This is a genomic window from Moraxella sp. CTOTU47579 (assembly GCF_032004885.1).
In the GTDB taxonomy this organism is placed as follows: Bacteria; Pseudomonadota; Gammaproteobacteria; order Pseudomonadales; family Moraxellaceae; genus Faucicola; species Faucicola tetraodonis.
Map to the genome: position 1 here is coordinate 230,687 of NZ_DALZOJ010000001.1, position 57,671 is coordinate 288,357.

The 57,671-nt window shown below is 43.3% G+C and carries 54 protein-coding genes and 1 pseudogene (2 of these 55 running past the window's edge); 39 read left to right on the forward strand and 16 right to left on the reverse strand.

What is annotated here, in order from left to right; genetic code table 11:
- The 8 genes from tolR to purF all read left to right on the forward strand — a co-directional run.
- A protein-coding gene (gene tolR / locus RTP55_RS01025; protein ID WP_007116707.1) for a protein TolR crosses the window boundary here: on the forward strand, nt 1-189 show its final stretch. The gene continues 279 nt to the left of window position 1, outside the view; only the last 189 of its 468 coding nucleotides appear in the window; its start codon lies beyond the left edge, outside the window; the stop codon is at nt 187-189.
- 116 nt (nt 190-305) lie between these two features.
- A complete protein-coding gene (gene tolA / locus RTP55_RS01030; protein WP_095355469.1) occupies nt 306-1,271 on the forward strand; it encodes a cell envelope integrity protein TolA in 966 nt (321 codons plus the stop codon).
- Nucleotides 1,272-1,397: 126 nt separating this feature from the next.
- The gene (locus RTP55_RS01035) at nt 1,398-2,708 is read left to right on the forward strand and encodes a TolB periplasmic receptor (protein WP_312383532.1); all 1,311 of its coding nucleotides are present in this window, start codon (nt 1,398-1,400) and stop codon (nt 2,706-2,708) included.
- A 61-nt stretch (nt 2,709-2,769) separates the two neighbouring features.
- Complete coding sequence (locus RTP55_RS01040; RefSeq protein WP_312383534.1) at nt 2,770-3,783, forward strand: hypothetical protein; 1,014 nt, start codon at nt 2,770-2,772, stop codon at nt 3,781-3,783.
- 74 nt (nt 3,784-3,857) lie between these two features.
- Nucleotides 3,858-4,370, forward strand: coding sequence for a DUF4870 family protein (locus RTP55_RS01045; protein ID WP_083106207.1), 513 nt, complete (start codon nt 3,858-3,860; stop codon nt 4,368-4,370).
- A gap of 267 nt (nt 4,371-4,637) precedes the next feature.
- On the forward strand, nt 4,638-5,681 hold the full coding sequence (locus tag RTP55_RS01050; RefSeq protein WP_065252633.1) for a quinone-dependent dihydroorotate dehydrogenase: 1,044 nt from the start codon (nt 4,638-4,640) through the stop codon (nt 5,679-5,681).
- A gap of 24 nt (nt 5,682-5,705) precedes the next feature.
- Nucleotides 5,706-6,221, forward strand: coding sequence for a CvpA family protein (locus RTP55_RS01055; RefSeq protein WP_312383542.1), 516 nt, complete (start codon nt 5,706-5,708; stop codon nt 6,219-6,221).
- 111 nt (nt 6,222-6,332) lie between these two features.
- Nucleotides 6,333-7,868 carry an amidophosphoribosyltransferase gene (purF, locus tag RTP55_RS01060; RefSeq protein ID WP_312383543.1) on the forward strand — a complete coding sequence of 512 codons (1,536 nt, stop codon included), beginning with the start codon at nt 6,333-6,335 and terminating at the stop codon, nt 7,866-7,868.
- A 38-nt stretch (nt 7,869-7,906) separates the two neighbouring features.
- Here the strand turns inward: purF and RTP55_RS01065 are convergent, their stop codons facing one another.
- The 5 genes from RTP55_RS01065 to yajC all read right to left on the reverse strand — a co-directional run bounded on the left by RTP55_RS01065 (nt 7,907) and on the right by yajC (nt 12,809).
- Entirely contained in the window at nt 7,907-8,296 is a 390-nt protein-coding gene (locus RTP55_RS01065; protein ID WP_312383544.1) for an AzlD domain-containing protein, read from the reverse strand.
- A gap of 61 nt (nt 8,297-8,357) precedes the next feature.
- Complete coding sequence (locus RTP55_RS01070) at nt 8,358-9,065, reverse strand: AzlC family ABC transporter permease (protein ID WP_062330425.1); 708 nt, start codon at nt 9,063-9,065, stop codon at nt 8,358-8,360.
- A gap of 69 nt (nt 9,066-9,134) precedes the next feature.
- On the reverse strand, nt 9,135-10,283 hold the full coding sequence (secF, locus tag RTP55_RS01075; protein WP_312383649.1) for a protein translocase subunit SecF: 1,149 nt from the start codon (nt 10,281-10,283) through the stop codon (nt 9,135-9,137).
- A 116-nt stretch (nt 10,284-10,399) separates the two neighbouring features.
- Nucleotides 10,400-12,295 (reverse strand): protein translocase subunit SecD, encoded by a 1,896-nt coding sequence (secD, locus tag RTP55_RS01080; RefSeq protein WP_312383548.1) that lies wholly within the window; start codon nt 12,293-12,295, stop codon nt 10,400-10,402.
- 169 nt (nt 12,296-12,464) lie between these two features.
- A complete protein-coding gene (gene yajC / locus RTP55_RS01085; RefSeq protein ID WP_081454568.1) occupies nt 12,465-12,809 on the reverse strand; it encodes a preprotein translocase subunit YajC in 345 nt (114 codons plus the stop codon).
- A 346-nt stretch (nt 12,810-13,155) separates the two neighbouring features.
- On the opposite strand from yajC, the gene RTP55_RS01090 reads away from it, so the two are divergent.
- Entirely contained in the window at nt 13,156-13,665 is a 510-nt protein-coding gene (locus tag RTP55_RS01090) for a hypothetical protein (RefSeq protein WP_007116693.1), read from the forward strand.
- Nucleotides 13,666-13,892: 227 nt separating this feature from the next.
- Nucleotides 13,893-16,946, forward strand: a complete 3,054-nt coding sequence (locus RTP55_RS01095) for a LysM peptidoglycan-binding domain-containing protein (RefSeq protein WP_312383551.1) — start codon at nt 13,893-13,895, stop codon at nt 16,944-16,946.
- Nucleotides 16,947-17,116: 170 nt separating this feature from the next.
- Here the strand turns inward: RTP55_RS01095 and RTP55_RS01100 are convergent, their stop codons facing one another.
- The gene (locus tag RTP55_RS01100) at nt 17,117-17,389 is read right to left on the reverse strand and encodes an HU family DNA-binding protein (RefSeq protein ID WP_099808014.1); all 273 of its coding nucleotides are present in this window, start codon (nt 17,387-17,389) and stop codon (nt 17,117-17,119) included.
- Nucleotides 17,390-17,837: 448 nt separating this feature from the next.
- Here RTP55_RS01100 and RTP55_RS01105 point away from each other — a divergent pair, with 448 nt between their 5' ends.
- The 8 genes and pseudogenes from RTP55_RS01105 (at nt 17,838) to fdx (ending at nt 24,657) form a co-directional block, all read left to right on the forward strand.
- Nucleotides 17,838-18,500, forward strand: coding sequence for a hypothetical protein (locus RTP55_RS01105; RefSeq protein ID WP_312383554.1), 663 nt, complete (start codon nt 17,838-17,840; stop codon nt 18,498-18,500).
- Nucleotides 18,501-18,724: 224 nt separating this feature from the next.
- A pseudogene (locus RTP55_RS01110) lies at nt 18,725-19,156 on the forward strand (Rrf2 family transcriptional regulator); the annotation flags it as partial.
- Nucleotides 19,157-19,335: 179 nt separating this feature from the next.
- Nucleotides 19,336-20,553 carry an IscS subfamily cysteine desulfurase gene (locus tag RTP55_RS01115; RefSeq protein ID WP_312383557.1) on the forward strand — a complete coding sequence of 406 codons (1,218 nt, stop codon included), beginning with the start codon at nt 19,336-19,338 and terminating at the stop codon, nt 20,551-20,553.
- A 101-nt stretch (nt 20,554-20,654) separates the two neighbouring features.
- On the forward strand, nt 20,655-21,038 hold the full coding sequence (iscU, locus tag RTP55_RS01120; RefSeq protein ID WP_050324430.1) for a Fe-S cluster assembly scaffold IscU: 384 nt from the start codon (nt 20,655-20,657) through the stop codon (nt 21,036-21,038).
- A gap of 108 nt (nt 21,039-21,146) precedes the next feature.
- A complete protein-coding gene (gene iscA / locus RTP55_RS01125; protein ID WP_065252641.1) occupies nt 21,147-21,467 on the forward strand; it encodes an iron-sulfur cluster assembly protein IscA in 321 nt (106 codons plus the stop codon).
- Between the two features lie 53 nt (nt 21,468-21,520).
- A complete protein-coding gene (locus tag RTP55_RS01130; RefSeq protein ID WP_312383558.1) occupies nt 21,521-22,153 on the forward strand; it encodes a Fe-S protein assembly co-chaperone HscB in 633 nt (210 codons plus the stop codon).
- 176 nt (nt 22,154-22,329) lie between these two features.
- Entirely contained in the window at nt 22,330-24,282 is a 1,953-nt protein-coding gene (hscA, locus tag RTP55_RS01135; RefSeq protein ID WP_312383560.1) for a Fe-S protein assembly chaperone HscA, read from the forward strand.
- Between the two features lie 36 nt (nt 24,283-24,318).
- Nucleotides 24,319-24,657 (forward strand): ISC system 2Fe-2S type ferredoxin, encoded by a 339-nt coding sequence (gene fdx / locus RTP55_RS01140; RefSeq protein WP_062330444.1) that lies wholly within the window; start codon nt 24,319-24,321, stop codon nt 24,655-24,657.
- Nucleotides 24,658-24,788: 131 nt separating this feature from the next.
- On the opposite strand, the gene RTP55_RS01145 is transcribed toward fdx, so the two are convergent.
- Both RTP55_RS01145 and RTP55_RS01150 read right to left on the reverse strand, forming a co-directional pair.
- Nucleotides 24,789-26,657, reverse strand: a complete 1,869-nt coding sequence (locus RTP55_RS01145; protein WP_062330446.1) for a SurA N-terminal domain-containing protein — start codon at nt 26,655-26,657, stop codon at nt 24,789-24,791.
- A 193-nt stretch (nt 26,658-26,850) separates the two neighbouring features.
- Nucleotides 26,851-28,554: an ATPase gene (locus RTP55_RS01150; RefSeq protein WP_312383566.1), complete on the reverse strand. Its 1,704-nt coding sequence runs from the start codon at nt 28,552-28,554 to the stop codon at nt 26,851-26,853.
- Nucleotides 28,555-28,776: 222 nt separating this feature from the next.
- Here RTP55_RS01150 and RTP55_RS01155 point away from each other — a divergent pair, with 222 nt between their 5' ends.
- From RTP55_RS01155 to RTP55_RS01175, 5 genes are all read left to right on the forward strand, one after another.
- Nucleotides 28,777-29,475, forward strand: a complete 699-nt coding sequence (locus RTP55_RS01155; protein WP_312383568.1) for a DUF8198 family protein — start codon at nt 28,777-28,779, stop codon at nt 29,473-29,475.
- Nucleotides 29,476-29,560: 85 nt separating this feature from the next.
- Complete coding sequence (ubiE, locus tag RTP55_RS01160) at nt 29,561-30,592, forward strand: bifunctional demethylmenaquinone methyltransferase/2-methoxy-6-polyprenyl-1,4-benzoquinol methylase UbiE (RefSeq protein ID WP_312383569.1); 1,032 nt, start codon at nt 29,561-29,563, stop codon at nt 30,590-30,592.
- A 55-nt stretch (nt 30,593-30,647) separates the two neighbouring features.
- Nucleotides 30,648-31,289 carry a ubiquinone biosynthesis accessory factor UbiJ gene (locus RTP55_RS01165; protein ID WP_312383571.1) on the forward strand — a complete coding sequence of 214 codons (642 nt, stop codon included), beginning with the start codon at nt 30,648-30,650 and terminating at the stop codon, nt 31,287-31,289.
- 157 nt (nt 31,290-31,446) lie between these two features.
- Nucleotides 31,447-33,111 (forward strand): ABC1 kinase family protein, encoded by a 1,665-nt coding sequence (locus RTP55_RS01170; protein ID WP_312383573.1) that lies wholly within the window; start codon nt 31,447-31,449, stop codon nt 33,109-33,111.
- Nucleotides 33,112-33,117: 6 nt separating this feature from the next.
- Nucleotides 33,118-33,738 carry a hypothetical protein gene (locus tag RTP55_RS01175; protein WP_312383575.1) on the forward strand — a complete coding sequence of 207 codons (621 nt, stop codon included), beginning with the start codon at nt 33,118-33,120 and terminating at the stop codon, nt 33,736-33,738.
- 18 nt (nt 33,739-33,756) lie between these two features.
- Here the strand turns inward: RTP55_RS01175 and RTP55_RS01180 are convergent, their stop codons facing one another.
- The 3 genes from RTP55_RS01180 to rubA form a co-directional block, all read right to left on the reverse strand.
- On the reverse strand, nt 33,757-34,722 hold the full coding sequence (locus tag RTP55_RS01180) for an alpha/beta fold hydrolase (protein WP_312383578.1): 966 nt from the start codon (nt 34,720-34,722) through the stop codon (nt 33,757-33,759).
- A gap of 95 nt (nt 34,723-34,817) precedes the next feature.
- Entirely contained in the window at nt 34,818-36,269 is a 1,452-nt protein-coding gene (locus RTP55_RS01185; protein ID WP_312383580.1) for an FAD-dependent oxidoreductase, read from the reverse strand.
- Nucleotides 36,270-36,290: 21 nt separating this feature from the next.
- Nucleotides 36,291-36,455: a rubredoxin RubA gene (gene rubA, locus RTP55_RS01190; protein WP_036589380.1), complete on the reverse strand. Its 165-nt coding sequence runs from the start codon at nt 36,453-36,455 to the stop codon at nt 36,291-36,293.
- Between the two features lie 384 nt (nt 36,456-36,839).
- Between rubA and RTP55_RS01195 the strand changes: the two genes are divergently transcribed.
- Nucleotides 36,840-37,376 carry an adenine phosphoribosyltransferase gene (locus RTP55_RS01195; RefSeq protein ID WP_312383582.1) on the forward strand — a complete coding sequence of 179 codons (537 nt, stop codon included), beginning with the start codon at nt 36,840-36,842 and terminating at the stop codon, nt 37,374-37,376.
- Between the two features lie 115 nt (nt 37,377-37,491).
- Here RTP55_RS01195 and RTP55_RS01200 read toward each other — a convergent pair whose 3' ends face one another.
- Entirely contained in the window at nt 37,492-38,430 is a 939-nt protein-coding gene (locus RTP55_RS01200) for a transaldolase (RefSeq protein ID WP_278931090.1), read from the reverse strand.
- A 408-nt stretch (nt 38,431-38,838) separates the two neighbouring features.
- On the opposite strand from RTP55_RS01200, the gene pheA reads away from it, so the two are divergent.
- The 7 genes from pheA to RTP55_RS01235 all read left to right on the forward strand — a co-directional run bounded on the left by pheA (nt 38,839) and on the right by RTP55_RS01235 (nt 46,469).
- Complete coding sequence (gene pheA / locus RTP55_RS01205; protein WP_312383587.1) at nt 38,839-39,939, forward strand: prephenate dehydratase; 1,101 nt, start codon at nt 38,839-38,841, stop codon at nt 39,937-39,939.
- A gap of 54 nt (nt 39,940-39,993) precedes the next feature.
- Complete coding sequence (hisC, locus tag RTP55_RS01210) at nt 39,994-41,079, forward strand: histidinol-phosphate transaminase (RefSeq protein WP_095355447.1); 1,086 nt, start codon at nt 39,994-39,996, stop codon at nt 41,077-41,079.
- Nucleotides 41,080-41,083: 4 nt separating this feature from the next.
- A complete protein-coding gene (locus tag RTP55_RS01215) occupies nt 41,084-41,998 on the forward strand; it encodes a DMT family transporter (protein ID WP_312383590.1) in 915 nt (304 codons plus the stop codon).
- Nucleotides 41,999-44,233 carry a bifunctional prephenate dehydrogenase/3-phosphoshikimate 1-carboxyvinyltransferase gene (locus RTP55_RS01220; protein ID WP_312383591.1) on the forward strand — a complete coding sequence of 745 codons (2,235 nt, stop codon included), beginning with the start codon at nt 41,999-42,001 and terminating at the stop codon, nt 44,231-44,233. It begins immediately after the preceding gene.
- Nucleotides 44,234-44,444: 211 nt separating this feature from the next.
- Nucleotides 44,445-45,341 carry an EamA family transporter RarD gene (rarD, locus tag RTP55_RS01225; protein WP_312383650.1) on the forward strand — a complete coding sequence of 299 codons (897 nt, stop codon included), beginning with the start codon at nt 44,445-44,447 and terminating at the stop codon, nt 45,339-45,341.
- Nucleotides 45,342-45,352: 11 nt separating this feature from the next.
- Entirely contained in the window at nt 45,353-45,880 is a 528-nt protein-coding gene (gene folB / locus RTP55_RS01230) for a dihydroneopterin aldolase (protein WP_282849480.1), read from the forward strand.
- 40 nt (nt 45,881-45,920) lie between these two features.
- The gene (locus RTP55_RS01235; RefSeq protein ID WP_312383594.1) at nt 45,921-46,469 is read left to right on the forward strand and encodes a hypothetical protein; all 549 of its coding nucleotides are present in this window, start codon (nt 45,921-45,923) and stop codon (nt 46,467-46,469) included.
- On the opposite strand, the gene RTP55_RS01240 is transcribed toward RTP55_RS01235, so the two are convergent.
- The gene (locus tag RTP55_RS01240; RefSeq protein WP_312383595.1) at nt 46,466-48,178 is read right to left on the reverse strand and encodes a sigma 54-interacting transcriptional regulator; all 1,713 of its coding nucleotides are present in this window, start codon (nt 48,176-48,178) and stop codon (nt 46,466-46,468) included. The genes RTP55_RS01235 and RTP55_RS01240 overlap by 4 nt on opposite strands.
- A 158-nt stretch (nt 48,179-48,336) precedes the next feature.
- Nucleotides 48,337-48,618, reverse strand: coding sequence for a subtilase-type protease inhibitor (locus tag RTP55_RS01245; protein ID WP_312383596.1), 282 nt, complete (start codon nt 48,616-48,618; stop codon nt 48,337-48,339).
- 418 nt (nt 48,619-49,036) lie between these two features.
- Here RTP55_RS01245 and RTP55_RS01250 point away from each other — a divergent pair, with 418 nt between their 5' ends.
- From RTP55_RS01250 to iscX, 6 genes are all read left to right on the forward strand, one after another.
- Nucleotides 49,037-50,086, forward strand: a complete 1,050-nt coding sequence (locus RTP55_RS01250) for a ribonuclease Z (RefSeq protein ID WP_312383598.1) — start codon at nt 49,037-49,039, stop codon at nt 50,084-50,086.
- Nucleotides 50,087-50,308: 222 nt separating this feature from the next.
- Nucleotides 50,309-51,430: a Re/Si-specific NAD(P)(+) transhydrogenase subunit alpha gene (locus RTP55_RS01255; protein ID WP_099833975.1), complete on the forward strand. Its 1,122-nt coding sequence runs from the start codon at nt 50,309-50,311 to the stop codon at nt 51,428-51,430.
- A gap of 43 nt (nt 51,431-51,473) precedes the next feature.
- Nucleotides 51,474-51,836, forward strand: coding sequence for a proton-translocating transhydrogenase family protein (locus tag RTP55_RS01260; RefSeq protein ID WP_076776182.1), 363 nt, complete (start codon nt 51,474-51,476; stop codon nt 51,834-51,836).
- A gap of 11 nt (nt 51,837-51,847) precedes the next feature.
- Entirely contained in the window at nt 51,848-53,236 is a 1,389-nt protein-coding gene (locus RTP55_RS01265) for an NAD(P)(+) transhydrogenase (Re/Si-specific) subunit beta (protein WP_312383652.1), read from the forward strand.
- A gap of 88 nt (nt 53,237-53,324) precedes the next feature.
- Nucleotides 53,325-53,837 carry an acyl-CoA thioesterase gene (locus RTP55_RS01270; RefSeq protein WP_312383600.1) on the forward strand — a complete coding sequence of 171 codons (513 nt, stop codon included), beginning with the start codon at nt 53,325-53,327 and terminating at the stop codon, nt 53,835-53,837.
- Nucleotides 53,838-53,850: 13 nt separating this feature from the next.
- Nucleotides 53,851-54,051: a Fe-S cluster assembly protein IscX gene (gene iscX, locus RTP55_RS01275; RefSeq protein ID WP_007116656.1), complete on the forward strand. Its 201-nt coding sequence runs from the start codon at nt 53,851-53,853 to the stop codon at nt 54,049-54,051.
- 228 nt (nt 54,052-54,279) lie between these two features.
- Here the strand turns inward: iscX and dapE are convergent, their stop codons facing one another.
- Nucleotides 54,280-55,518, reverse strand: coding sequence for a succinyl-diaminopimelate desuccinylase (gene dapE, locus RTP55_RS01280; protein WP_312383603.1), 1,239 nt, complete (start codon nt 55,516-55,518; stop codon nt 54,280-54,282).
- A 196-nt stretch (nt 55,519-55,714) separates the two neighbouring features.
- Here dapE and RTP55_RS01285 point away from each other — a divergent pair, with 196 nt between their 5' ends.
- Nucleotides 55,715-56,329 carry a LysE/ArgO family amino acid transporter gene (locus tag RTP55_RS01285; protein ID WP_409418397.1) on the forward strand — a complete coding sequence of 205 codons (615 nt, stop codon included), beginning with the start codon at nt 55,715-55,717 and terminating at the stop codon, nt 56,327-56,329.
- Here RTP55_RS01285 and RTP55_RS01290 read toward each other — a convergent pair.
- The gene (locus tag RTP55_RS01290) at nt 56,315-56,929 is read right to left on the reverse strand and encodes a 2OG-Fe(II) oxygenase (protein WP_312114407.1); all 615 of its coding nucleotides are present in this window, start codon (nt 56,927-56,929) and stop codon (nt 56,315-56,317) included. The genes RTP55_RS01285 and RTP55_RS01290 overlap by 15 nt on opposite strands.
- A 132-nt stretch (nt 56,930-57,061) precedes the next feature.
- Between RTP55_RS01290 and RTP55_RS01295 the strand changes: the two genes are divergently transcribed.
- Nucleotides 57,062-57,671, forward strand: the 5' portion of a protein-coding gene (locus RTP55_RS01295) for a 23S rRNA (adenine(2030)-N(6))-methyltransferase RlmJ (protein ID WP_036604382.1). It continues 278 nt past the right edge of the window; the window shows 610 of its 888 coding nt (coding positions 1-610); its start codon is at nt 57,062-57,064; its stop codon lies off the right edge, out of view.

Here is a 57,671-nt window from a genome sequence, read left to right on the forward strand (position 1 = left end):
GCCACTTTGAATAATTTACAATCTCAGCCTCAATACCAGTTCGATGGTAAACCCAATGTCAATGTGATGATTAATGCCGATCAAAATAACCAATATGGGGATATTATCCAATTGATGGCAAACTTGCAGCAAGCGGGCATCCAAAAGGTTGGCTTGTTAACGGCACCGCCAAAACCAGCCAGCAAATAGCCTTTTAATCAAATGGCTTTTTAATGAAGTAGCTTTTTAATCAAGCAGCCTTCTAATACGATGACCTTTTAATTTTTGATTGAATATTTTTGGTAGAATAAGGAAATACTGAGACGATGTATGCTGAAGTGACCTCAGTCTATGTACCCGTCAAAACACCCGATTACCCGGTATGGGCGATTGTGCTCAGTGCCATTGCTCATGCATTGGTGGTTGGGTTATTGTTTTTCTTTTATCATAACACCCCGCCAGCGCCCATGGAAACCTCGTTGATTACCCCTGAGCAGTTGTCGGTAATGGAAGGGCAAATCAAAGCCAACCAACAAAATGAGCTTGCGCAAAACCAAGCCACGGCTGGCGAGATGGCTGGTGCGCCCACACCGTCCTTAAATTCCCAAACCCTATCAACTGTGCCAATGAACACGCCCCATTCGACATCAACCAATCAAATTGAAACGGTTAAAAATACGTTAGCCGCCAAGCAGGCGCAATGGGAAAAAGAGCAGGCGCTGTTTGCTGAAAAGCTAGACCGGGAAGTAGCAGCTGAAAGACAAAGCGTGATTGATGAATTAAACCAGCGCAATGAAACCCAGCAGCGAAATCTGCAAGATTATAAAATTGCCGAAAGCAATATTGATGAGGTAAAAAACGAAATACGCGCGAACAATGCCGCCTACAATAAAAATCTCAATGCCAATAGCGAGCGGCAAAGTGACAATAATATAAAATCACTGGATTTGGGTAAAGATGGTCAATCTACAGGTGCAGCGCAATCGCAATCATCTAGCGGTCAAGGTTCTAGCAGACGTGGTGGTGCATCGGGAGGGAGTTCGGCAGGCTATGTCAGCCAAGTCATGGCGATGATTGATGCAAACTGGAATGTACCAACCAATAGTAATGGCAATTCATTAACGGCGTCATTTAGCATTGCTGCGGATGGGACAATTAGTAATATCACTATTCGCGGCAGTAGTGATGCCGCTTTTAAAGCAAGCTTACAACAAGCAATCAACCAATCAAGTCCGCTGCCGCCCCCGCCAAATGGGGCAAGAACCATGACGGGCAATTTTAAAGCCAAATAGTAAAGTCAAATAGTAAAGCTAAACAGTGTTGTAGCGCCTAGCCTTGCCCAATCTTTTTTGGCGATTAAAACAATGCTATTATTTTAAAACCACTTTTTTAATAATTATAAATATTGCAGGCTAATTATGAACCATACTCTTTTGAAAGCGGCAGTCGTTGCCTTGTCTACCACTGCGATGCCACCTCTAGCAAACGCTGCTGATAACGTTGATTTTACCCTAGTCAAGCAGGCACCACGCTCTAACTTGCAAGTCGCCATTGTGCCGTTTGCAGGGGCAGAGAGTATCTCGGGCATCATCACCAATGATTTGACCAATTTGGGGCAATTTACTTTAGATAGTAATTTACCAGAGCGGCCTCATAGCAGTAGTGAAGTCACTTTGCCTGTCTGGCAGCATAACGCCGTGCCTTATTTGGTGGTTGGCAATACGCGCAGCAATCGTGGCAATATTGAGATTAACTTTGAAGTCATAAATGTGGCGACAGGTGAGGTGATGCAGGGTCTGCAAACCGTTACCAGCAAAAATAACTCACAAAGTTTGCGTATGGCAGGGCATAAGGTTGCTGACCGTATCTATGAGATATTGACAGGCATCAAAGGCGATTTTTCTGGGCGCATTGCGTATGTGGTTGAAACAGGCAAGCCCAAAAACCGTGTCTCACGTTTGGTCATTTCTGACGTGGATGGGTTTAACCCAAAAGTGATTTATGAGTTTAACGGTACCATTAAAACCCTAAATACCTCTGCTGACAATCAAACCTTTACTTTTCAAGTTCAGCCCGACACGCTAGGCTATCCGCAGGTCATGTCTGCCAATATTGTCAGCGGAGCAGTCAGCAATTTGACGAATTTTAAAGCCATGAATTATGGCGCATCCGTGAGTAAAGATGGTCGCGTGATATTTAGTAGCAGTTTTGAAAACGGCATACCGCAGATTTATTTGGCGCAAGGTGGCAATTCTCGTCGATTGACCAATGACCCTGTGGGGGCTATTTATCCTAGTTGGGCGCCTGATGGGCAATCATTTGTCTATACTTCAGACAGAGCCGGTGGTAAAAAAGGCGGTAATAAAGGTCAAATTTATCTATATAATCTATCAACCGGTAGTGAACAGCGTTTGACGGGCGGCGGACTAAGCAGTATGGGGCGCATCAGCAATGATGGTAAAAAAATGTCCTATTTGTCGGGTGCCAATCAAGGCGTGGTGATGGATCTGGGTTCGCGCTCGGTAACCGCTGTAAATAACGTTGGGTTAAGTGAAGCCCCAGGTGTCTCACCCAATGGACAACACTATATTTATTCCAATAAAAATGTCATTACCATTGTATCAAATGGCAAATCCATCAGTATTAGCCCATCCCAAAATGGCGTACCCAATGGCTTGATTTATGGACCACTTTGGCTCAATCCAGACGCCAATAATGTTTTACCTTAACCAAGCCACAAATAACATGAAGCATGTTTATCTCTTACTCCGTTTATGGTGCGCCGCTGTTATGGCAATTGTCATGGCAATTAGCTTGGCGATGACAGGCTGTCAGACCATGCGCTCGCCATCAACAACCTTATCTAACACCTCCTTGCAAAGTTCGACCTCATTGCCCAAAGTCATAGCGACTGCGCCAACCAATTTGCCGCATATGGATGCTAGACAGCTGTCAGGCAAGTTAATTTTTATTTATTTAACTGGATTTGGGGAAAATCGCCAAGGGCAGCTGATTGAAACCCAAATCGATGGCAGCGACCCAAAGACTTTGTATAAGGTCAATGGTACGATAATGAGCTTATCTGCCAGTCGCTTAGGCGATCGCCTGATTTTTACGGTTCAAGCAGGCAAAAGTTATCCTAAAGTCGTTATCCTTGATAGAGCGACTTTGCAAGTTACTGAGATTTCTGGGGTGTCTGCGGTTTCTGCCAAACGCACCCATAATTTTAGTGGCGCAATCTCCCCCGATGGACGCCAATTGTTACTAGCAAATAGCCAAATGGGCAATCCAGAGATTTTTTTGACCGATAGCAGCGGCAATATAAAACAACAACTGACCCATCAACCAGCGATTGATTTAGCCCCTGTGTGGCTGCCAGATGGTCAATCCTTTATATTTACGTCAGATAAAGCCAAATTTTTACAACCGCAACTTTATCAATACCATTTTGCAAAACAACAATTTTTGCCTTTAAACTTGCCCGGTAAAACCAATGCCATCGCTCGGGTTAGTCCCTCGGGGCGTTTGATCACTTACGTCAGCGATAATAGCCAAGGCAGGCTCGCAGATATGGCAACTAAAAAAAATATCGCTATCAATGATGAAGGATTGGCTGAACCTGCCAACTTTTCGCCCGATGGCAACTATTTGCTGTATTCGGCAAAAAACCGCATAAAAATCATCCCAGTACCAACCTTTAAACCATTGGCATCACAGCAGTCCCCTGTTAGCTGGACGGTCGAGTTTGCCGATAGCAACCACCAACCATTTACCATTCGAGAACCGATTTGGGTAATACCCTAAAGTCCATAACAATCAATTGAAATTCTATACTACGACCCGATAAAAAAAGTAATAATCATTGATGGAAAATTATAATGAACCTAGAAAAACCAACAGATGCTCACACACCTGACCCAGCCAACCCACAATTTGGTAGTGGGGCGAATGGTTATCCATCAGCGTTACCGCAATACACGCAGCTCAGTCAACACTTACCGGTGACCCAAAGCCAAATCAGTTATAACCACATTACTTATGCGTTGGCGCTGTTTAGTTATTTTACCGCGGGACTGACTTGGATTATTCCGATTGTGATGAATTATTTAAAGCGCGATGAGGCTAGGAACACGTGGCTTTATAGTCACTTTGATTGGCAAATCAAAACATTTTGGTACAGTATATTTTTTTGGGTGATTGGTTTTGTCATGGTGATTTTTGCAACGGGTGGGCTATTTTTTGGCGCTGCCGTTGATAGCAATCATGCGATGGGTGGCAGCTTTATTGTCGGTGCTTTAGGCGGCTTGATAATCGTCGCCACAGTCTTATGGCATCTGTATCGCATTATTCGTGGTTGGATTGCGTTGTCAAATGGTCGAGCCGTGCCTTAGTCTTTGATTATAGGACGTTAAAAGCTAAAATCTGTAATCTATAAGCCGAGTTAAGCTCATATAGTAGTTAATGTAGCAGTGAAGGCAAAGAAAATTGCAGGTGTTTATTTAGCGTCAACACTGATATAATAGCTTTTCTGATTTTGACGAGATAGTCTAGACAGCGCGTCAACGGGTGCTATCTCTCAAGCTAAATAGGTTAGTTCTGCTTGTATAAAGGGCAGAGTCAATTAGATTCACCCATGCAATGTGAGTGCTTATTCAACTATGTATGCCTTTCTTCGTCCGTTCTTATTTAACACCGATCCTGAAAAAGCCCACGAAATCACGTTATCGTTACTCGAAAAATCGCAAAAATTTGGGATGCTCGGGTTTTTGTACGGTAAACAAGAACTAACAACTGAATGTATGGGGTTAACCTTTACCAATCCGGTTGGTTTGGCAGCAGGGCTTGATAAAAACGGCGAATATATCGATGCGTTAGCAGCATTGGGTTTTGGCTACATCGAAATTGGTACGATTACCCCAAAACCACAGCCTGGCAATGACAAACCCCGTCTATTTCGTATCAAAGAAGCCCATGCCATTATCAATCGCATGGGATTTAACAATAAAGGCGTCGATTATCTCATTGAGCAAGTCAAGCGTGCAAAATATCAAGGCATTTTGGGTATTAATATTGGCAAAAATGCCAGCACGCCTGTTGAAAATGCCCTTGATGACTATATTTATTGTCTAGAGCGAGTGTATCCTTACGCGTCTTATATTACGGTGAATATCTCCTCTCCCAATACCAAAAACCTGCGTGACTTGCAAAGTGGTGATGCGCTCACGGCGCTGCTTGATGGTATCAAATCACGTCACAGCCAACTCGCTAGCCAACATCAGTATTATGTGCCATTGGTACTGAAAGTTGCCCCAGATTTGGAAGAAGATCAAATTGATTATATTGCCAAAGAATTGGTGCGTTTTGATATTGATGGGCTGATTACCACCAATACCACCTTAAGCCGCAATGGGGTAGAAGACTACAAAACCAGTCAAGAAGCAGGCGGGCTATCAGGTCGACCACTCAGTCACCGTAGTACCCAAGTTCTTGAGCAGTTTGCCGAACGCTTACCGAGCTCAGTTGCACTTATTGGCGTAGGCGGCATTGACAATGGTCAACGTGCGGTTAAAAAGATTGAAGCAGGTGCGGATTTGATTCAACTCTATAGTGGTTTGATTTATGAAGGGCCAGAGCTCATCCAAACCTGTGTTGAAGCCATTGACGGTTATCGTCTAAGCCAACATTCACCCTCTAATTTGTAAATCCCATGATACGAGCTTGACCCGATGACTTTGTTAGATATGGTAGTGTTGTTTGTATTGTTTATTGGGTTGTGGCAGGGGTTTAATAATGGCTTGATGCGCTCACTGGTGGGCATGTTTGGTTGGCTATTGGCGCTGCTGCTCGCCAGTTATTTGGCAAAACCTTTAGCCCCGTTTTTTGTGTCGCTGACGGGCTCAACCGGCCTTAGTATCATTGCGGCATTCTTGGCAATTGGCTTATTTGTCATCGTGGGACTGCAAATTGTATTATGGGTGATGAGTAAAACCTTGCAGGGGCTTCGGCTGAGCATCCTAGATAAATTGGCAGGCGCAGGGTTTGGCTTGGTCAAAAATTTGGTCATTGTGTTGATGCTGGTGAGTTTATTGGCGCCTTTTGTCAGTCAACGTGACTTTTGGCAGCAGTCTAAGTTTGCCAAGGCGCTACTGCCACTAGCACCTTTTGCGACCCAAATCACCCAACAGCTTGCTGCCAATCTGGGGAAAACCGCTTTCGAAGGAATAGGGCAAATGGGCCAATAGCATTGGTAAGTTTAACTGACGGCTAACATCTTCTAAGCCGCCAAATAAGGTAGTTTCATTCAATTTTCATCAGGTCTCATAGCCATCCGTGAAAAATCAAAGGGGTAAAATATGTGTGGAGTTGTCGGTATAGCCGCTCACAGTCCGGTTAATCAAATGCTATACGATGCGCTGACTATGCTGCAGCATCGTGGGCAAGATGCTGCGGGTATTGTGACATGTCAAGATGGCCGTCTGTTTTTGCGTAAAGAAAATGGCATGGTGCGCGATGTGTTTATGACCCGTCATATGATGCGTCTTGTCGGTCATCAAGGCATCGGGCATGTACGCTACCCAACGGCTGGTACGTCTAGTAGTGCGGAAGCTCAGCCTTTTTATGTCAATTCGCCGTATGGTATTACCTTGGCGCATAATGGTAATTTGACCAACGCAGAAGAGATTGCCAAAGAACTGTTTATGGAAGATATGCGCCATATTAATACCGATTCTGATTCAGAAGTCTTGCTCAATGTGCTAGCGCATGAGATGCAAAAACTCGGTATCCAGCATCCAAGCCCCGATGATATTTTTGAAGCGATGACATCCGTCTACAAACGTATCGAAGGCGCGTATGCGGTAGTCGCTATGATTACGGGCTATGGTATTTTGGCATTTCGTGACCCCAATGGCATTCGTCCGCTGATTTTTGGTCAACGATTAGCGGAAAATGGCGGTTTTGAATATGTGGTGGCATCTGAGTCAGTTGCGTTAACTGCATTGGGTTTTGATATCGTTCGAGATGTGAAGCCCGGTGAAGCGATTTTTATTGATGAAAACAATAACTTCTTTAGTCGCCAATGTGTCGAAGCCAAAGAGTTTAGACCTTGTATTTTTGAATATGTCTATTTTGCCCGCCCAGATTCGATTATTGATAATATTTCTGTTTATAAAGCCCGTATGCGTATGGGCGAGTCGTTAGCGCAGAAAATCATCAAAGAATGGGGTGAAGATCACGGTATTGATGTGGTTATTCCTATTCCCGATACCTCACGTACTTCTGCGATGGAGCTTGCCCAACATCTAGGCGTAAAATACCGTGAAGGCTTTATGAAAAACCGTTATATCGGTCGCACCTTTATTATGCCAGGTCAACAGCAGCGCAAAAAATCGGTACGTCAAAAATTAAGCGCGGTGCCTTTTGAATTTAGAAATAAAAACGTATTGTTGGTCGATGATTCAATTGTACGTGGCACGACTTGTCACGAGATTATCCAAATGGCACGTGATGCAGGCGCCAATAATGTGTATTTTGCCAGTGCCGCGCCACCGGTCAAATATCCCAATGTGTATGGTATTGACATGCCAGCGCGCAATGAGCTGATTGCCTCAGGTCATAGTGTGGAAGAAGTGTGTAAAATCATCGGCGCGGATCGTTTGATATTCCAAGATTTGGATGACTTGATTGAAGCGGTACAAGACAAACACAGCGATGCCAAAAAATTTGATTGTTCGGTATTTGATGGCAAATACATCGCCGGTGGTATTGATGAAGATTATTTGGATGAATTGCAGCGTAAACGCAGTGATAAAGCCAAACAGAAAAAATCTGGTATACAAGACGTGGCTGATACGCCTGTGGATATCGTCGGGGTGCAAACCGAGGTATAAGTTATCCTTCATAAAAAAAGCCCAAGTAGGGCTTTTTTTTATGGGGATTGAAAACCTATCAGATTCAATCCCCATAAAAACCCATTAAGGCTAGCAATACCCACCAGCATACTTAGCAGTAATTGCTTTTTCCAATGATAGCTGAGCAACACCACTAAAAGCGCCAATATCTCTGCCACAAGTAATGGCGATAAGCCCAGACTCATACTCATAGCGTTGGGCATAGGCTTGGGCTGCTGCCAATGCAAGGAAGTTAAAATCAACAGCGTCATCACGGATAATGGCAATGCTTTATTCACCGCGAGCAACAAGGGGGCATCCAATAAACGCTTTGGCAAAATTATCGGGGTCAAGCGGGTGAGAAAAGTCACCAACGCCATGGCAAAAGTAGCGGCGACTAAATAAAAGTTATCAGGTGGTGTGTTCATAATATTCTAACGATTAATGGATAAATTTTTTGGCGGTTGAGCTGTCAGATAGTTTGAACTGTCAGAGAGCTTGCTCATGAGCAGATTTATTGCTCATAAAAAAGTGGATGATAATGAGTCCCAAACTCACGCAAATCGCTGATAGTAAAAGCCAATCGGATATAAAATAAAACGCCGCTGTGAACGCAATGATGGCGATGAAGATGGGATAGTAAGCCTTGACTGCTTTAAACTGCTCGTAGGCTAAAATAGCAAATAAGCACACTAACGCAAAATCCAAATGGGGCACCCAATCATTGAGCCCTTCACCCAGCAAAATGCCCAATATAGTACCGATAACCCAATAACACTGATTGAGCAAACTCACAGGTAGTATGAGTCTTTGGCGTTCATTTTCATGAAGGGTGGTTAACACGGAAAAAGTTTCATCGGTTAACGCAAACAAGCAATAAAATCGACTGATAGGATTGGTTGGTAATTGTTTTAATAAAGGAATGGCATAGAAAGCATGGCGCAAATTTATCGCTAAAGTATTGCTGGCGATGGTTGAGATTCCAACCCCACCCGCTAACAGCGTAATAGAAGCATATTGCGCCGCACCCGCATATAACACCACACTAGATAAAATCGCCGCCCATATAGGAAGTTTTGCTGCCACAAACAACACGCCAAAGGCAATCCCCGCAGGGATATAACCCATTGCCACAGGAAAACTTACTTTAAACGCCTGTTGCCATAACCCATTTTTCATTAATTCATTTGTCATCATTGCTATTCTTGTTTAGATTCTAGCCATAAAAATACCCTAGCAAGTAGGGTATTTTACCGCTCAAATCATTTATTGATTATCTACTACTTTGTTGTCATAGATAGGCGCATTGCGGTCTTCAAAAACCACTTCGTCCTCAACAAATTCTGGTTTGACTTCGACAATAAAGTCTTTGCGCGACATACCTAGCCACAGTGGAATCGCACTGGCGATATACACCGATGAGAAAGTACCTAAAATCAAGCCAATGAGCAATGCTACTGAGAACCAATGTAAGCTTTCGCCGCCAAGCAGCAGCATCGCGACCACCACTAGCAACACCGTTGAAATGGTCATAATAGTACGACGTAGCGTTTCAGTGAGCGATAGATTGACAATTTGCGTTGGGCTCGCACCACGGACACGGCGAAAATTCTCACGGATACGGTCAAAGACCACGATGGTATCGTTAATCGAATAACCAATCAGTGATAACACCGCGGCAAGCACGGTCAAATCAAACGGCCATCCGAAAAGTGCGAAAATACCCACGGTGATAATACTATCGTGAAATAACGCCAACACCGCGCCTAAGGCTAATTTGGCTTGGAAGCGCACCATCACATAAATAAACATACACAGTAATGCCAGTGCCGTTGCCCCCAAGGAGCTGACATAAATCTCATTACCTACTTGACTGCCAACCACGTCAATATTCTTGATGGTGGCATTGTTGTTGGGTAAATCTAACGCAGTATCGAGCGAGTTTGATAACCCTTCGATTTGTTTTTGCGGTGGCAGGCGTACCAAAATTTCTTTGTTACTGCCCAAATATTGCACCACACTGTCATTGATTTTATGGCTTGATAAGGCTGACTGAACTTGGGCTTGTTGCACCGGTTGCTCATAAACAACCGTGGCTGACACACCGCCAGTAAAATCCAAGCCTAGATTTAAACCTTTGGTTAAAATAGCGACCAAACCCAGAATCGTTAAGATGGCGGATAATATGGCAAAAGGTTTAGATACCTTTAAAAAATCAATAATACGCCGACCGGCAAAGAATTTTTCACCGCCAAAATCCTCTGCCGAAAATTCAGCGCTGGTAGCGTTAGCCACCGCCAACCCAGCGGTTTGGGTTGCAGTGTCGGTAGGTTGAGCAGGCTGCTTGACTAAATTTTTATTCACCCCTTTACCATTACGGCGCGGCGTTTTGCGGTGCTGTTTATTTGATGCCATTTCATCACTACGACGTACGCCGAGCTCTGAGAGTTTTTGCTCGGGGTTGATGGGTTCTGAGCCGTCTAAACCGTCTAGATCCTCTAACTTGTCATCATTCATTATTTATTCGCTCCTTAACCAATACTTAGGCGTTTGACAGTTTTGCGGTAGCCATAAGCTAACTGTACCAGTGCACGCGTGACGGTCACTGAGGTGAAGATAGAGCTGGCAATACCAATGGCTAAGGTGACAGCAAAACCTTTAATCGGACCTGTACCAATCGCAAATAAAATAAATGCGACAATCAAGGTAGTCAGCTGTGCATCAAAAATACTGGTAAATGCGCGGTTAAAACCTGCCACAATCGCAGATTTTGGTCTGGCGCCGTTGGCAAGCTCTTCGCGGATGCGTTCAAATATCAGCACGTTGGCATCCACCGCCATCCCGATGGTTAACACGATACCTGCGATACCCGGCAGGGTTAGCGCAGAACCAATCAATGACATGATGGCTAAAATCATCATTAAGTTAAAAATTAACGCAATATTGGCAATCAAACCAAATAAACGATAAAAAATAATCATAAATAAGAACACGAGTAAGTAGCCGACTTGGGTAGAGAACATACCTTTTTGGATGTTATCTTGTCCCAATGATGGACCAATAGTACGTTCTTCAACAAAATACATGGGCGCCGCTAGTGCACCTGCACGAAGTAACAAAGCCAGCTCTGAGGCTTCTGCATTACTATCTAAGCCCGTGATTTGGAAAGTTGAGCCAAAGACGCCTTGAATGGTCGCTTGATTGATAATGTGGCTTTCTGCGTAAGGTGTCCTTACTTCTTTATTTTGACGCGTCACTGGGTCTGGCTGGAAGGTGATACGCTGCTTATTTTCAATAAACAGCACAGCCATTTGTTTGCCCACTGATTTTGCTGTGGTATTTTGCATCAAACGACCACCTGCGTTATCCAGTGTGATATTCACTTGAGGGCGACCGTTTTGATCCATCCCTGCTTGGGCGTCTTGTACATTTCGACCGGTGACCACAGCTTGACGTTCCAATAAGGTTTTTTGTGGGCTATCGACTTCACCAAATGAATAGGCTTCAGTGCCTGCAGGCAATACCCCAGATGGATTGGCTTGGAAAGTATTGTTTTGGTCAGACACCATACGAAATTCTAGATTGGCAGTACGACCAATGACCCGTTTGGCTTCTGCGGTATCTTGTACCCCGGGTAATTCCACCACAATACGGTTGGCACCTTGGGATTGCACCACGGCTTCAGCCACGCCTAGCTCATTAATACGGTTTCGTAAAGTCGTCAAGTTTTGGGTGACCGCATCTTGAGATATTTGTGAAATCGTCGACTGGGTCAAGGTCATGTTAATCGCTGGACCCCCCGCATTGATGAGCGGTTGTAATTCGTAATTTGTCCCAAAGCGACTACGTAACACATTAATGGCTTGATCACGCGCGGCATTATCGACAAAGTTTAACGTCAGATTATTTTGCCCTGCTTGTAAATTGGTCACGGCAATTTTTTGGTTGCGTAGCTCTGTACGGATATCTCGGGTTAGGTTTTCCAAACGCTGAGAGACGGTTTTGCTCATATCGACTTCTAGTACAAACCGTACACCACCCCGCAAGTCCAAGCCTAATTTAATAGGATTGCCGCCAATATTACGTAGCCATGCTGGCGTGGTTTGTGCCAAGTTTAGTGCCACCACGTAATTGTCGCCAAGCTTTTCTTTTAGCACTTGTTGCGCTTTAAGCTGCGTTTCAGTCGACTCATCACCAATTTTTAACAAAGCTGATTTACCATCAAAACTGTTGTTTTTGGTTGGAATATTGGCGGCATTTAGGATGGTTTCCGCTTGCTTTAGCACATCATTGGTCAATGTGGTACTAGCGGAAGCCCCCGTGATTTGAACGGCGGGCTTGTCTGGATAAAGGTTTGGTAGGGCATACAGGGTGCTCAGTAGCAGCACAATGCCGATTAAAAAGTATTTCCAAGCAGGGTAGTGCATAATCTTGACTTCTTAAACTTGATTTTTTTAGGTAACTAGTTGTTCTACTAGGTTTATTAACCGTAGGGCTATTAACCGCGATCAACAAGGCAGTACAATATCATAATAGCCAGTTGGCAACTTAACAGAATGCTAGGTCGCCAACCTGACAGGTGAGCTGCATCAGCAATTATTTAAGACTATCAATGGTACCTACAGGCAATACCGAAATGATTGAGGCTCGTTGCACCATCACCTCTTGGGTAGTATTTAATGCAACAACCGCATATTCACCTTGAAGTTTTTTGATTTTTCCCATCAAGCCACCGGCAAATACCACTTCATTGCCTTCTTTAATGGCATCAATCATTTGACGATGCTCTTTGTTACGACGGCTTTGTGGTCGGATAATAATAAAATAAAAAATAGCAAAAAAAGCCAATGGCAATAGCATTTGCATAATGGTGGAAGCACCCGTTCCAGTAGGCGCTGCCGCCGCACCTTCCGCATGGGCAGATTGGATAAATGCTAAAATAGCGGTAAGTAGCATAGTTAAAATACCCTTAAATTGAGATTTAGTCATAAAATGGTGATAAAAACAACCTGTAATGATAACCGATTTAGCCAAATTAATAAATGATTAACCCTTGTTTGCTGAAATAATTCAGCGCTGTAAAAACGATGATTGATTTGGCGATCTAGCGATTTTGGATAGTTTTGGATAATAAGTTCAAAAATTTTTATCGGGGTTATTCACTATTTTATGCTTGATAATTAACAATGACGTAACAATAAAGTTAATGGTTATGCTATGCTTAGTTGTAACAAATTATTTCTTTTAGGGTCAAACAATTGGGTGTTACCAATTGAAGGAAAATCTCATGAGTATCACGTTAAATTTTCAACCGATTGATAAAATCCGAAAGCAAGTAAAGTCAAAACTATGGCTAGGTCTAGTCATCGCGACTTCGTTAACCGTCCCAACGCTGGCAAACGCTGAAATCACCCAGCGTGATATCGACAATTACGGTACTGCGATGGCGGCTGCAGCAAATGCCAAAAGTATTTCGCGCGTTGCAAACCTAGTAGCAGATGATGCATTGATATCTGTGTCGCGTAAAAGAAAAACCACCACCTTAAATAAAAGCAATTATTTAAACCTCTTGCAAAACAACTGGTCAAAAGCAACGCAATATGGCTATGATATACAATTAAATAATGTGGTATTTAGCGGTAACCATGCCAAAGCAGATGCCATAACCACAGAAGTCATCGTCGAAAATAACCTGACGACACGTTTAGTAACAACTTCACGTATTACCTTTGCTGAAAGCGGTAACTCGGTGTTATTGTCTAGGGCGATTAGCCAACTTGTGATTGAAAAGCACTAATTTAGTGGTATTAAAAGTGGTGTTAAACAGGGTGGTGCAAAAGTTTTGTGCCACTTTTTTTATGGATTCTAGTATAATTTCAGCCAATATTTAATTTTACGGGCTTGAAATCACAGCCGTTTTTTTATTTATAATGTCAAATTTTAGCTTATATTCGTTCATAGTTTTACGCTATGGGATGGGTATATGTCCTACATCTAAATTGCAAAAAAGAGCTAGGAATCATCATGTTGCTTTCGATAAGCCATTCATCAAAAAAAACTATCAAACCGTTAAGTTTAGCTATTTCTTCTATTATTTTGGCAGCCTGTAGCAGTGCGCCAACCAGTACTACCAGTCCAGCGGGTAAACCCATGATTGGATCATCCAGTCACAGCAAAAGCACGGTGCGTAGCGCGCAAGAAAATGCAGCGCTACTGGATATGGATAGTTTGGATGAACTGGAAGGCCTGCTTGAAGCCACCGACATGACCATGGTAGAGAATAACGCTTTGTTGGTTCAGCGCTATGGTAATCTGTGGGATAGACTGCGCGTCAATTTTCGTATGAACTCCAACGTGTACGATCCGCGTATTGAAGCGCAGAAAAGTTGGTTTATTAGCCGCCAAGATTATCTAAACCGATTAACAGCGCGTGCTAGCCGCTATTTATACTACACAGTGCGCGAAGCTGAACGTCGCAATATCCCAACAGAACTGGCATTATTGCCTGTGATTGAAAGCTCTTATGACCCCAATGCCAATAGTAACGCTTCTGCTGCAGGGTTATGGCAGTTTATTCCAAGTACAGGTCGTATTTATGGGTTGAATCAAACCAGCACCTTTGATGGTCGACGCGATGTGATTGAGTCAACCCGTGCCGCTTATGACTTTTTGACGGCTTTGTATAACCAATTTGGTAGTTGGGAGTTGGCATTGGCATCGTACAATGCCGGTCCAGGCCGTGTCCAATCCGCGATTAATTATAATGCAGCACGTGGTCTACCAACGGATTATTGGTCGCTCAAACTACCCACTGAAACGATGAACTATGTCCCTCGATTTTTGGCTGTGGCGCAAATCGTCAAAAATCCGAGTACCTACAATGTGTATTTACCCGCAATTGCGAACCGTCAGCATTTTAGAAGTGTCCCTGCCAATGTTGGCGTGAGCTTGTATGAGATTAGTAGTTTGACAGGCGTAAGCTATGAAGAACTGCGTGCCCTAAATCCTGCGTTGATTGCAGGTACGGTAGATATGTCAGGCCCAAGCCGTATTCTGATTCCTAATGATCTCAATGAATCAATTGACCGTAAAATCACCCAATTACGCGGTAATGGTTATATGAGTCAGCAAGGTTATTTGGCAAACAATAGCTATGTCACGCCTAAAACTGTTACACCGACTTATAACACACCGACCACAAACTCTGGCAACCAAACCCGAACTACCACCACAAGTCAGGGTGATTCACTCAGTGCCGCCAAACAAGCCTATAGCAAAAAAGAAACAGTTAATTTGCCATCGTCTAGCAGCGATTTGGCGGCGATGGCAACTAGTATGGTTAAAAACCAAACCACGACTTATATCGCCCCCATTCCTAGTACACCAAGCATCCAAAGCCGCAATACAGTAATCAAAGAACCACCGATTACCGCCACTGAGCAAAAAATAGTGACCGCTGAAATGCAGTCTACCAATACATTACCAACCACTTCAGCCGTTGTTACTGCCAACAACACCGTGGTGCAAGAACCACCTTTATCCAATCAAGAGCGTAACTTGATTGCTAAAGAAATCGAAAAAACCGCACCCCAAGTAGAGCAAGCGATTAACCCTACAGATGGTAATATCAAGCTCAATGCCATCCAGACCCAGCAAGCTATATTAGAAGCCAAAGGCGAAACCAAAAAACTCAGTTACGAAGAGCCGCCAGTGGTGTTGCCAAAAGAGGTCAAAATTACCCAAGCGTCGAGCTTAAATGGTAAAGCACCAAACACGGCGCAAGTGACCACGAGCAAATCCAATACCGCCAGTGAAAGCAATGCTGTCACGGTTAGCAAGCCGGCTGCCAAAAAACGTCCGAGCGGCACACGCAGCATCTATCAAGTCAAAGCTGGCGACACCTTGGCAAATATCGCCAGTCGTATGGGTGTGAATTGGCGAGATATCGCTGAATGGAACCAAATTGACCCAAATGCCGCCTTGCTAGCAGGTTCAACACTTTACTTATACAACGCCAAGCCTATCGAACCCAAAGTAGCAGAAGCGCCAAAACGTAAAGCCAATAGCTATATCGTGCAAGCGGGGGATACCTTGACAGGCATCGCTGACAAGTTTGATCTAAATGTCGGTGAGTTAGCAAAATTCAATAATTTACCAGTAACTTATCAAGTGCGTACCAACCAAAACTTGTGGTTAATTTCAGACAAAATGCCAAAGCCGCCAGTGGCACAGCCAGTAGCGCAAAAGCCTGCCCCTGCTAGAGCTGAAGTGCAACCGGTATCCAGTCGTTATACGGTTCAGACGGGTGATACCTTGTCGGGTATCGCTGATCGATTATCCGTATCGCCCAAAGACATTGCTGATGTCAACGGTTTTAACACCAATTATCGTGTGCAAAAAGGACAAGTCATCATCGTGCCTGTCACAGTTGAAAAGGTCAAATATGCGCTAGCTGGCAAATCGATTAACTACACAGTACGCCCAGGTGATAGTTTAGGTAGTGTCGCCAATAACTTTGATTTAACGGTAGCAGACTTGGCGAAAGCCAATTATCTAAAACCCACAGCCAACTTAATTCAAGGGCAAAAACTGGTTATTCCTCAAGCAGGATTGGGTACGGTGGCTAGTGTGACAGCGACCCGCGAACCTACCGTCAAACGCGACTCTGCAAAACCCGAGAGCAAAAAAGAAACAAAAAAAGAGACCAAAGCAGCCAAAGACGCCCAATCAGAGGATGATAACAAGCTAGCGTTAAACCCAGTAAGTAAATATAGTCATGGTGATGCACAAGGCTATCAAGTAAAATCAGGTGATAGTCTGACAAACTTGAGTGCAAAATATGGCGTTTCTAAAAGTGAGCTTGCCGCTTTAAATAACTTAAAAGGTAATGAGTCGTTGTTGATTGGTCAAAACATCAAAATTCCGAAAACCACAACAACCTATAAAGTCAAAGCAGGCGAAGGCTTAATTTCTTTGGCAGGACGCTTTGGCATCAGCCCTAAAGAATTGGCTAGTTTAAATAACTTGTCACCAACAGCGTCGCTAAAAGTAGGTCAAACCATTACGGTGCCAAGATAGGTTATAGTTTATAAAATAAAAAACCACTGTGTAAAAATAGTGGTTTTTTACTTAAGTTTTTGCCCGGTTTTTATAGTTTAGTTTTTATACTTAGCAAGGAAATAATAGGCAATAAAAAAGCGTATTTAATTAAAAATACGCTTTTTCAGCTATAAAGAGATAAGGGTTAATTAGTTAACGATATCTTTTAAACTTTTGCCTGCTTTAAAGCTTGGGACTTTGCTTGCTGGGATTTGGATTTCTTCTTTAGTTTGTGGGTTACGGCCAGTACGTGCTTGGCGTTCTTTGACACTAAACGTACCAAAGCCAACTAATGACACGGTATCATTAGCTTTCATTGCTTCGCCAATCGTTGCGATAAAGGCATTTAATGCTTCAGTTGATTGGGCTTTAGAAAGGCCACTTTTTTTAGCAATGCTATCAACTAATTCTGACTTATTCATAAGAATATCCTTCAAATTTTTAGGGATGAAAATAAACGTTATATATACAAAGCACACGCTTGGCAATTAATTAGGCTCAAAGCCTTAAGTATCAAGTGCTGCATAAGTAATTATGATTCGATTATAAGTAAACTCCAACGGCTTCACAAGCAGTTTAAGCATAATTTCTGTGGAATTAAGCATTGATTAACGTGTTTTTGCAAAATATAGCGGTTGGCACACCAAACGATAACATTTTATTTCAACAAAAACCGCTAAAAATTGATATATACAGCTATAGTGAGTAAAAGTGGCTAAGAATCAATCTCGCAATGATTTCTTGACTAAGAATCACCGACTGACAGTGTTTTATACCAGACTTACAATAATTAATGTTATTAACAACCTTTTGAAGTTACACTATCGACAAATTACAAAACCCATATTTGATTAATTTTGTGGAAATTTAATGAACGATAATTTTCAAACTTCGACCAATGCCCCAAGCAATATAGCCACGACAGCGCTCAATGTGGTATTAGTGATTATTGAAACCTTGCTGACCCTGTTGCTACGTTTTGATGCAGATCTTCGTAAGACTGTTTATCCTTTAGCCACGACCAATACTGTCGTTCGTATTCACGCTTATATCCCAAACGTCACTTTTTATGTGACTTTTACCGTTAACGGCATTTTGTTAGACAGTCAATTACAGCCTTCTCAGCAGGTCGATGTGACCATCAATGGCTTTACTTGGCAAATCGCCCAGAATTTATTTACCAACCAGCCCAAAGCCATCGAGCAGCTACAAATCCGCGGCGAAGCACAAAAGATGGCAGAGGTGAAGGCTTTTTTACATCAAATTGGTATCAATCAGCTATTACAAGTCATCACAAAGGCAGTCAAAGGCGATAAAGACAAGCAAAAAGTCAAAAAACCTATCAAAACCGATGCTGACTATAAACAACAAGTCGAGGCACTCAATAGCCAAGTCAACGCCGCAAATCTACAAAAAACAGTGCTTGAAGCACAAATTGTAGAATTAAACAGTAAAAATAAATGGATGAAACGCGCGGCAATCGCATTTTTTGTATTATTCATCATTTGTGCGATTGGTTGGGTAGTAAAATAACACCCATTCTCCTATATTACTTTGATAAAAAATTGCTTTGATAAAAAATCGCTTATCATTGAGTAAATAAATCCGAGAAATAAATAAATCCGAGTGTTTTAGTAAGAATTAATCTTGACTAAAAGACTCGGATTTTCATATAATAGCCATACCAACCATAAAACGTGTTTTCACAGCTTACTGTGCTTGAACGGATTTAAATTTTTAACTTAAGTGGGGCTACTATGCGATTGACAACCCGAGGACGCTATGCAGTGACGGCGCTGCTAGATTTGGCATTGCAAGAGCAAAAACATGAATTGGCTGTGTCATTGTCTGATATCGCAAAACGTCAAGAGATTTCTATTTCTTATCTTGAGCAGTTGTTTTCAAAGCTGCGTAAAAAAGGGTTAGTCGTGAGCACTCGCGGTGCGTCAGGCGGTTACCATATTGCCAAACCCATCAATGAAATCTCGATTATGACCATTATTTCAGCGGTTGATGAGTCGGTGGATGCTAGAGCTTGCGAAGGCAAAGGCAACTGCCAAGATGGCGCTATGTGTTTAACCCATGATTTATGGAATGGATTGTCTGAGCAAATTGAAAACTATTTGTCCACCGTGACACTAGATACACTTATTAATCGTCAAATTATCCGTGAAATTTCTGAGCGTCAAATTTTGATGGTTGAAGACATGCAGGATAAAAATCAGTCTGCGGCAAACCCAATGACAGAAGCACCCGTATTACAACGGGCAAAGCATAGCACCACTAAAGTTAGTAATATTAGTAATAATCATTCATTAGCTGATAACAGCAAAACCTTAAAACAAAATTCTGGGGAGAATTTGTTAGCATGAATAAATTAGTCTATTTAGATTATGCCGCGACCACACCAATTGATGAGCAAGTCGCCCAAAAGATGATGAAATACATGACCTTTGATGGCGTGTTTGGTAATCCTGCCTCGCGTTCGCACGGGTTTGGTTGGCAAGCTGAGGAAGCGGTTGAAACTGCCCGTGAGCAAATCGCAGAATTAATCAACGCCGATCCACGTGAAATTGTATTTACTTCAGGGGCTACTGAGTCAGACAATTTAGCGATTAAAGGGGCGGCGCAATTTTATAGTGGTAAAGGTAAACATATCATTACCAGTAAAATTGAACATAAAGCTGTGCTAGACGTCTGCCGTGAATTAGAAACAGAAGGTTTTGAAATTACTTATCTAGACCCACAGCCAAAGACAGGTCTGATCACGGTTGACCAAGTGAAAGAGGCTATTCGTGAAGATACTATTTTAGTGACCCTAATGATGGTTAACAACGAACTTGGCACGTTAACAGATGTCGCGGCAATTGGTGAAATCACACGTGAAAAAGGTATTATTTTTCATGTCGATGCGGCGCAGGCAGCTGGTAAAACTCCGATTGATTTAGAGGAATTAAAAGTTGATTTGATGAGTTTTTCTGGGCATAAAATTTATGGCCCTAAAGGTATTGGTGCTTTATATGTTCGCCGCAAACCACGTGTGCGTCTAAAATCTCAAATGCAAGGTGGTGGTCATGAGCGTGGTATGCGTTCAGGTACTTTGGCAACGCATCAGATTGTAGGAATGGGTGAAGCCTTTGCCATTGCGGGCAAACGTATGGCAGAAGATGAAGCCAGACTGACAAAACTGCGTCAACGCCTTTGGGATGGCTTAAAAGAGCTTGATGAAATTTATCTTAATGGTGACATGAATCACAGTATTCCAAACATCGTCAACATCAGCTTTAACTTTGTAGAAGGCGAATCGTTGATGATGTCATTGAAAGATTTTGCCGTGTCATCGGGTTCTGCTTGTACGTCAGCGACGCTTGAGCCTTCGTACGTATTACGCGCGCTTGGATTGTCAGATGAGCTTGCTCACAGTTCAATTCGTTTTAGTTTGGGTCGCTATACCACCGAAGAAGATGTTGACCATGCGGTTGCTGAGATGCGAACCGCGGTTGAAAAATTACGCGCTTTATCACCGCTTTGGGATATGTATAAAGAAGGCGTTGATTTAAATAGTGTGGAATGGAATGAACATTAATTTGAATTAAAAATTAATTTCCATTAAAAATTTATTCAATTGAATTAATAAGTAAAGATTAGTCAGTTACGTTTGACGTAACCAGCCAAAAGGAAAATGAAATGGCCTACAGTGATAAAGTGCTTGACCATTATGAGAATCCACGAAATGTGGGAAACTTAGATAAAGATGCCAAAAATGTCGGTACCGGTATGGTCGGTGCCCCAGCGTGTGGTGATGTGATGCGCCTGCAAATCCAAGTGGGTGATAACGGTATCATTGAAGATGCGCGCTTTAAAACCTATGGTTGTGGTTCAGCCATTGCATCAAGCTCATTAGTGACAGAGTGGCTTAAAGGCAAAACCCTGGATGAAGCTAGCGCAATTAAAAACAAAGATATCGCAGAGGAGCTAGCCTTGCCACCGGTTAAAGTGCACTGCTCAGTGCTGGCAGAAGACGCCATTAAAGCAGCGATTGAAGATTATAAATCTAAAGCCAATGCTTGATTGATTGTGCGATTCTAAAAGTCTTATTGACTCATCCTCAATAAGACTTTGGCTCAGTTACTTAAAGTGAGTCGCTTAAAGATTGAAATTAGTAGATGGGGTAGTAAAGTGATTGAATTATCAAACGATGCAGCTCAACATGTACGCGATTTTTTACAAAACCGTGGTCATGGCGAAGGTATCCGTGTGGGTATCCGTACCGCAGGTTGTTCCGGTTTAGCGTATGTACTGGAATTTGTTGATGAGCCAGACCCTAACGACCAACGTTTTGAAAGCAACGGGGTTAGTGTATTTGTCGATCCAAAAAGCTTGGTTTATCTTAATGGTTTGAAAATGGATTTTGTCAAAGAAGGTCTCAATGAAGGCTTTAAATTTAGTAATCCAAACCAAAAAGGTGAGTGTGGCTGTGGTGAATCTTTCACCGTTTAGTTTTTAATATTTTTTTTGTCAGTATAGTGATGGCTCGGTAGGGGAAGTTGAAAATGGTTAATTATTTTGAGTTGATGAATATACCCCAACAATATCAAATTGATATCGCCAAGCTTCAGCAGACCCTTCGCCAACTTCAATCTAAGTTCCATCCTGATAACAATCTTGATGCGTCTGTAGCTGAGCAACACCTTTCGCTATCTGCTAATACCGATGGTTTTTTGCCTGAATCAATCGCCAAATTATCCGCACTAAAGCCTGAGCAAGCGTCTGCGATTATTAATGAAGCCTACAATACGCTTAAAAACCCTGATTCTCGCGCATCACATTTGTTGGCACTCAAAGGCATTTCACAATCTATTAACCAGCCGATTCGTGATTTGAACTTTTTAGACGATGCCATGTCATTTCGCATCGATTTAGATGATGCTGATAGCCAAAGTATTACGCAACTTAGCAAAAAACTTACCGAATGGCTAAATAATTATCAACTTGCCTTTAACGAAGTTTATCAAAAAATTGATAACCCAGCTGAAGGTGAGGTTAATGCTGATGCCTTAACCAAACAGGCGATAGATATTATTCAAAAACTACAGTTTTTGGTTAAACTGCAAGCAGATGTGGCAAAAACCACCGATGAATTAGCCCAGCAGAATTTTGATAATGATGATGATCTGTATGTGTAAATCATGATTAAAGGGTAAATCTTTCTAACATTGGTTAATTTATTTGGTTTATCATGTTTTTAATTTATAATACCATCCGTTTTGACTTTCTATAAAGATACAAACTAAGCTAAAGATATAAACTAAGCTGGTTTTATTTTCAAATTATTTTTTCTATTTTTTAATTGGTCCAATTTATGTCGTTATTACAAATCGCTGAACCCAATCAAAGTGCCAAGCCCCATGCGCATCGTTTTGCTTTAGGAATTGATTTAGGAACCACGCGCTCACTGGTAGCGGTAGTGCGTTCAGGCGAGCCACAAGTGATTGGTGATAAAGTTAGTGAGTGTCAATCCAGTGACAATAACGCCAATGACGACAGTCAAATTGCTACTCAGGTAAAAGGTAGCGATTGCCAAAAGCTTTTACCCTCGGTGGTGTATTTTGGTTTAGATGACAATGGTAATCCAGAAACTTTGGTAGGTAGTCATGCTGAAGCAATGGCAGAACAAGCGCCAAGCTACACAGTACGCTCGGTCAAACGGTTTATGGGACGAAGCATCAAGGATATTAAGTTCAATCATCCCTATGAATTAGTCGGTGATGTCGACGTCATGCCAAGTATCCAAACCCCACAAGGTGCCAAAAACCCTGTTGAAATATCAAGTATCTTGTTAAAACATCTGTATGATCGGGCAAAATTGGCATTACCTGACAATAGTATTGTAGGGGCGGTGATTACGGTGCCGGCTTATTTTGATGAAGCACAGCGCCAAGCGACTAAGGATGCGGCTAAATTGGCAGGCATTCATGTGATTCGCTTATTAAACGAGCCGACGGCTGCTGCGATGGCGTATGGGCTGAACCAATCACAAGACGAAGCGTATCATCTTATTTATGATTTGGGTGGGGGCACGTTTGATGTATCGGTGTTAAAGCTCAATCACGGTGTGTATGAGGTGCTGGCAACTGGCGGTAATAGCGCACTGGGTGGCGATGATATTGACCGCTTGATTGCTAATTGGCTGATTCAACAAACAGGCTTGAATCCATCAACCATTGATAACCATCAAAAACAGCTGCTAAACGTACAGGCTCGCACGCTTAAAGAGCAGTTGTCAAAAACAGACCAAGTGACTGCCAAGCTTTCAATCAGCGGTCAAGCTTTTGACATTGTGTTAACCCAAAGCAATCTTCGCCAAATTATCCAGCCTGTCACTGACCGTACATTAGCGGTGTGTGCGCAAGTGCTACGTGATGCTGGACTTGAGACGTCCCAGCTTGATGAAGTGGTATTGGTAGGTGGTTCGACACGAATGCCATTGATTCAGCAAATCGTAGCAGAAACGTTTAATCAGCCGCCACTGTCACGCATCAATCCAGATGAAGTCGTCGCATTAGGCGCAGCCAAATATGCCGACCAATTAATCGGACAACAGCAAAATACGGTGTTGCTGCTTGATGTCACGCCTTTATCCTTGGGGCTTGAGACCATGGGCGGTCTCACCGAAGTGATTATTCCGCGTAACACGCCCATTCCTGTGACCCGTAAACAGGTATTTACAACCTATCAAGATAACCAAAATGGTATGATTATCCATGTGGTACAAGGTGAACGCGATACGGTGGCTGACAATCGCTCGTTAGGACAGTTTAAACTGACTGATATTCCAGCGATGAAAGCAGGATTGGCGCGTATCGAAGTCACTTTTCAAATTGATGCCAATGGTCAGTTAACAGTTTGGGCTAAAGAGTTGACAACGGGCAAAGCAAGCCAAATTCAAGTCAAGCCATCTTACGGGTTGTCAGAAGATGAGCAGGAAAAACTGCTCAAAGCAGGCTTTGATTTTGCCATGCAAGATCGACTGCAGCGTAGCTTGATTGAAAGTCAGGTAGAAGCAAAACGAGAATTATTGGCGCTAGCATCTGCGCTTGCAGAATTTGGCTTTTTATTAACCGATGAGCAGAAGAATACGCTGCAAACCTCGATGGCTGATGTTCAACAGGCAATTGATGGTGCTGAACAAGCCCAGTTAGAAACAGCGAGCGCGCAGCTAAAAGTTCATAGTGATGATTTTGCTGCACTTATCATGAACCAAGCGGTCAATGAAACCATGAAAGGCACTTCAACCGCGGATTGGTCAAATTAATTTTGAATACATAAGACTATTAATTAAGAGATTGCTATGCCAAAAATTACTGTATTACCGCATCACCAAATTTGCCCCACTGGCGCAGAGATTGAACTCAATGAAGGCGATAATCTATGCCGTGGTTTGCTAGAAAAAGGCGTGAAAATTGAGCATGCTTGTGATATGTCAAAAGCTTGTACTACTTGCCATGTTATCGTGCGAAAAGGCTTTAATAGCTTGGAGGAAATGGATGATATTGAAGCTGATTTGTTAGATCGCGCTTGGGGGCTAGAGCCAAATTCGAGACTATCTTGCCAAGTCATCATCGACGATAAAGATTTGACCATTGAAATTCCAAAATATACCATCAATCACGCCTCTGAAAATCATTAATACCCACCGATAAAAAAAGGCTTACTAATCATGGTTAGTAAGCCTTTTTTGATGGCGCTACGTATTGCTAAACACTCGTTATTGCTAGAACAAGGCGCTGACTTATTCAGCGCATATGTATTAATAGCATATTATGGCGTAGCAGTCTGCGGTTTAACCGTGACTTTAGTGATGGATTTTAGGTATGCTAAGTAATCCTCAAACTGGGACTGACCGATAGTTTCGCGCACGATTTGGGCAGTTTGTTGTTTAACTTGCGGCGTGATTTGGGCGTTATCATTAGTGATAACACCGCCAACAATCACGCTCGCACCCGACATAGTAGGCCGCGTCATGACCGCTAGTTGATTGTTAACAGCAGGTTGACTAAATGCCACACCACGCTCGTCATCGCTCAGTTTGCTGTCTTGACGAGTCACAATCCCCAAATCTTGGAATGGGGCACCCGCCGCCGCAATTGAATTGGATTGTTTGACTTTGGCAGCGATGGCATTGGCCTCTGCCACTGCTAAACTTTTTGCTTTCTCTTCAATAAGTTTGGCTTTAATAACCGGCTCGGCTTCTGCTTGTGTCATGAGTTTGCTAGTGCGGTGATTGGTTGATTGTAACCATACCACTTTATCAGAGACATCTATGCCGACTGATACACTGCCTTCTTGCAGCGCCAGTGGCTCAAATGCTGCCGCTACAATAGCAGGTTGACTCAGTGCAGAGGAGTTATTGGTTTTAGGGTAGTTTTTAATCGATTTGGCGGTTAATTTATAGCGATTGGCAAGCTCGGTGATAGTAGCGCCAGCAACTGCGTCATTATTGATTTTACCAATCAAATCTTGATAGGCGGCTTCACGCTTTTGCGCCATAATTTGTTCGGTTAATACAGGCGTCAAGCTTTCAATGGTTGGTGGAGTTTGACCATTGATTTTTACCAATTTGAATAAATGATAGCCATAGTTGGTTTTGATGGGGCTCGTGACTTGACCGACTTTTAGGGTCTTGATTTGGGTCATGATGGTGTCATAATCATTGGGGAACATCGATTGGGTAATCGGACCGATATTGCCGCCATCATTTTTACTGCCTTCATCTTGCGAGTACTGTTTGGCAAGTGCCGCAAAATCCGCTTGATTGGCATCAAGTTTACTTTTTAATGAGGTTAAGGTGGCTTGTGCTTGACCACCATTCATCAAAATCATTGCCAATTCGTATTCGGTCTGGTTGTTGCTATTTTTCAAATAGGTTTGATACTGTTGCTGCAATTCCTGAGCCGTTGGGGCAGCAACAGGCAGGGCATTTTTATTGAGCTCTAAATAAATTAAATCCACCATCTCACTAGATTTAAGTGTTGCTTGATTTTTTTGATAATAACTTGCAATCTCTTGCGGCGTCACTTGTACCTGCGGCGCAAAGCTGTGCCAGTCCAAACGCAGCACTTGCACAGGGCGCGACTCAGACAGCATTGACATAAGTTTATCAATACTCCCTTGCGCAAAAATCCCTGTATTAATGATACCGCGGCTAAAGGCAGTTACCAACAAGTCTTGACGAACCGAATCAAATAATTGCTCTTTGGTCATACCGCGACTGGTTAAATAGTTAGCAAACAACTCGTTAGAAAATTTTCCGCTGGCGTCTTGAAAGGTTTTTTCTGCCATCAACATTTGGGTGATAGTGGCGTCCGACACAGTAAAACCAAGCTGGTTGGCTTGGTTGATAATCAAATAACGGTCAATCAAATTGTGCAGCATTTGCTCACGTAATTTATCGCTATTAATTAGGCTTGCATCGCCATTCACTTGCTCAAGCAACGTTTCGCGGCGCTTGTTAATCATATTTTGCAAGGTAGCATTATCGATATTTAACTCTGCAACTTTGGCGACAGCATTGGGGTCATCGCCGCTACGGACAATTGACTCAAACCCTGTGATGGCTAAAGGAAGTAAAAAAAGAACGAGCAAGGCTTTGCCCATCCAACCTTTCAAAAAATTGCGTAAAGATTCCATATTGCTCACTTGCAGTTTAGATGGATTTATTAAGGATAACTAATTAGGCTAAATAATCAAATCAAACAGGATATTATAGGGGAACTGTCCAGCAAAATCATTATCTTTCATCAAGTTGGGTAGACAGTTTTAAGATATAGCAAAATAGTAAAAAGGCAGCTTATTAGCAATTTATAAATTTTTAGATAACGCGTTATAAATTCTTAGATAGCTCGGAAATAATAGCGTCAAGGATTTTGAGTCTTGCGCTATATTTATCATCGGTGGCAATCACATACCAAGGGCGTTTTTTATGGTGGGTTAAATGAATCATGTCGGAAGCGGCTTGCACGTACTCATGCCATTTGGCGCGGTTACGCCAATCATCATCGGTAATTTTAAACTGCTTATTGGGCGTCTCTTCACGCGCTTTAAAGCGTTTAAGTTCTTCTTCTTCACTGATAGCGAGCCAAAATTTGACCACAATGGCATTGCTCTGTACCAAGTCGTTTTCAAAGCGATTGATTTCGTCATAAGCACGTTGCCAGTCTGCCTCTTTTGCAAAGCCCTCAATACGCTCAACGAGTACCCGACCATACCAACTACGGTCAAAAATGGTCACTCGGCTATTATGCAGGCGTTGTTTGAGTAAGGCGACGCATTTATTGCGTTTGAATTTTTGCGATAAATACGCTATATCCACATCTGCCATTTCATCATGGGGCAGGCGCGTCCAAAAACGCCACAGATAGGCGTGTTTTAATTCGTCTTCGGTCGGTGCAGAGATAGCGTGGATGGTAAATTCACGCGGGTCGAGTGGGGCAATGATGCGGCGTATCGCACCGCCTTTGCCTGCCGCATCCATGCCTTCAAAGACAAAGATAATATGGCGCTGACCTCGCTCACGAATCAGTTCAGCGAGTATATGTTGTTTGCTATGCAGTTGTTTTTTATAGTCTGCCTTTGCTAATGCTTGGTTATCGACGCTAACCAACTCATCAATCAGAGGGGTTGGTTTAAAAGGCAGTGGGTTGGGTTTAACAGGATTTTTGTCCGTTTTAGGGTTAGCTGATTTATCAGTTTTTGCTGGGTTGTCTTGGGCATCATCGGCTGTAGCTAGTTGGTTCATGGTCTGCAGCGCTGCTAATACAACATTGGCAAATTGGATATTTGAGGCATCAATATCCTGTCCATCTATGTGGTGCCAGCTTGATTGTAACCCCATAAGCTTGCTGCTAAAGCGTTTGAAACGTTTCACGTCTTTTTTTCGAAACCAATCTAAATGGTACAACTGTTCAGGGTCAGGCTCTTCATCGGTCAAGCGTTTTTTTAGCGTTTTGTTATCCACTGAAAACCAGCACTTGACGATATCGGTGTTGTTATTGACCAAATCTTGTTCAAACGCCTCAATGTCTTCAATCATTTGCTGTAAGCGCTGTTCATCTATATCATCGCCACAGTCAAACACATAACGAATCAAGTCAGCGTACCAGTTGCCAAAATACACGGCAATTTCACCCTTTCTAGGCAGTTGCCATGTGTGACGTTGCCAAATCGGTTGGTAGTGGCTGGGATGCTGTCCCATGGTTGCATGAACCTTGATATAGCGTGCGTCCATCCATTCGGTTAGCGCTTTAACCGCTTCGCCTTTGCCCGAATTTTCCATGCCATTCACCAAGATGAGTAACCCGCGCGAGTTTTTGCCAGCCCGTTGCTCGCGTAGGGTGGTTTGCTCGGTAATCAAGTCAAAACTTAATTGTGCCTCAAGCGTTGCAGGTGGCGTTTTGTGAAATTTATCGGTTTTGGGAGATTTGGCAGCGTGATTGGTGGGTGCAGACGCGGCTGTATTATTATTCAAGTTGTTATTTAAGTTATTATTTGAGCTATTGTTTAAACTGTTGCTATTTTGCGTTGGCATACGACCTTCTTAGGGAAATACCCAAAATTTTGCTAATGACCGCTTCATTTTTTTAAAAGATAGCAGTTATCCTACCGGTGAACAATTTACGATTTGTATTTTTGGTGGATTTACATTAAGGTAATGCGGCACAAAACTTCATTTTACTGTGGGTTTATACAATGGATAAACTGCAGTTTCTCTGTTTTGAATTTAAAAATTTTGCAAAAAAATCGAGGCCCTATGAGCAGCTTAAGCCAATTAGAACAAGATTTAAAACAATTTCGCGCCCTTCCATACCACAGCGATACCCAGTTAGCGCAAAAACTCAGTGAAGTACAAGCCTGGCAACGCGGTCGTATTCATAAAACCCACCAAGCGTTATTTGCCAGCGCCAACAACCAAGCCATGGGGGAATTTTTAATTGACCAACTATATGGGGGCGAAAAATTCAATGTGCTCGCTGAACAGCTAGAGCGCATGGTGCAAAAGGCTGAAAAACTAGAAAAATTTATCCCTGCCAATGCCGTGAGCACAGGCGCAGCCGGTATCATCGAAGCGATTAACGCCATTAAGCTTGATTTACAACTTGCTCAATATTTACAAGAGAATAATTTATCCGTGGATGAGCCATCCATGATTAAAGCCTATCAGTCCGTGAACGCAGAGTCGGCAAGACGCCAGCAGATTGCTGACCTCAAACAAATGTGCTATCGCACAGACAAATATCTTAAATCATTTATCTTACAAAAAGCATTTTCACTTGCCAAAGGCACAGCGTACAAAAAAGGCTTTCAGCCGTTATATGACTTTATCGCCGAAGGCTTTGCTGCCATCAAACCGATTAAAAGTATTGGTGCCTTTATCGAGCCATTTTGTGAAAAAGAGTTGCAAATCATTACCAATGTGCATGCTGGCAAAGAACATCCTTTTGATGTTTAGTGATAAAATAGAAAAAAATTTGCACGAACTTTGCGCTTTTAACTTTGCCAATTTTTGATTGGCGATGACCTCACTAGGAAACCACATGAACGACAATAACCATAATTCAATCCAAGACAGCTTGGTTAAAGACAGCATCCAAGCCAATGACAAACTCAATAGCCAAGTACAACAGTCACTGACAGCTGACACCACCATCAACCGTCAATTTACTGGCACAGCTGATTTGCCAGAATCCGTGCCGCAAGGTCAGCAGCTCACTCGCCCTGCATCCGCTACCCCAACTGACGCTATCCCCAATGAGTCGTCAGCGCAATCAACTAGCGGTTTTGATAAGTCGGCTATCTACAATCCGCACACTGCAGCCACTGATGGCAATGAAGAAACCCATTTTGGCTACAAAACCGTGAAAAAAGCTGAAAAACAAGAAAAAGTAGCAGAAGTGTTTACCTCTGTTGCCAAAAAATACGACATCATGAATGATTTAATGTCACTGGGTATTCATCGTCTGTGGAAACGCTATGCCATAAGCCTAACGGGCGTGCGTGCAGGTCAACGGGTGCTAGATATCGCAGGCGGCACAGGTGACTTGGCAAAAGCCTTTAGTAAAGAGGTGGGTCGCACAGGTCATGTGGTATTGGCCGATATCAATGAAGCGATGCTAGAGGTCGGTCGTGAGCGTCTGCTCAATGCAGGCTGTAGTAACGTCGATTTTGTACTCGCCAATGCTGAGACGCTGGCACCATTTGATGATGAAAGTTTTGATTTGGTGACAATTAGCTTTGGGCTACGCAACGTCACCGACAAAGACGCGGCACTGCGCTCGATGTATCGGGTGCTCAAAAAAGGTGGTCGCTTGCTGATTTTAGAATTTTCAAAACCGGTGTTTGAGCCATTTGGTAAAGTCTATGATTTGTATTCATTTACCGCATTGCCACTCATGGGTAAATTGGTGGCGAATGATAGCGAAAGCTATCAGTATTTGGCGGAGTCTATCCGTATGCACCCAGACCAACGCACCCTAAAAGGCATGATGGAAGACGCAGGGTTTGTCAATTGTGATTATCACAACTTAACAGGCGGCATCGTGGCGGTACATCGCGGGTTTAAAAAGTAACTGATGGCGAAAAATATAATAGCTCACTGAAATTTATATACTAAAAGAGAATCAGATGTTTACTGTATTACTACTCGCAGGCATTGAAAAAGTGGTTAATCTAGCGATTGCCACTGACCCCATCACCCAAGCAGGGTTACAACCGTTATCGGGTAAAGTTTTGCGCCTAGTGATGGCAGAGCCAGCCATTGAATTTGATACGATTTTTAATGATGACCATATCCGCTTTGAACCTGTGACAGTTGATGTTTTTGAACCTAAAGGTAGCGCTGTGGTAAGCAAACCTGATTGTGTTGTCAAGGTAGACAACCCTGTGCATTTGCTCAATTTGATGGGTGAACCACAAGGCAATCTGCCGATTGAGGGCGATTATAAAGTGCTGATGCAAGTCAAACAGTTAGTCGCTGGGTTTGACCCTGATATCATTGGTAAACTGCAACCTCTGATTGGTCTACCGATGGCAAGTCAACTGTCTAATCTGTTAGCCAACCTAAAAGGCACAATCGCTGTACCTGCCAAAGAGATGTTTGCCGATATTGCCAATATCAGAGAGTGGAAAACCAACGGTGCAAATACTGATGACAATACAGGCAATGAGTTAAAACAACAGCTACTAAAACTGCGGGCGGATATTGAACGTGAACAAGCCAGACTCGATGCCATCAAGCAACAGCAAGCGGCTTTATTGGAAAAGTAGATTAGAAGAATAGATTGCAAAAGTAAATTTATTGCAAAAGTTGCTTTTGCACAATCAAAATGACGGGTTAAATCCCCGTCTTTTTTTAACCATTAAAAAATTGCTTATATCATGCTAGAATTCCCACCATTGATAAGCTTTCTAACGAGTTGCCAACGTGTTACTAAATCATCGCAAACGTCTTTTACAACTGTGGCGCATTGCCGCTCATTATCGTGTTGATACGCATCTACCTATTGAAGAGACGCCGCAGCTTGAGCCCATTGCCAAACTTATCCGTATGCACCCTGCCAGCTATTTTCAAAAACCGCATCCAGACGGGGTTAGGCTAGCGCTTGAAGAGATGGGCACGCTGTTTTTAAAATTAGGGCAGCTGCTTTCCACCCGTCGTGATTTGGTCACCCCTGAGATTATTGAGCAGTTGGTGCATCTGCAAGACAGGGTGAAACCCTTTAGTGTCGATACAGTTATCGAGCAAATTGAACAATCGACAAAAAAAGGCGGTTTGGGGCAATCTATCAATCAGCTATTTGCTAGATTTGATAGCACACCGTTAGCGGCGGCATCCATCGCCCAAGTGCACACCGCACGCCTGCATGATGGGCGTGAAGTGGTGGTTAAAGTAGTTCGCCCAACCATCCGTGAACAGATTATTGAAGACTTTGAATTATTGCGCGATTTGGCAGGGTGGGCGTCAGCACGGATTGAAGCGGCGCGTGCCGTACATATTATCGATATCGTTGAAGATTATCGGCAAGTCTTGCTCAATGAGCTTGATTTAACCCTTGAAGCTGCCAATACCACCCAAATGCGTAACAACTTTTTGGGTTCATCGATGATGTATGTGCCTGAAGTGTATCAAGCCAGCAAAAACATCATGGTGATGGAACGCATTGTTGGAGTGCCGATTTCGCAAACCCAAGTATTTGATGCGCTTGGATATGATAGGGCGGCACTTGCGGCAAAAGGATTAACGATTTTTTTCACCCAAGTATTTCGCGATAATTTCTTCCATGCCGATATGCACCCTGGCAATGTGTTTGTTGAAACGCTGCCCACCGATACCCCAAATCCCAATCCCCGCTATATCGCCCTTGATTGCTCAATCGTGGGCGAGCTATCTAAAGCTGACCAAATGATTGTGGCAAGGCTTTTATTATCGGTAATGAACAATAACTTTACCGGTCTAGTGGATATCATCGCGCGAGCAGGCTGGATTCCACCCAATACCGATAAATACGCCCTCATGCGCGATATGCGCCGCACCGTGTCACCGATGATTAGTAAGCCAATCAACGACATTGATTTTGCAGGCGTGCTCATGTCGGTGCTTGATATTGCGCGTCGCTATCATTTGGACATACCGCCGCAATTAATGCTACTGCTTAAAACGCTAGTGCATGTGGAAGGTCTAGGACGGGATTTATACCCTGAGCTTGATATTTGGTCGCTCGCCAAACCGATTTTGACGGGCTGGGTGAAGCAGCAATTTGACCCGATGCAAAAAATTGGTGAGCTACGCAAGCAATTACCTGAACTGTTACTAAGTCTCAATGACATACCACAATTGCTGGATAACAGTTTGCAAAGTCTGTCAAATCTGGGTGGACACCAAGATCAGCAGCTGCGTGAAATACAGCAAATTCGCTCAGATATGCTCAAAAGTCGTCAGCAGGATTGGCTGGCGCTGCTTGGGTTTGTGGGTTCGTTATTCATCGCGCAAATGATTGCCAGTCATGCCGTTTGGCAGGTGAGTAGCTGGCTTGCGCCAATTTTTTATGTGATGGCGGTGCTGTTTGTATTGTGGCGGTTAATGGGGTAATTATGAATGGTAAAAACATTAGAAGATTTACAACCCCATACTGCCTTAATATTGCCGATTGTCATTTATCAGCAAAGACTCAGTAAAAATGAGTTTCATTTTCAGTATTTGGTTGGTTTGAGTTGTTTCACCATAGGATTGTATTTCTGTTATGTCATCGGCTCGTTAGCATTTAAAATTAACCATGATTTAATAACAACTGCGTTATGGATACTATTTAATCCATTTACTGGGGTAGTATTTTGGTTAGGGTACCTTGCATTAACAGGGGCGAAAAAATCTTTAAAACGGTTTGACCAATTACCGCAACAGTTTGTCTTTGCCAACATTAGCCAAAACACAATTGAAATTTATTCTCATTTGAGTGAGTTATGTTTTGATAGTACCTTTGACAATCTAGAATACTGTAAATCCCATGTTTTCAAAGGTACACACATTTTTGAAATTAAAGCAAAAAATAGCAAAAAAGTCGGTTTTGGCGTTAGTAGTGAATTGACTTCAACAATAGATAATCAAGACTATAGACTAAAAGGCTATGATGTTGCCTATATAATTAACCTTGCTAAAAATCGAACTGATAAAGGTGTAATGCTATTTAAAAAAGGTCTATATATCAATGGTTATTAATTTAAGATTAAATAATATTTAGGGATTATTGTGATTAAAATAATGCTCAACCAATAACTTGACGATTAAAGGCACAAAAGGTTTTGCCAAATCATGTCCCATATTCTTTATCAAATGAAACTCACTGTGCGCAATCGCCTTGGCAATCGCCCGACCATGCGCCGATGGCACCAGCCCATCTTTTTCCCCATGAATGATAATGGTTGGCTGTTTGATTTTTTGGTCGAATTTGACAATAGAGCCAGTGGCTAATATAGCTTGCAGCTGCTGAAGCGCGCCACGTGGGTGATAACTACGTTCAAACCGCAAGCGAATGAGCCGTTCTACTTCCTCTTCATCCACATGATTGGGCGAGCCGATACGCTGCATACACCACACGCCGTATGCGACCACGTCATCAATTTGGGTGGTTTTGGGATGTGACAGTAGGGTTTGCAGCTGCTTTGGCTTGGTGGGTGGTAAAAATGGCTTGTTGTTACTGGTAAACATAAGACCCAGTGTCGACACGCGTTTTGGGTATTTGGCAGCCAAAATTTGCGCAATCATACCGCCCATTGATGCCCCCACTACATACACATTGTTCAGCGCTAATTTATCAAGCAAGCGGCGGGTATCTTCAACCATGTCAAATAAGTTGTACGCCACAGGAAAATGACGGTTCGTCAAACCCACTTGCATACGCAGCATCATTTTGACATTGTTGACGGGAAAACGGGGGAAGGGTCGGGCGATTTTTGAGGATAGCCCGATATCACGATTGTCAAAACGAATCACAAAAAAGCCTGCGTCAATCAAGCCTTTGACAAAACTATCTGGCCAAAACACCAACTGCGAGCCTAAGCCCATAATCAGCAGCAAGGGCGGATGATCAGGATTGCCACCAACTTCAACACACAGTTGTAATTCATCACCAATATCAATGATGGCACTTTGCATAAAGTCCGTAATCACTGAGGGTTCAAAATTAAATTTGGCTAAATCCATAATTTATTCCAAAAATATCAATCTGCTAGTGGGGTGTTGAATGAACTTGCTGCATTAGATGACCCGTTGCACGAGCGTGGCAACTAAGATAGTTACTAAGACAGCCAATCCGCCACTTGCTTTGTTAACGTTAAGCGCTGTTTTGCTGCTTCTTTACCGGCTAATACAAACCCTAAAATGCTATTAGAGTCATCTTTTGGATGGGCGGTCATGACCATGCCATCAGTCGTTGGGGTCGTTTGCCAATACAGTTGATCGTCACTGTACTGCCCTGATACGGGTAATACCACCAAAGGTAAACTAGGTGTTTTGATAGCCACTGGCATGGCAGGATACGCCACTTTGGTCGGCGCCATGTTAGGGTCGGCTAAGGTTTTTGCCAAGGCTTTGGCTTGGTTCATCAATGGCATGACATAGGGCATATAGCTACCCATCACGTTGGCACAATCGCCAATGGCATAAATATGCTTTGCCGATGTGGCTAGGTAGGCATCGACCTTGATGCCTTGCTGCACGGTTCTTGGTAAATGGGTTATTGTAGGATTGATGTGCTGTGACGATGCTATGGCAATGTTCGCTGATGCGGCAAGGTCAGTATTAGCCACCAAACCAATCGCTATCAAAACAATATCCGCCTCAAAGGTTTGTGATTGGTTATCCTTGTCAAACGAGATGGTCACGGTTGCATTATCGCTTGTATCAATAGTTGTAGTAATATTTTTATTAACGTTTGTCGTGATACTGGTGATATCAGTGCCTAAATAAAATGCCACCCCTGACTGAGTCAGAGCGTCTTGTAGCATGATACCCGCTTCGCTAGGGAGTTGCTGAGCCAGTGGGCGTGCCGCTTTATCAAACACTGCCACTGTGATGTCAGCGGTCTGGTTGCCGGTATTTTGACCAATCAAATCATTGGCAAATTCACAACCAATCAATCCTGCACCAATAATCGCTACCTTAACCGGCGCTGATTTTTGAGATTTTAGGGTATTTAGGCGCTGCTGAAAGCTTTTATATTCATCTAAATGATTGACGGCAAAAATGGTTTGATGATTGACAGCTAGATTGGGTAACAGTCTAGAATGCGCGCCTGTCGCCAATACCAAATCTCGATATGCAAGCGTTGTTTGAGACGCTTCATTGACTAACGAGCGAACCACAATAACTTGTTCATCGGCATTAATATCGGTGACTTGATGAAAATTTAATAGGGTTAGGTTTAACGTTTCTGCCATTTTTGCCGCGCTTGCATTAGCGATGGAATCGGCAAGTTTGTTTTGCGCATAGGCATTTGACAAGGTTGGTTTAGCGTAGCTATCACCACTATCTTGACACACCATGACGATAGGCAAGCTAGTCGTTAGCTTTCTGAGCTCACGCGCTAGCGTATAGCCCGCCATCCCTGAGCCAATAATAATCACAGGTTGTGGCTCTGTATTTGACAGTTGCGCAATAGGCGCGCCATTTGAACTGATACTGTCTAAGCTTATACTATTGTCACTGGCACTATCGACACTCGCATTATCGACATTGTTAGTTGATTGCATGATGAAACCCTATTATATTTATTATAGCTCAATCATTTCAAAGTCTACTTTACTGACCCCACATTCAGGGCAAGTCCAATCTTCGGGAATATCTTCCCAACGTGTACCGGGGAGGATGCCTTCTTCTGGGCAGCCCAATGCCTCATCATACACCCAACCACACACGATACATTGATATTTTTTCATTGATAACTTTCCCTATGTTAGTGGTAACTTTTGCTATTGAAGATAAGGATAAAAATTGCAATTACAATGCCGAGCAGTATGTTAACCATGCAAAACTCACGCAATCACCTAAAAATTTAACTTGCGATAGTTTACAAGTATGCACTGAAACAAGCAAGCCAATGACAGGCAACATTCAATCCCATACCGTAAATCTTTAAATCAGTTCGCCCAAGTCTAGCCTATTAATCATGGCTAAAGTAAAGGCTTAACGCCATCTATGACCCTAATTGGCTCAGCCTGAAAAAATTGCTAGAATGAGGCACGCTTTAGCAATTTTTACTTAATTTTTACTTAACACTTAATTTTACTTAACACTTATTTTTTCTGAACTCGGTCAATCCTATGCAATCAACTATCTCCCCTGATTCACCACACCCATTTTGGCAAATCATCAGAGTGGTACCTGATTTTCCCAAACAAGGCATTGAGTTTTATGATATCACGCCATTATTGCGCGCTCACGTCAATGCGGTAATTGATGCGTTACTGGCAGCGATACCACAGCCAGTGTTTGAGGCGGTTGATTGTTTTGGCGCCATTGAAGCACGGGGGTTTATCTTTGCCAGCCTGTTAGCAGGTCGAACAGGCAAAGGTATGGTATTGATACGCAAAGAAGGCAAGCTGCCACCGCCTGTGGCGAATAAAAGCTATGCGCTAGAATATGGTACCGATACGCTAGAAATGCAGGCGGGACTTGCGCCCGCGAATGTGTTGTTGGTGGACGATATATTGGCGACAGGCGGTACTTTGAGCGCTGCGGTGGGACTTTGTGAATCCGCAGGACATCAAGTGTTAGGCGCACTTGTGTTACTTGATTTGGTGAATTTGCATCAACCGCTTGCTATACCACTTTATACTGTGTTGCAAGCTAAAGGTTAGTGGGACGGCATGGGGCTAATCATGATTAAAGGACATGATTAGCCGCTAACAAAAATTTAATGAACCAAGCTTTATTCATCAAAGTTTTAATGAATAAAGCTTTAATTAACAAAGCTTAGTTAACCAAGCCTCTCAAGGTTTGCTCTAACGCTTCTCTAGCTTGGATAAAGCCTTCAATACCAGCAGATAATAATTCTTGGCTGATAGGATCAAGCGCATGTTGCTCAGCAAATTGGGTCTCATCGAGGGTTTGTTTTTTGAGGTCAATAAATTTCATGTCTGGGAATAGCTGACGCTCGACTTTGACGTCCATCGTGGCAAGTTGGTCTAGCAAATCAGGCGCAATCGTTAATAAATCACAACCCGCCAATGCCAATATTTGCTCAATGCTGCGAAAACTCGCGCCCATGATTTGGGTGGTGTAGCCATGCTGTTTGAAGTAATGATAGATAGTTTTGACTGAGCTCACGCCTTTATCACGGCTGATTTCGATGCTATCGAGTCCTTCGTCTTTTTTCTGCCAATCCAAAATCCGTCCGACAAATGGCGAAATCAAGGTAACATCGGCATCGGCACAGGCTTTGGCTTGGTGCAAACCAAATAGTAGCGTCACATTACAATGGATACCTTGTTGCTCTAACGCTTTGGCGGCTTGAATGCCTTCCCACGTGCCAGCGATTTTGATGAGTACGCGTTTTTTATCAATCCCAGCGGCTTCATACGCTTTGATAAATTGCTGCGCTTTGACAATTGTGCCATCGGTATCATAAGACAACCTTGCGTCAACTTCAGTGGAAACACGACCATCAATCAGTTTTAAAATTTCGCTGCCGATATAAATGGTGAGCTCATCAATCACCGCGTCGATATCATTGGGGTATTTTTTTAATGTCTCAATTAAAATAGGCTGCATTTGTGGCGCTGACAGTGCCTTGGTAATCAAGCTTGGGTTAGTGGTCGCATCGACTGGTTTTAAGCGGGCAATCGCTTGCAAATCCCCAGTATCTGCCACAATGGTTGTCATCATTTTTAGTTGGTTTAAGCTGCTAGTCATGTACTTTCCTAAATGTCAAATTGCTGCATGTCACTGATAACTTATCACCGACAAAATAGTATGGTTTCATTCAATATTGTTTAACCTATGTCAAAAGCTATCACAAACATTGTGACAATCGCTAGTTTTTTTTCTATTTTGCAAGTATTTGTTAACCATCAAGCAGAAAAATCCAATTTTTTTTTAGGGTATGCCAAAAATATTGTGTCTATATCAATAATTGTGATGAAAAAGCGCCGAGCGAAACTCGATTAACAGGCGTGATTTGTGCTAGTATTAGGCAATTTCTGCTATAAAGCCATTTGGTAACTTTATATATTTCAAGGTATATTTCAAGCTAGGCTGCCTGTGATTTATGACCCTCAATCCTATCGCGCAGGTCAGTGTTGACTGTTGAGTTGTAATTTTATGAATGAACAAACGATGAGCAATGATGAATTAATGGGACTTCGCCAAAAAATCGATGAAGTGGATGAAAAAATCCAGCGATTAATCAACGAGCGAGCAGGCTATGCGGTGCAAGTAGCCAAAGCCAAAAAGACGCAAGAGGACAATCCGATTTTTTATCGCCCAGAGCGGGAAGCACAGGTGCTAAAAAAAGTGATGGCGCGTAATGAGGGTCCACTCCCTGCCGATAAAATGGCACGTTTATTCCGCGAAATTATGTCAGTGTGTTTAGACTTAGAAGCGCCACAAAAAATTGCTTATCTGGGTCCTGCAGGCACCTTTACCCACATGGCAGCGCTGAAGCATTTTGGTAAAGCTGCCACGACAGTGCCGCTATCGACGATTGCTGATGTGTTTCGTGAAGTGGAAGCCGGCTCTGCCATGTATGGCGTCGTCCCTGTGGAAAATTCGTCAGAAGGCGTGGTCAACCATACGCTTGATGGTTTTTTATCCTCCGATCTAAAAATCATTGGCGAGGTAGAATTACCGGTGCATCATCAGTTTTTGGTGGGTGAGCATACCAAAGTGGGCGCAATTTCAAAAATTTATGCCCACAGCCAAGCGCTTGCCCAATGCCGCCAATGGCTAGATACCCATTATCCCAATGTCGAGCGTGTTGCAGTCTCTAGCAATGGTGAAGCGGCGCGGCGTATCAAAAATGAGTGGCACTCAGCCGCGATTGCAGGGGAAGTGGCAGCAAGCGAATATAATTTGCACAAACTATTTGAAAATATCGAAGATACCCCGTCCAATACCACACGTTTTTTAATCATTGGCCGCGAAGCAGTAGCGCCGTCAGGTCAAGATAAAACCTCGATTTTAGTGGCAGCCAAAGATCAGGCGGGCGCGCTGATTCAAATATTGCAGCCACTGGCAAAATATGGGGTATCGATGACCAGTATCGAAACCCGCCCAGAGCGTCCAAACAAATGGGCTTATGTGTTCTTTATTGATATGCTTGGTCATATTGACGATGCCAACATGCAGGCAGCGCTCGCTGAAATTCGCCCGCAAGTCAAAGATTTACGGGTATTAGGCGCTTATCCAAAAGCGGTGATTTAGCCGTTTTTGGCAATAAAATTTTATCAGTATCAATCATCAACTAAAGGTTTTGATATGACGATCCAATCGGTCAATCACAGTATTGAGCAGTTAAAAGCTTATGAAATGGATAAATCCAATGAAGAGCTGACCCGTGAGTATGGCTTGGGTGACATCGTCAAATTGGCGAGCAATGAAAACCCAACCGGCTGCTCGCCACACGTGACCTTGGCAATCACGTCAAAACTGGGCGAATTATCGCGTTATCCCGATGGTGCAGGGCAGGGGCTTAAACAGGCGTTAGCCGATTTTTTGGGCTGCGAAACAAAACAAATTGTGTTGGGGAATGGCTCTAATGAGTTACTCAATAACATTACCGCAAGCTTTGCCGATGGCGATGATGTGATTGTGTATTCTCAATACGCTTTTTCGGATTACGAATTGGCGTCTTTGGGTATTAGTGAGCGAACCCAACAAGTCGCTGCCAAAAATTTTGCTCATGATTTGCCTGCGATACTTGAGACGGTCAATCAAACTGCCAATTGTAAAATGGTGATTATCACCAATCCCAACAACCCCACAGGCACCGTGCTCGCCAAAGATGACTTGATTAAATTCATCAAAAAAGTGCCATCGGAGGTGTTGGTGGTGATTGATGAAGCTTACATCGAATTTGTGCCAACGCTCAGCTGTGTAGATTTGACCCAAGAGTATGACAATGTCATTGTGCTACGTAGCTTTTCCAAAGCTTATGGGCTTGCAGCCTTGCGCATTGGTTATGCAGTAAGCAGCGCAAGCATTGCTGAGATTTTAAATTATACGCGCCAGTCGTTTAATACCAGTACATTGGCGCATGCCGCCGCCACAGCAGCAATTAAAGACCAACATTTTATTAACCAATATTTGGCGTTTAACCATGAGCAAAAACAAGCCTTGTATGATGGCTTGGATAGCTTAGGCGTCGTCTATGTCAAATCAGCGACCAACTTTGTGATGGTCAATGTCGGCGATGGCATGGATATCTACCAAACTTTGATTGAGCAAGGTGTGGTAGTGCGGCCGATGGTTGGGTACGGTCTGCCAGCCTGGATACGCGTGAGTGTGGGTTTGCCTGAAGAAATTAACCGTTTTTTAGATACGTTGGCGCAGGTATTGAGCTAAGCCAATGTTAGAAAAAAGGTTAGAAAAAAAGTTAGAAAAAAATCGTGAAGTATTTTGGCATTTTTTAGCGTTATTTGTGGTCATCGTTTGGGGAACAACGTTAGCAAGCACCAAGGTGTTGCTGGCGGATATGTCACCCATTCAGATTTTGCTGTATCGGTCGTTATTTGCCTATGGGTTATTGTTTGTCATGTCACCTAGACTGCAAACCTTTAGTAGTGTAAAAAACGAAGTGTTGTATTTTTTGTCGGGGCTGTGCGGTATCACCTTGTATTTTTTGCTAGAAAATACCGCATTGCTATATACCTATAGTAGTAATGCGGCGCTGCTAGTCACAGCATCCCCCTTGTTTACGGTGCTGATTGCCAGTTTTATCATTAAAACCCATGCCTTTAGCAAGTTGCTGTTGATAGCCTGTGTGATGGCGTTGGTTGGCGTGGCATTAGTACTGGCTAATCAGCCGATGAGTTTAACCAATGGCATGCTAGGTAATATTTTGGCGATATTAAGTGGGTTGGCGTGGTCATTTTTTGGCTTTGCTAACAGTGCAATTAAAGATGCGCTCAACCCGATGGTACGCATGCGTAAAGTGTTTTTGTATGGCATAATCACCGCGTCGCTGTATATGCTTGTGACAGGTGAAGCCTTTATCAACCTTCACGCGTTTACGCCCATCAATCTGGCAAATTTGCTGTTTTTAGGTGGTATCGCTTCCGCCTTGTGTTTTGTGTTGTGGACCAATGCCAATAAGCATTTGGGCGTGGTAAAAACCTCGCTGTATATTTATTTTATTCCGCTCATTGCGGTATTGTTGGGTGTGGTTTTATTGGGCGAAACAATCACCGTCAGCACTATGTTGGGTGGGATTTTGATTGCGCTCGCAGTCTTTTTAGCAAATTATAAAAAATCGGTAAGTTAAATGTTTGAAAAAGTGTGTTTTATTGGGCTAGGGCTCATCGGCGCAAGTTTGGCACAAGCCATGCGTGATAAAAATCTTGCCAAATCAATTGTGGCGGTCAGCCGTTCACAAGCAACCATTGACAAAGGTATCAACTACGGACTGCTTGATGCAGGATTTGATGATGCTGCCCTGGCGGTGCAAGGGTCAGACTTGGTGGTGATAGCCACGCCGGTACAGGCGGTCAAAAAGATTTTTGAACAAATCAAACCCGTCATTACCGATAAAACTATTATCATGGATGTGGGCAGTACCAAAGGCAATATCATTGCAGATGCCAGCGCGGTGTTTGGTGAGGATATGCCCAAAGGTTTTGTGCCGGCCCATCCGATTGCCGGCGCAGAAAAATCAGGGATTGATGCGCGTAATGCCAAACTATTTGATAACCATAAAATTATCTTAACGCCGCTAGATACCACTAGCAAACAAGCCGTTAAAAAAGTGATTGCACTATGGGCGCAGACTGGCGCAGAAGTGGTGACCATGCCAGCGGATTATCATGATAAGGTGCTCGCGCGTACCAGTCATTTACCCCACTTGCTAGCCTACAATCTAGTTGCGCAATTAGCCAAGCACAACGACAATATGGATATTTTTCGTTTCGCGGCGGGTGGCTTTCGGGATTTTACCCGTATCGCCGCCAGCGACCCAACCATGTGGCATGATATTTTTTATGCCAATAAAACCGCGCTCCTCGATGCCATTGATGAATTTAGTGAGCAATTAAGCCAGTTGAAAGCAATTATCGAAACCAATGATTCTGAGCAGATGCTGGGTATATTGACCCAAGCCCAAGCCGCCCGACAACATTTTGGACATATGTTAAATAAAACGCCTTATTTGGAAAAACAAGCCATGAAGCAAACTTACGTTATCGCCCCAGCCCAACAATTTGAAGGCAGTCACACCGTCGCAGGTGATAAGTCTATTTCCCACCGTTCGATTATGTTTGGTTCGTTAGCCAAAGGTACCACCACGGTGACAGGGTTTTTGGAAGGTGAAGACGCACTCGCTACTTTGCAGGCCTTTCGCGATATGGGCGTAGTGATTGAAGGTCCAAACCAAGGCAGGGTAGTGATTCATGGGGTTGGATTACATGGGTTAAAACCTTCACATGATCCGCTATACATGGGTAATTCAGGCACCAGTATGCGCTTGTTATCAGGTATTTTATCGGCACAAAAATTTGATTCGGTGATGACGGGCGACCCGAGTTTATCCAAACGTCCCATGGAACGCGTCGCCAAGCCACTGCGTGACATGGGTGCCAAAATCCAAACCACGGGCGAAAAAGGCACGCCGCCGATTAGCATCACCGGTAATCAAAATTTAACAGGTATCAGCTATGAAATGCCGATGGCATCAGCGCAGGTGAAATCGTGTTTGCTGTTAGCAGGGCTATGGGCACAAGGTACTACCACGGTGATTGAGCCAGAAGTGACGCGCGATCATACCGAGCGCATGCTGACGGCATTTGGTTATCCTGTGACAGTGTCAAAAGTGCACAATGGCAATCAAATCAGTGTGACAGGGGGCGGCGAATTAACGGCATGTGATATCGCAGTGCCTGCTGATATTTCATCTGCGGCATTTTTTATGGTGGCAGGCGCCATCGCCCAACAAGGCAATGTGACCATCAAAAAAGTGGGCATCAATCCCACGCGCACTGGCGTGATTGATATCTTAAAGCTGATGGGCGCTGATTTGACATTGATCAATGAAACCACCGTTGGCGGTGAGCCAGTTGCCGATATCGTGGTGAAATCTTCAAAATTGCAAGGTATTGAGATTCCTGAGCACTTGGTGCCACTCGCCATTGATGAATTCCCTGTGCTGTTTGTGGCAGCAAGTTGTGCCACGGGTAAAACCGTGCTGCATGGCGCAGCTGAACTGCGCGTTAAAGAATCTGACCGTATTCAAGTCATGGCAGATGGGCTAAAAACCTTAGGAATTGCCTGTACTGTACTCGATGATGGCATCGAAATTGAAGGTCGCGGTGATGTGGCACAGGTGTTTGGCGGTGGTGAGATTGAATGTCACCATGACCATCGCATTGCCATGAGTTTTACTGTGGCAAGTTTGCGAGCAAGCGATACGATTACCATTCATGGTACTGAAACGGTCAATACTAGCTTCCCTAACTTTGCTGAACTGGTCAATAGTGCAGGATTGCAAGTTAAAGTGGTGACTGACTAAACCTAGGTGAGCTAAATTTGTATCACTGTCGCAAGTCTTTACATTGATGACATGAAAACTAAGATAGACTATGACTTTCTTAGTTTTGACTTTTTTATAAAAAATAAAATTTATCGTTGTGTTAATGAAAAATCAAATCCCCGAAAATCAAATCCCCCAAAGTCAAACCATTGATATCATCAATAGTGACATTCCGACCCGTGCTGTTGATATGACTGACCATGAAAAACCAACCGTAGTGACCACCCCCAAAGGGGTATTGACCGCACTGGCTGCTTTTTTGATTTGGGGGTTTTTCCCGCTGTATTTTAAGCTACTCAAAGATTATGATGCGATTGAAATCATTGGGCATCGAATTATTTGGACGTTTGTCACGATTTTACTGATCATGATAGTGACTAAAAACTGGCACTGGGTGAAAGTGATTCAAGCCAACCCAAAATGGCTACTTTATACTGCCGTTTCGGGGACGATTATCTCGGTCAATTGGCTGGTGTACGTGTGGGCGGTCAATCATGATCAGATTTTGGAAGCCAGTTTGGGCTATTATATTGGTCCGTTGATGGGTATTTTACTATCGCTAGTGGTTATCAAAGAAAAACTGCGTCCTTTGCAATGGATGGCAGTGATTTTGGCAGCGATAGGCGTGGCGATTCAGTTGGTCGTGCTGGGTAAATTGCCGTGGGTATCGTTATTGTTGGCGAGTAGCTTTTCTGTGTATGGTTTGATGCATCGCCATACGCCGGTTGATGCGCTGTCTGCGATGTTTATCGAAACGGCATTATTGGTGCCGGTATTTATTGGCTGGTTCGCTATGCATGATGTTGCTAGTAGTCAATTAGATTTTTGGCTGTCGCCATCAATTTTTTTATTGATGCTTGCAGGGCCAGTGACCTTGATACCGCTATTGATGTTTAATAAAGCTACCAAAATGGTCAACTTTAGTTTATTGAGCTTTTTAAATTATTTGACCCCGTCCATGATTTTTTTATTGGCGATATTTTTGTATCATGAGCCTTTTAACATTTATAAATTGATTACCTTTGCCTTTATTTGGACAGGGTTGGTATTTTTTAGTTATGATTTAATCAAACAGCGAAATACCTAACGAGAGTAAAAATGACGACACCAGAAACCACCCAACAAACTAAGCTTGAAACGCCCCACAGCACCACGCAAGCCCCTACACAAAAAACCATGCATGAATCACTATATTCAGCGGCGGATGCCTTACACGCGATTGCAAACGAAAAGTCCAACAATCAGCCAATCAAGCTGACGGGCAATTCAACGGATACGGTGTTTGTGAAGGGACTTAAAGTCGATGCCGTGATTGGCGTGTATGAGTGGGAGCAGCAAATAACCCAACCATTGATTTTTGATATTGAAATGGTGGGCTGTCAATACCAAGCGTCGCAGACTGATAATATTCAAGATGCCATCAACTATAAAAGTGTCAGTGAGCGTGTGGCTGAAGTGAGCATTGCCAATAAAGTGGCGCTATTAGAGCGGTTAGCGCAATTGGTCGCTGAGATGATTTTGGCAGAATTTGCCCCAGAAAAAGTCACAGTGACGATTCACAAACCAACCGCCATCAAGCAAGCCGATAGTGTGGGGGTTAAAATTACCCGTTTTCAGCAAAATTAATTAGCCTAAGCAAAAAATATGTTTATTTGAGCATTTGAGTATGAGTGTACCACCGCGTGATGTCATAGTCATCGAAGCCTGTGTTTTGTCGTTAGCCAGTAATGTCAAACAACTTTATTATTTACAAAAAGCCAAAGACTGGCTGCAAAACTTTGGCACTTTGACCCTCAGCGCGATTCATAGTAGTGAAGATACTTGTAGTGATAACAATTTAAACGACGATGTAAACCAGCAAACATCCAATACAGCGGTTTATTTTAACCAAGTGGCTTATTTAGCATTTGCGCAGCCAATAGATTATTGGCAGTGGTTACAACTCACCAAGAAGTTTGAACAGCAACAAGACAGACTTCTGTACCAAAAACCCGCTGTTACATTAGACATTGATATCATTGCGGTAAAATGCCTGCATCAAATTGACAATATCGACAATAATCTCGATGAAAAAGGCAATCGATTCGTGCTATTTGCTCAATCAGCAAACCAGTGGTTAGGCATCCGCCGGCGTTTTCCACTAGCTTGTTATGACCAAGTAGGGATAGTAGATTTATCAAAAAATATCGATTTGTCCTTTATCCGAAGTTTTTAATCCTCATCGCTGTCACTATCACTATTAATATCACTGTCACTATCAATGCCCAATTTTTTCATACGGTAGCGCAGTGAGCGAAACGTTGTATTTAACAGTTTAGCAGCTTGGGTGCGATTCCAACCACTGCAGTTGAGCGCCGCGATAATGACTTTTCGTTCTTGATTCATCAAATATTCTTCCAGCCCTTCGGCAGGCAGTTGACCTTCTTCAGCAGAGGGCTGGGCTAAATTAGGTGCATTGATATTCCCTATCGGCGCATCTAAAGTTAACGATTCATGGGTTAACGCATCATGGGTGGATTGGGTTGGTGTGGGCGTGGGCGTAAGTTGAATATTGGGTTTGACTTTGTAACCACTTGCAAACAAGTTGCTGCCATAGGAAGTATTGATGGGGCTGTTGGAAGCGGATTTAGGCTCGGCTAAGGGCTCAACTTTTGGCGCGCTCGGTTGACTCGGTATTGATAAGACGGGGTGATTGGAGTTTTCTGTGATTTCATGAGTTTTTTGGGTTTCATGGATTCTAGGAGTGTCAGCCGGTACGTTGGCGGCTGATAATGGCAAATTCAAATGATGGGCTTTAATCACATTATCATCAGCTAGGGTAATCGCCCGCTCTAAGATATTTCTTAATTCACGCACGTTGCCTGCAAAGTGATGGTTTGTCAATTGAACCGCGGCTTCATTCGATAATGTCGGTGGCTGCGCTAGTCCCCAATCGTCTGCAATCAAAGAGATAAAATGATTGGCTAACAGTAAAATATCATCACGCCGTTCATTGAGACTGGGTAATTTTACTTCAATCACGTTGATGCGATAATATAAATCTTGTCTAAATTCACCCGTTTCGACAAGCTTAGCCAAATTTTTATGGGTAGCGGATAAAAGGCGCACATCCACGGCAATCTCTTGGGTGCTTCCAATGGAGCGGATTTTCTTTTCTTGTATCGCGCGTAATAATTTGACTTGCATGGAAATCGGCAAATCCGCTACTTCATCCAAAAATAGCGTACCGCCATTTGCTTGTTGGAATAACCCTTCTTTATCTGCGGTAGCGCCAGTAAAGCTGCCTTTTTTGTGCCCAAAGAACTCGCTTTCCATCAACTCTGATGGGATGGCGCCGCAGTTAACAGGCACAAAATTGGCAGAGCAGCGTGGGCTTAAATCATGAATGAGCTTGGCAACGACTTCTTTACCCGTGCCCGATTCTCCCCACAAAAATACGGGCGCTTGGCTACGCGCCAATTTTTGGATGGTGGTTTTGAGCTGGGTAATGGCGTTAGATTGTCCGATTAGGCGATTGCTAAAAGGATCATAGACTTCTTTACAATTGAGTTTATGGGCATTTTCTGCCACTTTTAAGGCGTTTTCGACCAACTGGCGTAGCCGTGATAGCTCAAGTGGCTTGTTGACAAAATCAAAGGCGCCCAATTTTAACGCTTCAATCGCCAAATCCATGCTACCGTGGGCGGTAATCACTGCCACAGGGGTTTTGGCATAATTTTTACTGATAAATTTAACGATATCTAGTCCTGTGCCATCAGGAAGTTTGAGATCGGTTAAGCAAAAGTCAAAACTATACGCTTGAAGATGGCTGATGCCGGTGGCATAGTCATAGGCGACTTTGGTTTCAATGCCCATTTTTTTGAGTGTCATCTGCATCAAGCGACACAAATCTACTTCATCATCAATAATCAGCGCTAATGCCATACAGATGCAAAACCTTTAACACAAAGTAATTAGAGGGGATTATAACACTTCGCTCATTTTATCGTCAGTAAGCTATGGCAAACAAGCTAGTGCAACGTTATGGCAGGCTAAATTATCATAGCCAAGTCATTTGCTAACCCAGTTACTTATTAACTCAGTTACTTGCTAGTGTCCGACCCACAAGCACCCTTGGTGATACTCATAGTCTTGTCCATAGCATTGCCGCCATTATTTGCCATACAAGCGTTGCCATAGGTTTGATAGTGGACGATGCCATTATTGATAGTTTTGACGCAGACAGGATCATATTGCATGGTGCACATCATCTCAGGTTTCTTGATGGGCTGAGGCATGGTTGTGTGGTTTTGCTGATCTGAGCTAACAGCTTGGCAGCCAAATAAACTTAATGAGAAACAGAGTGGGGTAAAAAACTTGAACATAGCATTTCCTTATTGTGTTCAGTAGGTGATATAAGAGGTGATACAAGCAGCATTGAGTATACCAAAACTCAGTGAAATCATCCCCAATAATAACCCACTTGCCAAATTATTATTGCTATTATCTGTTACCAAATCTTTAAAACTTAAGCAGGCAGCCCGCCGTCAGCCGTTGGACCATTAACCAAGCACGCCCCAAATCCGCCTATCGACAAGTACAAGGCTGATGGTTAAAACAGACTTGCCCATTTGGTCAGACACAGCATAAGAGGTAAAAGCTAAGGATTAAAAGGATGCGTTGAAGTCAATGTCATAGCCCAGTCAAAAGTTGTTGTGAAATTTGTTAGCGCATTTTATTTTATAGTTAAATTGATAAAGATTCACTATAACGATGTAACACTCGTTTGATCAAGAGGCAATCATGTTAACACTCACTTTTTTGGGTACATCAGCAGGGATACCCACCAAACACCGCAACGTCACCGCGCTTGCTGTATCACTCATCAATCCTTATAGCAAAGCAAAAAACGTCCCTTGGGTATTAGTGGACTGTGGGGAAGCCACCCAGCATCAATTACTCAAAACCCCGTTGTCCGTGATGCAGCTAGAATTGATTTGTATCACCCATGTGCATGGTGACCACTGTTATGGCTTGCCAGGGTTATTGGCTAGTATGGCGATGAGTGGGCGCAAGCATCCATTAACCCTTATCGCTCCACAAGCCATTGCCGATTATCTTGCAGCCGTGCAAGCCACGACAGCGCTGATGATAAGTTTTGACATTAATTTTATCGCCATTGAAAATAGAGCGCAGGGAGATAGTTACCAACCCATCACGCTGGATTTGACAGATGACCATCAGCTACAAGTTGACGTGATTGCGCTATCACACCGTATCCCTAGCCACGCCTTTAAATTCACCCAGCGCCTGTCCAAAAAAACCTTATTGACCCAAAAACTCACCGAGCTTAACGTGCTAGATAAACGGCTATGGGGAAAGCTTAAATACGGTATTGACGTCAATCTAGATGATAACACCTTACTAAAATCCGCGGATTTTGTCACCACCACGCTGCATAAAACCGTGCTAATAGTCGCAGGTGACAATGACTCACCTGAGCTATTAGCCGATGCCATATCAGATACCGATGTGTTGGTACACGAGGCCACTTATACCCAAGCAATTGCTGATAAACGAAAATTAGCCCCTAACTATTTTGACTCCATGCATTCAACCGCCAAGCAAGTTGCCGAGTTTGCGCAGTTATCACGGTTAAAAAACCTGATTTTGACCCATTTTAGCGCGCGTTTTCAACCTTTTGATAAACCTAGCAGTAAAACTTTAAATATGTCACATATTCGGGCAGAAGTGGATGCCAGTTATCAAGGTAATTTTTGGCTTGCCCAAGATTTTGATGAATTTAAAATCGACAATGGCAAGGTTAAAAAACGCAATACGCAAATAAACTAATCTTCAGAAAGCCATCTTGTTAAAAGAAAATTTTGTAAAAAGTTTTATTGATAACTTTTTTTTATACGCACCAGTCAAATTTACTTGTTATTCCGCCTAGAATTGTTTTGCATAATTAATTATATTTATGGTAATTTAATTATCATTTTTTTAATTTATAACTGTCTAAGCTAATCGTCAGTTGTGGATTGAGAATCCAACCGAACCGCTTGAGGAGAGTGTATGCAAATTGGTGTACCAAAAGAAACTGCATTATATGAAAATCGGATTGCGATTACCCCCGATACCATTAAAAAGTTCATCAAGTTGGGTCACAGTATTGTGGTCGAACGCGATGCCGGTAAAGGTTCGTTTATTACCAATGATGCGTTGGAACAAGCAGGGGCGCAAATTGTTGATGATGCGATCTCAACAAGTGATGTGGTGCTCACGGTCAATAGCTTACCGATTGAAAAAATCAACCAGCTAAAACAAGAAGCGATTGTCATCGGTATGATGAATCCGTATCGCAATGCCAATTTGCAGGACTATGCCAATCGCCACGCCAAAGTGTATGCCATGGAGCTATTGCCCCGAACTTTGTCGCGGGCACAAAACATGGACGTGCTGTCATCCCAAGCCAACTTGGCAGGTTATAAAGCGGTGATTTTGGCTGCTAACCAGTTTGGTCGTCCTTTCCCCATGTTTATGACATCGGCAGGTACGGTGAAACCTGCGCGTATTGTCATCCTAGGCGTGGGCGTCGCGGGTTTGCAAGCGATTGCCACCGCGCGTCGTTTGGGAGCGGTTGTGGAAGCCAGTGACTTACGTCCCACCGTGCGTGATCAAGTGGAGTCAGTCGGTGGTAAATGGCTCGATGTTCCCATGAGCGATGAGGAAAAAGCCAAAGCCAAAGACACAGGCGGCTATGCTTGGACACCGTCTGAGCAATATATCAAAGACCAAGCCGCGGTTGTCGATAAAGCAGTCAGCCAAGCAGATATCGTGATTACCACGGCTCAAATTCCTGGTCGCAATGCCCCGCGTTTGATACACCAAGCTACCATCGATAAAATGAAATCTGGCTCAATTCTACTTGATATGGCCGTGGAAACAGGCGGTAACGTAGAAGGCTCAGTGGTCGGACAAAATATCATCACCCCAAACGGTGTCACCATCATGGGTGTGCCCAATATTCCATCGACCTTGGCGGCGCAGTCATCGGCATTGTATGCCAACAATTTGTATAACTTTTTTGCAACCTTGATGGATGACAATAAAGTGTTTGCGCTTAATCCAGAAGATGAAATCCAAAAAGCCTTGCTGGTTACTAGCCAAGGTCAAGTATTGTTAGCCAGTCGCTAACCTAATTTTCATTTAATTTTACCTATCGAGGTTAGGAGGTTTTATGTTATTGACCCTATTAGCGTCTGCGACATCTGCCACCCCATTTGTGGCAATCTTTAGTATCTTTGTTTTGGCTATTTTTGTGGGTTATTACGTGGTTTGGGGGGTAACACCTGCACTGCATACCCCACTCATGGCAGTGACTAATGCATTATCCAGTATTGTCATCGTCGGTGCCATGCTGCAGACCGTCAGCATCAATGGGGATATGTTTACCCCAACAAGTCTTTTGGGGGCGTTTGCGGTATTTTTAGCCAGCATCAATATTTTTGGTGGTTTTTCGGTGACGGAACGTATGCTAGCGATGTTTAAATCAAAAGATAAAAAAGCCAAAGCTGAGCCAAACAAAGAAGGAAATGCTTGATGAATGAGAATTTGAATTGGGTCGCCCAACACGCTGATTGGTTTTATTTGATTGGTGCGGTGCTATTTATTTTAACCTTACGGGGTTTATCAAGTCCAAAAACCGCCATCCGTGGTAACCGATTCGGTATGATAGGTATGGCGATTGCTATTATCACTACCTTTTTCTTGGCACCCAGTCCGGTATTTGTATTAATTGTTGGCGCGATGGTACTAGGCGCGGTGGTCGGCACTTGGAAAGCACGTACCGTTGCCATGACGCAAATGCCAGAAACCGTGGCTTTGATGCACTCTTTAGTCGGTTTATCGGCGGTTGCCATCGCACTAGCGAGCGTGTTGCATACAGGTGTCGAGCATAGCACCATCGCGCGGTTTGAGTTATTTATCGGCTGTTTTATTGGCGCAATTACCTTCTCAGCGTCAATGTTTGCTTTTGGTAAATTGGCGGCAAAAAGCTGGGCAAAGACGATTAAAGGCAGTTGGGTAAAACCTGTCCAAGCGCTATTGTTCATCGCGATGTTAGCATTTGGTATTATGTATTTTACCACCCAATCTATGCCAGCGTTTTATGCCATGACCATTTTGGCTATTATTTTTGGCTGGATGTGGATTGCGCCGATTGGTGGCGGTGATATGCCTGTGGTGGTATCGCTACTCAACTCATTCTCTGGGTGGGCAGCAGCCGGTATCGGTTTTACCCTAGGTAACTCAATGTTGATTATCGCAGGTTCGCTGGTGGGTTCATCTGGGGCGATTTTGTCCTACATTATGTGTAAAGCCATGAACCGTTCACTGCTCAACGTATTGTTTGGCGGTATGTCAAGCAGCTCAGCCGCTGCGACAGAAGAAGATACCGGACCCAAAACTTACCGTACAGGCTCACCTGAAGATGCTGCCTTTATGATGGAAAACTCTAGCAGTGTCGTCATTGTGCCAGGCTATGGTATGGCGCAAGGCCGTGCGCAAAATGCGGTAAAAGAGCTTTATGAAATGCTCAAAGAAGAAGGCGTGGACGTGCGTTTTGCCATTCACCCCGTGGCAGGTCGTATGCCAGGTCATATGAACGTACTATTGGCTGAAGCAGATGTGCCGTATGAAGATATCTTAGAAATGGATGAAATCAATTCCGACTTTGCAGGTACAGATGTTGTGCTGATTATCGGTGCCAATGACGTGGTCAACCCAGCGGCAAAAGACGATCCAAACTCACCGATCTTTGGTATGCCAATTCTTGAAGCAAACAAAGCGCAAACCGTGATGGTCATCAAACGCTCAATGAGTGCCGGCTACGCAGGTCTTGATAATAGCTTGTTCTACATGGACAAAACCATGATGATCTTTGGCGATGCCAAAAAAGTAGTAGAAGACATGATTCGCCATATCAATGGTACAGGTCACTAAGTTTTTGTAACTTCAATCAACCCTGACTAACCAGTTTAGTCAGGGTTTTTTATTTGCTATAATCAGGCGGATATCACAAGGAAAATTCATGAATTTATTACTTCGTTACCTTATCTTATGTTTGATGCTAAAATCCGATAAAGCAAAGTCATCCAAACCAAGCTATAGCGATGCGATCATCCGCTACTATCGGATTTTGCCACATGATATGGGGTTTCGTCACCATGTGCCTAATTATCGCTACTTAAGCTTTATTGAGCTTAACATCCAACAGTGGCTGATGCAGCAACGTCCAACGGACAAGCTAGGTTGGGTGATTGCATCGCAACAATTAACTTATATCAAAGAAAGCTTTTTGTTGGATAAATTGGCGCTTCGCAGTCAATTATTGGCTTGGGATAAAAAATACCTGTATTTTCGCCACGAGTTTTGGGTGAAAAATGACTTAAATGTGGTGGCACTGACCAAAATTGTATTGATGTTGGATGGGCAAGTGCAACCGACCAGCGTCATTGTACAGCAAGATGAACAAGCTCATCCTGTCATCAAAACTTGGCAAGACAATCTTAACGAAATCAAAAAACTCACCCCCATCAAATAACTGGAGAAAAAATATGTCCCTCAAATGGAACGACACGTTAGAAATTGCCATTCAACTTTCTGAAAAATACCCTGATGAAGACGTGCAATATATTCGTTTTACCGATTTGCATCGGTATGTGACGCAGTTGGAAGAATTTGGCGATGACCCAACCAAATCGACCGAAAAACAACTAGAAGCGATTCAAATGGCTTGGCTAGACGAACTAGATTAAGCTGAATGCTAGATTCTTCTTCATACTAGATTGTTAATGAGCAGTAGCTAAATTAATTTACCCATGAAAAATTACCCACGTTTGCTTAATGCGTCAGCCAAAAATAACATTTTTTGATGTCATTGACTTGGGTAAATAATCATTTGCCAACCTCACGAAGATTGCCAACCCCAGCAAAATTAGCCGTATCACTGGGCTGTTAGCATGCCATATGTAGGTTAACAGTATTTAGTTTAACAGTAAGTTTTGTAATATTTGCTCATAAATTGCGGCAAGTTTGCCCAAGTCTTCAACTGCTACACACTCATCAATTTGGTGGATGGTTGCATTACGCACGCCAAGCTCAACCACTTCAGGCGACCTATTGTCAACATTCAGCGTTGCGATAAAACGACCATCTGAAGTGCCGCCTGTGGTTGACAGCTCTGTATCTGTCCCTGTCACGGCTTTAATCGCGGATTGACAGGCGCCGACGAGGTTGCCTTGCGGCGTCAAAAATGGGTTGCCTGATAATTTCCAATTGATGTGATAACTGGCTGCACCGTCTTGAAAATGCTTGTCAAAAATCGCATGGGTGGTCGCTTTAAGTTTCTCATCGTTGGTCTCAGTTGAAAAACGAAAATTAAATTCGGCGCTTAAAGTTGCAGGAATCACATTGTTAGCCCCAGTGCCTGCATTAAGGTTGGAGATTTGCAGGGTGGTGGCGGGAAAATACGCATTGCCATTGTCCCAAGTTTGGCTACAAAGCTCGGATAGGGCTGGCAAGGCATAATGAATAGGGTTCACTGCCAAATGCGGGTAGGCAACATGACCTTGTTTGCCAGTGACTGTCACAACGGCGCCAAGCGAGCCACGGCGACCATTTTTGATGATATCGCCCAATGTGTGAGTGCTAGAGGGTTCGCCAATCAAGCAATAGGTTATGGGTTGGTTGCGCGATTGCAATGTTTCCACCACTTTGACTGTACCGTTAACCGAAGGACCTTCTTCATCAGCGGTGATTAAGAAAGCAATTGAGCCGTGATGATTGGGGTGCTTGGCGACAAAATTTTCAACAGCGACAGTAAATGCCGCAATCGCTGTTTTCATGTCTGCAGCACCACGCCCATACAGTATGCCATCTTTGATAGTAGGCTCAAATGGCGGATAAGTCCATTGGCTGACATCGCCCGTGGGCACGACATCGGTATGTCCTGCAAAACATAATACGGGCGCCTGCGCCTGCCCACGACCTTGACGAATTGCCCATAAATTTTTGACTTCTGCTTCGCGTCCTGTCGCACCTTTTTCACCAAAGTATAAAAATTCACAATCAAACCCAAGGTGGTTAAGCCGCTCAGCCAGTATATTTTGACAGTCAAGGTCAGTTGGCGTCACTGATGGCTCGCGCATCAGCTGTAAACTCAGTGCTAAGGTTTGCGCTTGAAGGTGGTCTAAATCAGTGGCGTTACTGGCATAATCAGTCATTATCGTTTCCTTAAAATCTCTTAAAAATCTCTCAAAAAGCTCGCTTATTTGCGCTGCATATTAGCATAAATTAGCGCCTTAGCGGGTCGCATTGTTCGCAATCGCTCAGCATTTTGGCTACAATACGCTTTTTTTCTCGCTATGCTTTTTTCTCACTGTGCTTTTTTGTGTTTTTTGCGAATGTTACTGGGGACTTGTGGTATCGATGAATATCTCTACTTTTTTAATGGGCATGAGCGTGTGCTTTTCGTTAATTTTGGCGATTGGGGCACAGAATGCGTTTGTGCTTAAACAAGGGCTAAAACAACAATTTGTGTTTATCGTGTGTCTGATTTGCGCGTTATCCGATGCGGTGTTGATTACGGGTGGCGTGTTTGGTTTTGGCAAGCTGATTTCGCAATTTCCGCTGATTATCACCATCGCAAAATACGCAGGGGCGTTGTTTTTAATTGTGTATGGCGCCCGAAGTTTTATTGCCGCTTATCAATCAAACCAATCGCTCGTGGCGCAGGGTGAAGACGTTGGTAATTTAAAACAAGTGATTGCCATGTGCTTGGCATTTACTTGGCTCAATCCCCATGTGTATTTAGATACGGTGATTTTGCTTGGGACGATTGCATCACAGGTTACCGATAAACTGGCGTTTGCGTTGGGTGCAATTTTATCTTCGTTTATTTTCTTTTTTAGTTTGGGTTATGGTGCGCGTATGCTGCAGCCGCTATTTGCCAAACCACTGTCTTGGAAAATTCTTGATATCCTCATCGGGGTTGTGATGTGGGGGATTGCGGCAAGTTTATTACTGGCTAATTAGCCCATCTTTTCTCATCCAAGTGGCAATAGAGAAGCGTTCACGATGGGTGATTGCGACTTGATGGACTAAGTTACTGTTAAAAACCACCAATCTGTTACCTTGGGGCTGTAATTGTTGCTGTGTGTCATGGTGATCGATGACGACAATTTCACCGCCATCGGGCGCCCCCCAACCGTCATTGAGATAAAAAACCGCCGATAACACACGTTCATCACGCCCTTGCGGGTTGTCTGAATGCCACTGATAACCAAACCCTGCAGGGTAGCGGGCATAATGAGCCTCACTACGGCGAATGCCGGTATATAAGGTTTGATTAAAAAATTGCGCGAGCTCATTAATCGCTTGTAGATACTGCATACCAATCGGGCAGTGCTCATCAATCCAGCGGGTGCTATCCCCGCGAATGCTAGTGATTCGCTCACCCTGCGTCAAATTGGCGGCATGGTAATCAATCAAGCCACTCTCTTTTTGTAACGCCTGAAAAAATTTGACGTCAAAACAGTCATCTAGCACGATAAAACCGTCATTAACCAGACCGTCAAGCTGTGCGTCATTTATTTTTTCAAACCAGTTGGGCAGGATAAAATTCAACTCTGGCATGTGCGCTGTGTTTCCTCCAGCATTGTTTAACATTTAACTGGGCAATTTTTAGCAAAAACTTCTAGCAAAAACTTCGCCAATTTTTGATAGCTATGCTACCATACCTGCTAATTTGTTTACGAAAAATTTATTATGAATTATCAACACAGCTACCACGCGGGCAACTTCGCTGATGTGGTAAAACACGTTTTATTACTCCAATTACTTGAGATGATGAGCGCCAAGCCAAAACCTTACTATATTTTGGATGCGTATGGTGGTCGCGGTTTGTATTCACTTGCCAGTGATGAAGCCAAAAAAACGGGTGAAGCCATCCATGGCATTACCAAACTGCTAGCGCAAGATAATAGCCAAGCGCCACAGGCGGTGCAAACCTATCTACAAGATATTGGCTACGCCAAAAAATTCTACGATAAGCATGTGTATCCAGGTTCGCCTTGGTTTATTGCCCATCACATCGAAAAACAACAAGACGCTCACCCAGAAATTACCAATCGCGCCGAAGCGTTTGAATGGAAAGCAAGCGAGTTTGATGCGCTCAACTACCAACTGCACCAATTGCCCATTGGCGTGCAACATCGCAACGCCTATGAAGGAATTTTGGCGGTGCTACCACCGCAAGAAAAACGCGGGTTAATTTTAATCGACCCCCCCTTTGAACAGGAACACCGTGATTTTAGCGCATTGGTAGATTTATTGGTCAAAGCGCATAAAAAATGGTCAACCGGGGTATTGGCACTTT

Excerpts from the sequence above, each read along its gene's own strand:
- RTP55_RS01045 (WP_083106207.1), top strand. The coding sequence starts at position 3,858 with ATGAACCTAGAAAAACCAACAGATGCTCACACACCTGACCCAGCCAAC.
- RTP55_RS01105 (WP_312383554.1), top strand. The coding sequence starts at position 17,838 with ATGAACGATAATTTTCAAACTTCGACCAATGCCCCAAGCAATATAGCC.
- RTP55_RS01215 (WP_312383590.1), top strand. The coding sequence starts at position 41,084 with ATGTTAGAAAAAAGGTTAGAAAAAAAGTTAGAAAAAAATCGTGAAGTA.
- rubA (WP_036589380.1), bottom strand. The coding sequence starts at position 36,455 with ATGAAAAAATATCAATGTATCGTGTGTGGTTGGGTGTATGATGAGGCA.
- RTP55_RS01270 (WP_312383600.1), top strand. The coding sequence starts at position 53,325 with ATGAATTTATTACTTCGTTACCTTATCTTATGTTTGATGCTAAAATCC.
- RTP55_RS01155 (WP_312383568.1), top strand. The coding sequence starts at position 28,777 with ATGAGCAGCTTAAGCCAATTAGAACAAGATTTAAAACAATTTCGCGCC.
- RTP55_RS01200 (WP_278931090.1), bottom strand. The coding sequence starts at position 38,430 with ATGACTAGCAGCTTAAACCAACTAAAAATGATGACAACCATTGTGGCA.
- RTP55_RS01070 (WP_062330425.1), bottom strand. The coding sequence starts at position 9,065 with ATGATGACAAATGAATTAATGAAAAATGGGTTATGGCAACAGGCGTTT.
- RTP55_RS01175 (WP_312383575.1), top strand. The coding sequence starts at position 33,118 with ATGGTAAAAACATTAGAAGATTTACAACCCCATACTGCCTTAATATTG.
- RTP55_RS01115 (WP_312383557.1), top strand. The coding sequence starts at position 19,336 with ATGAATAAATTAGTCTATTTAGATTATGCCGCGACCACACCAATTGAT.
- RTP55_RS01055 (WP_312383542.1), top strand. The coding sequence starts at position 5,706 with ATGACTTTGTTAGATATGGTAGTGTTGTTTGTATTGTTTATTGGGTTG.
- RTP55_RS01100 (WP_099808014.1), bottom strand. The coding sequence starts at position 17,389 with ATGAATAAGTCAGAATTAGTTGATAGCATTGCTAAAAAAAGTGGCCTT.
- fdx (WP_062330444.1), top strand. The coding sequence starts at position 24,319 with ATGCCAAAAATTACTGTATTACCGCATCACCAAATTTGCCCCACTGGC.
- RTP55_RS01250 (WP_312383598.1), top strand. The coding sequence starts at position 49,037 with ATGTTAACACTCACTTTTTTGGGTACATCAGCAGGGATACCCACCAAA.
- iscU (WP_050324430.1), top strand. The coding sequence starts at position 20,655 with ATGGCCTACAGTGATAAAGTGCTTGACCATTATGAGAATCCACGAAAT.
- secF (WP_312383649.1), bottom strand. The coding sequence starts at position 10,283 with ATGGCATCAAATAAACAGCACCGCAAAACGCCGCGCCGTAATGGTAAA.
- RTP55_RS01165 (WP_312383571.1), top strand. The coding sequence starts at position 30,648 with ATGTTTACTGTATTACTACTCGCAGGCATTGAAAAAGTGGTTAATCTA.
- RTP55_RS01195 (WP_312383582.1), top strand. The coding sequence starts at position 36,840 with ATGCAATCAACTATCTCCCCTGATTCACCACACCCATTTTGGCAAATC.
- tolA (WP_095355469.1), top strand. The coding sequence starts at position 306 with ATGTATGCTGAAGTGACCTCAGTCTATGTACCCGTCAAAACACCCGAT.
- iscX (WP_007116656.1), top strand. The coding sequence starts at position 53,851 with ATGTCCCTCAAATGGAACGACACGTTAGAAATTGCCATTCAACTTTCT.
- RTP55_RS01220 (WP_312383591.1), top strand. The coding sequence starts at position 41,999 with ATGTTTGAAAAAGTGTGTTTTATTGGGCTAGGGCTCATCGGCGCAAGT.
- RTP55_RS01185 (WP_312383580.1), bottom strand. The coding sequence starts at position 36,269 with ATGCAATCAACTAACAATGTCGATAATGCGAGTGTCGATAGTGCCAGT.
- rarD (WP_312383650.1), top strand. The coding sequence starts at position 44,445 with ATGACTGACCATGAAAAACCAACCGTAGTGACCACCCCCAAAGGGGTA.
- RTP55_RS01095 (WP_312383551.1), top strand. The coding sequence starts at position 13,893 with ATGTTGCTTTCGATAAGCCATTCATCAAAAAAAACTATCAAACCGTTA.
- RTP55_RS01035 (WP_312383532.1), top strand. The coding sequence starts at position 1,398 with ATGAACCATACTCTTTTGAAAGCGGCAGTCGTTGCCTTGTCTACCACT.
- RTP55_RS01130 (WP_312383558.1), top strand. The coding sequence starts at position 21,521 with ATGGTTAATTATTTTGAGTTGATGAATATACCCCAACAATATCAAATT.
- RTP55_RS01040 (WP_312383534.1), top strand. The coding sequence starts at position 2,770 with ATGGCAATTGTCATGGCAATTAGCTTGGCGATGACAGGCTGTCAGACC.
- RTP55_RS01245 (WP_312383596.1), bottom strand. The coding sequence starts at position 48,618 with ATGTTCAAGTTTTTTACCCCACTCTGTTTCTCATTAAGTTTATTTGGC.
- hisC (WP_095355447.1), top strand. The coding sequence starts at position 39,994 with ATGACGATCCAATCGGTCAATCACAGTATTGAGCAGTTAAAAGCTTAT.
- RTP55_RS01090 (WP_007116693.1), top strand. The coding sequence starts at position 13,156 with ATGAGTATCACGTTAAATTTTCAACCGATTGATAAAATCCGAAAGCAA.
- purF (WP_312383543.1), top strand. The coding sequence starts at position 6,333 with ATGTGTGGAGTTGTCGGTATAGCCGCTCACAGTCCGGTTAATCAAATG.
- RTP55_RS01145 (WP_062330446.1), bottom strand. The coding sequence starts at position 26,657 with ATGGAATCTTTACGCAATTTTTTGAAAGGTTGGATGGGCAAAGCCTTG.
- RTP55_RS01150 (WP_312383566.1), bottom strand. The coding sequence starts at position 28,554 with ATGCCAACGCAAAATAGCAACAGTTTAAACAATAGCTCAAATAATAAC.
- RTP55_RS01180 (WP_312383578.1), bottom strand. The coding sequence starts at position 34,722 with ATGGATTTAGCCAAATTTAATTTTGAACCCTCAGTGATTACGGACTTT.
- ubiE (WP_312383569.1), top strand. The coding sequence starts at position 29,561 with ATGAACGACAATAACCATAATTCAATCCAAGACAGCTTGGTTAAAGAC.
- RTP55_RS01260 (WP_076776182.1), top strand. The coding sequence starts at position 51,474 with ATGTTATTGACCCTATTAGCGTCTGCGACATCTGCCACCCCATTTGTG.
- RTP55_RS01290 (WP_312114407.1), bottom strand. The coding sequence starts at position 56,929 with ATGCCAGAGTTGAATTTTATCCTGCCCAACTGGTTTGAAAAAATAAAT.
- secD (WP_312383548.1), bottom strand. The coding sequence starts at position 12,295 with ATGCACTACCCTGCTTGGAAATACTTTTTAATCGGCATTGTGCTGCTA.
- RTP55_RS01240 (WP_312383595.1), bottom strand. The coding sequence starts at position 48,178 with ATGGCATTAGCGCTGATTATTGATGATGAAGTAGATTTGTGTCGCTTG.
- folB (WP_282849480.1), top strand. The coding sequence starts at position 45,353 with ATGACGACACCAGAAACCACCCAACAAACTAAGCTTGAAACGCCCCAC.
- RTP55_RS01255 (WP_099833975.1), top strand. The coding sequence starts at position 50,309 with ATGCAAATTGGTGTACCAAAAGAAACTGCATTATATGAAAATCGGATT.
- hscA (WP_312383560.1), top strand. The coding sequence starts at position 22,330 with ATGTCGTTATTACAAATCGCTGAACCCAATCAAAGTGCCAAGCCCCAT.
- RTP55_RS01065 (WP_312383544.1), bottom strand. The coding sequence starts at position 8,296 with ATGAACACACCACCTGATAACTTTTATTTAGTCGCCGCTACTTTTGCC.
- RTP55_RS01050 (WP_065252633.1), top strand. The coding sequence starts at position 4,638 with ATGTATGCCTTTCTTCGTCCGTTCTTATTTAACACCGATCCTGAAAAA.
- dapE (WP_312383603.1), bottom strand. The coding sequence starts at position 55,518 with ATGACTGATTATGCCAGTAACGCCACTGATTTAGACCACCTTCAAGCG.
- RTP55_RS01235 (WP_312383594.1), top strand. The coding sequence starts at position 45,921 with ATGAGTGTACCACCGCGTGATGTCATAGTCATCGAAGCCTGTGTTTTG.
- pheA (WP_312383587.1), top strand. The coding sequence starts at position 38,839 with ATGAATGAACAAACGATGAGCAATGATGAATTAATGGGACTTCGCCAA.